Annotated in this window: 48 protein-coding genes and 8 tRNA genes (2 of these 56 running past the window's edge); 54 read left to right on the forward strand and 2 right to left on the reverse strand. The window is 39.7% G+C overall.

The window, feature by feature from the left end; all coding sequences use genetic code 11:
* The 32 genes from fabD to ACOB80_RS06035 all read left to right on the forward strand — a co-directional run.
* On the forward strand, positions 1–847 hold the 3' portion of the coding sequence (gene fabD / locus ACOB80_RS05880) for an ACP S-malonyltransferase (RefSeq protein WP_473164895.1). The gene continues 89 nt to the left of window position 1, outside the view; only the last 847 of its 936 coding nucleotides appear in the window; its start codon lies off the left edge, out of view; the stop codon is at positions 845–847.
* An 8-nt stretch (positions 848–855) separates the two neighbouring features.
* Positions 856–1590, forward strand: coding sequence for a 3-oxoacyl-ACP reductase FabG (gene fabG, locus ACOB80_RS05885; protein ID WP_473164896.1), 735 nt, complete (start codon positions 856–858; stop codon positions 1588–1590).
* A gap of 167 nt (positions 1591–1757) precedes the next feature.
* Positions 1758–1991, forward strand: a complete 234-nt coding sequence (gene acpP, locus ACOB80_RS05890; protein ID WP_473164897.1) for an acyl carrier protein — start codon at positions 1758–1760, stop codon at positions 1989–1991.
* Between the two features lie 117 nt (positions 1992–2108).
* Positions 2109–3344 (forward strand): beta-ketoacyl-ACP synthase II, encoded by a 1236-nt coding sequence (gene fabF, locus ACOB80_RS05895; RefSeq protein ID WP_473164898.1) that lies wholly within the window; start codon positions 2109–2111, stop codon positions 3342–3344.
* A gap of 61 nt (positions 3345–3405) precedes the next feature.
* The gene (pabC, locus tag ACOB80_RS05900) at positions 3406–4245 is read left to right on the forward strand and encodes an aminodeoxychorismate lyase (protein WP_473164899.1); all 840 of its coding nucleotides are present in this window, start codon (positions 3406–3408) and stop codon (positions 4243–4245) included.
* The gene (mltG, locus tag ACOB80_RS05905) at positions 4235–5251 is read left to right on the forward strand and encodes an endolytic transglycosylase MltG (protein ID WP_473164900.1); all 1017 of its coding nucleotides are present in this window, start codon (positions 4235–4237) and stop codon (positions 5249–5251) included. The genes pabC and mltG overlap by 11 nt, the downstream gene beginning before the upstream one ends.
* A gap of 86 nt (positions 5252–5337) precedes the next feature.
* Positions 5338–5967 carry a dTMP kinase gene (gene tmk, locus ACOB80_RS05910; RefSeq protein WP_473164901.1) on the forward strand — a complete coding sequence of 210 codons (630 nt, stop codon included), beginning with the start codon at positions 5338–5340 and terminating at the stop codon, positions 5965–5967.
* Between the two features lie 49 nt (positions 5968–6016).
* Complete coding sequence (gene holB, locus ACOB80_RS05915) at positions 6017–6982, forward strand: DNA polymerase III subunit delta' (protein ID WP_473164902.1); 966 nt, start codon at positions 6017–6019, stop codon at positions 6980–6982.
* On the forward strand, positions 6982–7308 hold the full coding sequence (locus tag ACOB80_RS05920) for a PilZ domain-containing protein (protein ID WP_473164903.1): 327 nt from the start codon (positions 6982–6984) through the stop codon (positions 7306–7308). Before holB ends, ACOB80_RS05920 begins: the two co-directional genes overlap by 1 nt.
* Positions 7309–7324: 16 nt before the next feature.
* Positions 7325–8098, forward strand: coding sequence for a TatD family hydrolase (locus ACOB80_RS05925; RefSeq protein ID WP_473164904.1), 774 nt, complete (start codon positions 7325–7327; stop codon positions 8096–8098).
* Between the two features lie 426 nt (positions 8099–8524).
* Positions 8525–9754, forward strand: a complete 1230-nt coding sequence (locus tag ACOB80_RS05930; RefSeq protein ID WP_473164905.1) for a spore maturation protein — start codon at positions 8525–8527, stop codon at positions 9752–9754.
* A 143-nt stretch (positions 9755–9897) separates the two neighbouring features.
* Entirely contained in the window at positions 9898–10590 is a 693-nt protein-coding gene (locus ACOB80_RS05935; protein WP_473164906.1) for a GntR family transcriptional regulator, read from the forward strand.
* 37 nt (positions 10591–10627) lie between these two features.
* Positions 10628–11506: a methylisocitrate lyase gene (gene prpB, locus ACOB80_RS05940; RefSeq protein ID WP_473165333.1), complete on the forward strand. Its 879-nt coding sequence runs from the start codon at positions 10628–10630 to the stop codon at positions 11504–11506.
* Between the two features lie 74 nt (positions 11507–11580).
* Positions 11581–12708 (forward strand): bifunctional 2-methylcitrate synthase/citrate synthase, encoded by a 1128-nt coding sequence (prpC, locus tag ACOB80_RS05945; RefSeq protein WP_473164907.1) that lies wholly within the window; start codon positions 11581–11583, stop codon positions 12706–12708.
* 168 nt (positions 12709–12876) lie between these two features.
* A complete protein-coding gene (gene acnD / locus ACOB80_RS05950; RefSeq protein ID WP_473164908.1) occupies positions 12877–15483 on the forward strand; it encodes a Fe/S-dependent 2-methylisocitrate dehydratase AcnD in 2607 nt (868 codons plus the stop codon).
* A gap of 17 nt (positions 15484–15500) precedes the next feature.
* Positions 15501–16673, forward strand: a complete 1173-nt coding sequence (prpF, locus tag ACOB80_RS05955; RefSeq protein WP_473164909.1) for a 2-methylaconitate cis-trans isomerase PrpF — start codon at positions 15501–15503, stop codon at positions 16671–16673.
* A 166-nt stretch (positions 16674–16839) separates the two neighbouring features.
* Positions 16840–17487 (forward strand): DUF2057 family protein, encoded by a 648-nt coding sequence (locus ACOB80_RS05960; RefSeq protein WP_473164910.1) that lies wholly within the window; start codon positions 16840–16842, stop codon positions 17485–17487.
* A gap of 15 nt (positions 17488–17502) precedes the next feature.
* Positions 17503–18252 (forward strand): SIMPL domain-containing protein, encoded by a 750-nt coding sequence (locus tag ACOB80_RS05965; protein ID WP_473164911.1) that lies wholly within the window; start codon positions 17503–17505, stop codon positions 18250–18252.
* Positions 18253–18343: 91 nt separating this feature from the next.
* Positions 18344–18805 (forward strand): free L-methionine (R)-S-oxide reductase MsrC, encoded by a 462-nt coding sequence (gene msrC, locus ACOB80_RS05970; protein ID WP_473164912.1) that lies wholly within the window; start codon positions 18344–18346, stop codon positions 18803–18805.
* 13 nt (positions 18806–18818) lie between these two features.
* The gene (locus tag ACOB80_RS05975) at positions 18819–19100 is read left to right on the forward strand and encodes a hypothetical protein (RefSeq protein WP_473164913.1); all 282 of its coding nucleotides are present in this window, start codon (positions 18819–18821) and stop codon (positions 19098–19100) included.
* Positions 19101–19128: 28 nt separating this feature from the next.
* The gene (gene proQ / locus ACOB80_RS05980) at positions 19129–19842 is read left to right on the forward strand and encodes an RNA chaperone ProQ (RefSeq protein WP_473164914.1); all 714 of its coding nucleotides are present in this window, start codon (positions 19129–19131) and stop codon (positions 19840–19842) included.
* Between the two features lie 15 nt (positions 19843–19857).
* Positions 19858–21891 (forward strand): carboxy terminal-processing peptidase, encoded by a 2034-nt coding sequence (gene prc / locus ACOB80_RS05985; protein WP_473164915.1) that lies wholly within the window; start codon positions 19858–19860, stop codon positions 21889–21891.
* A 217-nt stretch (positions 21892–22108) separates the two neighbouring features.
* Entirely contained in the window at positions 22109–23563 is a 1455-nt protein-coding gene (gene nhaC, locus ACOB80_RS05990; RefSeq protein WP_473164916.1) for a Na+/H+ antiporter NhaC, read from the forward strand.
* 79 nt (positions 23564–23642) lie between these two features.
* Positions 23643–26201: an aminopeptidase N gene (gene pepN, locus ACOB80_RS05995; protein ID WP_473164917.1), complete on the forward strand. Its 2559-nt coding sequence runs from the start codon at positions 23643–23645 to the stop codon at positions 26199–26201.
* Between the two features lie 4 nt (positions 26202–26205).
* A complete protein-coding gene (locus ACOB80_RS06000; RefSeq protein WP_473164918.1) occupies positions 26206–26424 on the forward strand; it encodes a DUF2835 domain-containing protein in 219 nt (72 codons plus the stop codon).
* 358 nt (positions 26425–26782) lie between these two features.
* Positions 26783–28849, forward strand: coding sequence for a DUF1302 domain-containing protein (locus ACOB80_RS06005; RefSeq protein WP_473164919.1), 2067 nt, complete (start codon positions 26783–26785; stop codon positions 28847–28849).
* 11 nt (positions 28850–28860) lie between these two features.
* The gene (locus ACOB80_RS06010; RefSeq protein WP_473164920.1) at positions 28861–30219 is read left to right on the forward strand and encodes a DUF1329 domain-containing protein; all 1359 of its coding nucleotides are present in this window, start codon (positions 28861–28863) and stop codon (positions 30217–30219) included.
* A 63-nt stretch (positions 30220–30282) separates the two neighbouring features.
* Positions 30283–31293: a WD40/YVTN/BNR-like repeat-containing protein gene (locus tag ACOB80_RS06015; RefSeq protein WP_473164921.1), complete on the forward strand. Its 1011-nt coding sequence runs from the start codon at positions 30283–30285 to the stop codon at positions 31291–31293.
* A 1-nt stretch (position 31294) separates the two neighbouring features.
* Positions 31295–33604 (forward strand): efflux RND transporter permease subunit, encoded by a 2310-nt coding sequence (locus ACOB80_RS06020; protein WP_473164922.1) that lies wholly within the window; start codon positions 31295–31297, stop codon positions 33602–33604.
* A gap of 255 nt (positions 33605–33859) precedes the next feature.
* Positions 33860–38701, forward strand: a complete 4842-nt coding sequence (locus ACOB80_RS06025) for an NAD-glutamate dehydrogenase (RefSeq protein WP_473164923.1) — start codon at positions 33860–33862, stop codon at positions 38699–38701.
* Positions 38702–38797: 96 nt separating this feature from the next.
* Complete coding sequence (gene pyrD, locus ACOB80_RS06030; protein ID WP_473164924.1) at positions 38798–39808, forward strand: quinone-dependent dihydroorotate dehydrogenase; 1011 nt, start codon at positions 38798–38800, stop codon at positions 39806–39808.
* Between the two features lie 11 nt (positions 39809–39819).
* Positions 39820–40050, forward strand: coding sequence for a glutaredoxin family protein (locus ACOB80_RS06035; RefSeq protein WP_473164925.1), 231 nt, complete (start codon positions 39820–39822; stop codon positions 40048–40050).
* Positions 40051–40119: 69 nt separating this feature from the next.
* Here ACOB80_RS06035 and fabA read toward each other — a convergent pair whose 3' ends face one another.
* Positions 40120–40635 carry a bifunctional 3-hydroxydecanoyl-ACP dehydratase/trans-2-decenoyl-ACP isomerase gene (fabA, locus tag ACOB80_RS06040; RefSeq protein WP_473164926.1) on the reverse strand — a complete coding sequence of 172 codons (516 nt, stop codon included), beginning with the start codon at positions 40633–40635 and terminating at the stop codon, positions 40120–40122.
* 175 nt (positions 40636–40810) lie between these two features.
* Here fabA and ACOB80_RS06045 point away from each other — a divergent pair, with 175 nt between their 5' ends.
* The 18 genes from ACOB80_RS06045 (at position 40811) to ACOB80_RS06130 (ending at position 53209) form a co-directional block, all read left to right on the forward strand.
* The gene (locus tag ACOB80_RS06045) at positions 40811–41068 is read left to right on the forward strand and encodes a RepB family protein (RefSeq protein ID WP_502321922.1); all 258 of its coding nucleotides are present in this window, start codon (positions 40811–40813) and stop codon (positions 41066–41068) included.
* 101 nt (positions 41069–41169) lie between these two features.
* The gene (gene uvrY, locus ACOB80_RS06050; RefSeq protein ID WP_473164927.1) at positions 41170–41814 is read left to right on the forward strand and encodes a UvrY/SirA/GacA family response regulator transcription factor; all 645 of its coding nucleotides are present in this window, start codon (positions 41170–41172) and stop codon (positions 41812–41814) included.
* A gap of 6 nt (positions 41815–41820) precedes the next feature.
* Positions 41821–43659, forward strand: a complete 1839-nt coding sequence (uvrC, locus tag ACOB80_RS06055; protein ID WP_473164928.1) for an excinuclease ABC subunit UvrC — start codon at positions 41821–41823, stop codon at positions 43657–43659.
* A gap of 85 nt (positions 43660–43744) precedes the next feature.
* Positions 43745–44323 carry a CDP-diacylglycerol--glycerol-3-phosphate 3-phosphatidyltransferase gene (pgsA, locus tag ACOB80_RS06060; protein ID WP_473164929.1) on the forward strand — a complete coding sequence of 193 codons (579 nt, stop codon included), beginning with the start codon at positions 43745–43747 and terminating at the stop codon, positions 44321–44323.
* 153 nt (positions 44324–44476) lie between these two features.
* Positions 44477–44552, forward strand: a tRNA-Gly gene (locus ACOB80_RS06065).
* 46 nt (positions 44553–44598) lie between these two features.
* A tRNA-Cys gene (locus ACOB80_RS06070) sits at positions 44599–44672 on the forward strand.
* Positions 44673–44676: 4 nt separating this feature from the next.
* Positions 44677–44763 (forward strand) — tRNA-Leu (locus ACOB80_RS06075).
* 66 nt (positions 44764–44829) lie between these two features.
* A tRNA-Gly gene (locus ACOB80_RS06080) sits at positions 44830–44905 on the forward strand.
* A gap of 57 nt (positions 44906–44962) precedes the next feature.
* Positions 44963–45038 (forward strand) — tRNA-Gly (locus ACOB80_RS06085).
* Between the two features lie 59 nt (positions 45039–45097).
* Positions 45098–45184, forward strand: a tRNA-Leu gene (locus ACOB80_RS06090).
* 35 nt (positions 45185–45219) lie between these two features.
* A tRNA-Gly gene (locus ACOB80_RS06095) sits at positions 45220–45295 on the forward strand.
* Positions 45296–45409: 114 nt separating this feature from the next.
* Positions 45410–45496 (forward strand) — tRNA-Leu (locus ACOB80_RS06100).
* A gap of 167 nt (positions 45497–45663) precedes the next feature.
* The gene (locus ACOB80_RS06105) at positions 45664–47775 is read left to right on the forward strand and encodes a carbohydrate binding domain-containing protein (RefSeq protein WP_473164930.1); all 2112 of its coding nucleotides are present in this window, start codon (positions 45664–45666) and stop codon (positions 47773–47775) included.
* A 236-nt stretch (positions 47776–48011) separates the two neighbouring features.
* Positions 48012–48731, forward strand: a complete 720-nt coding sequence (locus tag ACOB80_RS06110; protein WP_473164931.1) for a Yip1 family protein — start codon at positions 48012–48014, stop codon at positions 48729–48731.
* 31 nt (positions 48732–48762) lie between these two features.
* Positions 48763–49941, forward strand: coding sequence for an efflux RND transporter periplasmic adaptor subunit (locus ACOB80_RS06115; RefSeq protein WP_473164932.1), 1179 nt, complete (start codon positions 48763–48765; stop codon positions 49939–49941).
* A gap of 2 nt (positions 49942–49943) precedes the next feature.
* Entirely contained in the window at positions 49944–50666 is a 723-nt protein-coding gene (locus ACOB80_RS06120) for an ABC transporter ATP-binding protein (protein WP_473164933.1), read from the forward strand.
* Entirely contained in the window at positions 50659–51897 is a 1239-nt protein-coding gene (locus ACOB80_RS06125) for an ABC transporter permease (RefSeq protein WP_473164934.1), read from the forward strand. The genes ACOB80_RS06120 and ACOB80_RS06125 overlap by 8 nt, the downstream gene beginning before the upstream one ends.
* Before the next feature lie 124 nt (positions 51898–52021).
* Positions 52022–53209: an isocitrate/isopropylmalate family dehydrogenase gene (locus ACOB80_RS06130; protein ID WP_473164935.1), complete on the forward strand. Its 1188-nt coding sequence runs from the start codon at positions 52022–52024 to the stop codon at positions 53207–53209.
* Between the two features lie 70 nt (positions 53210–53279).
* On the opposite strand, the gene cspD is transcribed toward ACOB80_RS06130, so the two are convergent.
* Complete coding sequence (gene cspD / locus ACOB80_RS06135) at positions 53280–53504, reverse strand: cold shock domain-containing protein CspD (RefSeq protein WP_473164936.1); 225 nt, start codon at positions 53502–53504, stop codon at positions 53280–53282.
* A gap of 210 nt (positions 53505–53714) precedes the next feature.
* Here cspD and clpS point away from each other — a divergent pair, with 210 nt between their 5' ends.
* The 4 genes from clpS to recC all read left to right on the forward strand — a co-directional run.
* Complete coding sequence (gene clpS / locus ACOB80_RS06140; protein ID WP_473164937.1) at positions 53715–54035, forward strand: ATP-dependent Clp protease adapter ClpS; 321 nt, start codon at positions 53715–53717, stop codon at positions 54033–54035.
* Positions 54036–54064: 29 nt separating this feature from the next.
* Complete coding sequence (clpA, locus tag ACOB80_RS06145; protein WP_473164938.1) at positions 54065–56323, forward strand: ATP-dependent Clp protease ATP-binding subunit ClpA; 2259 nt, start codon at positions 54065–54067, stop codon at positions 56321–56323.
* A gap of 233 nt (positions 56324–56556) precedes the next feature.
* On the forward strand, positions 56557–56883 hold the full coding sequence (locus tag ACOB80_RS06150) for a magnetosome magnetite crystal formation protein family (protein ID WP_473164939.1): 327 nt from the start codon (positions 56557–56559) through the stop codon (positions 56881–56883).
* Positions 56884–57027: 144 nt separating this feature from the next.
* Positions 57028–57671 carry the 5' end (the start) of an exodeoxyribonuclease V subunit gamma gene (gene recC / locus ACOB80_RS06155; protein WP_473164940.1) on the forward strand. 2725 nt of this gene lie beyond the right edge of the window, so only the first 644 of its 3369 coding nucleotides appear in the window; its start codon is at positions 57028–57030; the stop codon falls past the right edge of the window.

Here is a 57671-nt window from a genome sequence, read left to right on the forward strand (position 1 = left end):
AGCAACATTTAAAGAAGCGTCAGATGCTTTAGGTTATGACTTATGGCAGTTAATTTCTGAAGGCCCAGCAGATAAATTGAACCAAACTAACTATACTCAGCCTGCACTTCTTGCATCAAGCGTTGCGTTATTCAGACTATGGCAAGAGTCTTCGGACGTTGCTCCTGCTATATTAGCAGGTCATAGTTTAGGTGAATATTCGGCTTTGGTTTGCGCAGGCGTTTTATCATTAGCTGATGGTGTAAAATTAGTTGAGAAACGTGGTGAGTTAATGCAAGCATCGGTACCTGCAGGTGTTGGTGCTATGGCCGCTGTTATCGGATTGGCTGACGATAAAATTATTGAAGCATGTGCTAGTGCAGCTCAAGAACAGGTTGTTTCAGCGGTAAACTTCAACTCGCCAGGTCAAGTGGTAATTGCTGGTAACAAAGAAGCGGTTGAGAGAGCTGGTGAGCTATGTAAAGAGCAGGGTGCTAAGAGAGTTCTTCCTCTTCCTGTAAGCGTACCGTCGCACTGTGCATTAATGAAAGATGCAGCAGACCAATTGGCTGAATACTTTAATCAAGTCACGTTTAATACACCAAATATCGCTGTGGTTAATAATGTTGATGTTGCGACAGAGTCTGATGTTGAAGCTATTAAAAATGCGTTAATTCGTCAATTGTATAGCCCTGTTAGATGGACTGAAACTATTCAAAACCTTGCAAGTAAAGGTGTAGAAAATGCACTAGAAGTTGGCCCTGGAAAAGTGTTAGCTGGCTTAGTGAAAAGAATCGATAAATCAATTAAATCTGTTTCAGTTAATGATCAAGCATCATTAGCTCAAGCAAAAGAATTAGTAGAATAGGAAAAACTATGTTTTCTTTAGAAGGTCAAGTTGCATTAGTAACTGGTGCTAGTCGTGGTATCGGTAAATCAATTGCTTTGCAGCTTCAAGCTATGGGTGCCAAGGTTATTGGTACAGCAACATCAGATCACGGTGCTGAGAAAATTTCTGAGTATTTAGGCGAAGGCCAAGGCTTAGTATTGAATGTAACTGATGATGCGTCAATCGATGCCATGTTCGCAACAATCAAAGATAACTTTGGTGCGGTTGATATTTTAGTAAACAATGCTGGTATTACACGTGACAATTTGTTCATGCGTATGAAAGATGATGAGTGGAACGATATTATCGACACTAACCTATCATCAGTATTTAAAATTTCGAAAGCTGTAATGCGCGCTATGATGAAAAAGCGTCATGGTCGTATTATTAATATCGGTTCAGTTGTCGGCACTATGGGTAACGCTGGACAAGTAAACTATTCAACGGCAAAAGCTGGTTTAATTGGGTTTACTAAGTCATTAGCAAGAGAAGTAGCTTCTCGTGGCATTACTGTAAATACGGTATCGCCAGGATTTATCGACACTGACATGACACAAACGCTTACAGATGAGCAAAAAGAAGGTATTTTTTCACAAGTACCAGCTAATCGTTTAGGTAAGCCAGAAGAAATCGCTAATGCGGTAGCATTCCTTGCGTCTGACGCAGCTGCTTACATTACAGGCGAAACGCTTCATGTGAATGGCGGTATGTATATGGTCTAGCCAGTTTGTTAACATCTTGATAATTATTAACAAATAGGCATAATATATTTCTTGTCTACAGGTTAGACCAGCATAAAAAGCAAAACGATAAGCTTGCAAGCAGGCCTGTAGACGAATACACTACACGCAATTTTGTAAAAATTGTATTTTCTACTAAAGGAAAAAAAATGAGTACTATCGAAGAACGCGTAAAGAAAATTACTGTTGAGCAACTAGGTGTAAGCGAAGAAGAAGTGAAAATTGAAGCTTCTTTCGTTGACGACTTAGGTGCTGATTCACTAGACACAGTAGAATTAGTAATGGCGTTAGAAGAAGAATTTGATACTGAAATCCCTGATGAAGAAGCTGAGAAGATCACAACTGTTCAGGCAGCTATCGACTACATTACTGCTAACCAGTAATTAGACTATTCAGGCGGCAGTGGCCGCCTGAAATCTTTATAATTCTAAAAAAGCTGTTATTCTTAGATACAGCAACTTCCTTTCTTAATTTCAAGTCTATCGGAGGCAACTCTTCCCATGCGTCGCGTTGTAATAACCGGTTTTGGTATGCTTAGCCCTCTTGGTAATACTGCTGAAGCAACTTGGCAGCAATTATTAGCAGGTAAAAGTGGTATAGGCACCATAGAACATTTTGACACTACAGATTTTCCAACCAAATTTGCAGGCTTAGTAAAAGGCTTTAATGCTGAAGACTATGGCATCGCAAAGAAAGATGGCCGTAAAATGGATATTTTTATCCAATATGGCTTAGCTGCAGGTATTCAAGCTCTCGAGCATTCAGGTCTGACTATTACAGATGGGAATGCGCATCGCGTGGGTGTAGCTGTTGGCTCTGGTATCGGTGGTTTAACATTAATTGAAGAAAATCACAGTAAATACTTAAAAGGTGGTGTGAGAAAGCTTTCACCATTTTTCTGTCCTTCAACCATTTTAAATATGGCGGCAGGTAACTTATCGATACGCTTAGGACTCAAGGGCCCTAATATTTCGATCGTTACTGCATGTACATCTGGTGTCCATAATATTGGCCATGCAGCGCGCATGGTGGCACACGGTGATGCTGATGCTATGATTGCCGGTGGTACAGAAAAGGCATCTACTGAATTAGGTATTGGCGGATTTAACTCTGCACGAGCATTGTCGACCCGAAATGATGATCCACAAGGCGCAAGTCGCCCATGGGATAAAGATCGCGATGGTTTTGTGCTAAGTGATGGTGCCGGTATGGTTGTCGTAGAAGAGTACGAGCATGCTAAAGCACGTGGTGCAACTATTTATGCTGAAATCGTAGGGTTTGGCATGAGTGGTGATGCTTATCACATGACTTCTCCGCCAGCAGATGGTGCAGGTGCAGCATTAGCCATGGCAAATGCGTTAAAAGACGCAAAGGTAAACCCTGAGCAAATTGGCTATATCAATGCACATGGAACCTCTACACCAGCAGGTGATATTGCAGAAACCAATGCCGTTAAATCGATATTTGGCGAGTACGCTTATAAAACTATGGTTGGCTCAACAAAATCTATGACCGGCCACTTATTAGGTGCTGCTGGTGCTGTTGAAGCAATCTTTACTGCTCAATCATTACATTACCAACAAGTTGCTCCAACAATTAATTTGGAAAACCCTGATGAGGGGTGTGACTTAGATTATATTCGAGGTAGTGCTAGAGACGTAAACCTTGAGTATGCGCTTTGTAACTCTTTTGGTTTTGGCGGCACAAATGGTTCATTAGTGTTGAAAAAGATTTAAACCTTTTTGCTTGCAACTCAAAGATTAAGCCTGAATACTGTCGTGGTATTCAGGTTTTTTATTGGACGCTTTTAATTCAATGATTTATTGCGCAATTGATGGCAAAGAAACTAACGTTATTCCAAGTGACGACCGTGGCCTCTCTTATGGTGATGGTCTCTTTACCACAGCTAAAATAGTGAGCGGTAAAGTAATGCTTTTTGACATGCACCTTGAAAGGTTGGTTAAAGGAAGCGAAAAATTGGGCTTTGAGTTTCGACAAGTAGGTACGTTAAAGCGTCAATTAGAAGCGTTGGCTAAGCGATACGAACTCGCTGTATTAAAAGTTATCTTAACTGCTGGCTCAGGTGGAAGAGGTTATGCTAGGGCAGCTGAAGTTAAGCCAAGAGTGATTGTAAGCATTTATCCGTACCCTGAAAGTTATGCAGCGCTGAGCCAAAATGGTATATCAATGGGGCTAGCTGAGACTGAATTAGGGTTAAACCCTATGACAGCCGGTATCAAACATTTAAATAGGTTAGAACAAGTTTTCTTAAAAGCTGAGATAGCTAAAAGCTCATATGGTGATCTTGTGGTGACTGATATGCTAGGAAATGTTGTTGAGTCAACTTTAGCGAATTTGTTCTGGTATAAAGATAATCACTGGTTTACACCCGTGATTGATACTTCAGGCGTTAATGGCTTGATCAGGCAATGCTTACTCAACTTACCGCTACAAATTCAGCAGGTAAAAGTTACGCCAAAGGAGTTAGAGACTGTCGAGGCTATGTTTGTGTCAAATGCGCTAGCAGGCATTATTCCTGTCCACACTTATTGCGATACCCCATTGTCTATGGAGCCGGTTTCATTGCTCGCCAATAAAGTAGCACCTTTTATCGAAGGATTAAATCATGAAAATTAATGGCTTTAAAAAAATCGCTTTAATCTTTTTCGCGCTAAGTTTACTGTCTGTTCTGGCTTTCTTTATTACGTTAAAACATCAATTGAATAAGCCGTTAACTTTAGAAAAAAATAGGTTGTTTACTATAGGAGCAGGGACTTCGTTTTATCACTTAACTAAGCAGATGGTGAGAGAAGGTATTATTGATTCTCGTTTTTGGATTCGGGTTCATGCGAGATTAAATTCGCAAGCGGCGAGTATAAAAGCAGGCACTTATAGGCTTGTCCCTGGCGACACTGTGTTAACATCTTTAGAAAAATTCAATCAAGGCAAAGAGTATCTTTTCTCGGTGACCTTTGCAGAAGGGACAACATTGCGCCAATGGTTTGCTCAACTGTCGTCTTTGGAGCATATTTCTCATCAATTACGTGGTAAAAATTATCAAGAAAATGTTGATTTGTTAGTTAAAGAACTCGAACTTGATTATCTCAATCCTGAAGGATGGTTCTATCCTGAAACGTACTCCTATGCAAAAGGAGCTTCTGATATCGCGATAATGAGGCAGGCTCATATTGCTATGAAGAAAGTACTTGATGAAGTTTGGCAGCAACGATTTCCTGATCTGCCTTATGAAAACCCTTACCAGGCGTTAATCATGGCTTCAATTATTGAAAAAGAAAGTGGTAAGCATGCTGAGCATGGCAAAATATCTTCAGTGTTCGTTAATCGTTTAGAGAAAGGCATGCGATTACAAACCGATCCGACTATCATTTATGGTCTGGGAACGCGTTATAAAGGCGATATCACTAGAAAGCACAAATTTGAAAAAACCGCTTATAATACCTATAGAATTGACGGTTTACCGCCGACACCCATTGCGATGCCTGGTAAGCCTGCTTTGTTAGCATCAGTGCAACCTGATACTACTGACTATTTTTATTTCGTGAGTAATGGGCAAGGTAGTCACATATTCTCTACTAACTTAAAAGATCACAACAAAGCAGTCGTAAAATATCAATTAAAGTAACTTTAATCATCTGTCTATCACTTAGTGATAGATTTCTCAGATTAAGGTATTCTTAGCTCATAGTTAAAAAGAAAAAAAAGAAACGTATGAATAAAGGTCTGTTTATAGTTTGCGACGGCAGTAACGGCGCAGGAAAAACAACGCTTATTAACACATTAGAACAACACTTGTTAGCTCAAGGGCTAGAAGTCGTGGTAACTCGAGAACCGGGTGGCACGCCAATTGGTGAAAAAATTAGAGATATTATTCTTGATAAATCTCACCAAGAAATGACTGACTTAACAGAGTTGATGCTAATGGCAGCTCAGCGCGCACAGCACGTCGCCGAGAAAATTAAACCCGCGTTAACTAGAGGTGCTTGTGTTATCTCTGATAGATTTGATGCGGCTACTATTAGCTTTCAACATTTTGCTAGGGGAATAGACTTAGACACAATCAACACGTTAAATAACCTTGCTAAAAATGGTTTAGAGCCAGATATGAATATCATATTGGATTTAGACGCAGAAATTGGTATGGGCCGCGTTAAAAGTCGCGGTGACCAGCCAGATCGTATGGAACAAGAAAAGTTGGATTTCCTAGATAAAGCGAGAACAGGTTATTTAACACAGGCAAAGGACAATCCAAGTAAATTTACTGTTATTGATGCAAACAATGCAAAAGAGCAAGTGGCAAGTGAAGCAATTGGTGCCATTGAAAAGTTATTAAAGAAATGAGCAGAAAATATCGTTTTGAAAAGCACGTTGCCTTAGGTCTATTAATACAATGACAGCCCACTTAAATTGGTTAATACCATTAAAATCTGACTTATTCTCTGTTCTTCAACAAAAAAGTTTTCCACATGGATTATTAATAACTGGCCAGCAGGGCACTGGAAAAAGAGAATTAGCTTTATGGCTTCAGCGGTTGTTGTTGTGTAACCAACCGGATGTCGCTAATCAAAGTCCATGTAATCAATGTAAAAGTTGTCATTTATTGCTTAACGCGAATCATCCCGATGCACGCGATATTGAACTTGTCACGCAATCTATTTCGGTTGATCAAATTCGCCAAGCTACGCAGTTTTTGGAAAAAACTCCACAGTTGTCTCATAGCCAAGTGGTGATCATTGAGTCAGCGGAAAAGTTGACAGAGTCTGCGGCTAACGCTTTGCTAAAAACGCTAGAAGAGCCGACGGCTAACAGTTACATCATATTGCTTGCTAAAGACGAGCAGCATTTATTACCCACTATTGTTAGTCGTTGTCGTGTATTACAAATAAGGCCACCAATTGGTGGTGAGTTAGTGGCGGCAACAGAGGGAACGTCTCACAATAAGTTTGTTAACATAACGCACTTGTCCAGAATAACTAATGTGAGTGAAACCGAATCCTATCAAGACTTAGTCAAACAAGTTGTTGCGTTTATAATGAACCCAACTAGTAGTTACTTGTTAACCTCTGTGTTACTTGAGTTAGGTGAAAACGCATTGCCTTGGTTAGAAAATGTGTTTTGTGATTTGTATCGATATCACGCTGGTTGGCGAGATGTTTCAATTAATGAGCAGCAAAACCTATCTAATGGTCAATTAAACTCTGTTGTCGAAGACAATAGTGATGCGATATATCGAATTTATTTATTGATTCAATCATATCAACAAAAGAATAAAACGCTTGTACAATACAACAATGAATTTGGCCTTGAACAGCTTGTCGTGAAAATGGCTAATCTGATGGCCCGAGAGGAATATTAATGGAACAATTGTATTTAGAGTTTGTTACAGATAAAGATCTTTATCAGTCTTATATGCCATTTGTTAAAAACGGTGGTGTATTCGTACGTACCACTGAACATTTTGAATTAGGTACTGATATTGAATTGCAAATCTTGCTGCCAGATTCTTTAGAGCCTTCAACTGTGGTAGGAAAGATTTGCTGGGTGACCCCTGTAGGTGCTCAAAATGGTACCCCAGCAGGTATTGGAATCAGCTTTATTGAAGACGCTGAAAATATCCGTAGTCAAATAGAAAACTCAATTGGCCGATTATTAAATTCTTCTGATCCAACCTTAACTATGTAGTAAAACAGGAATATTTGTGTTTATAGATTCCCATTGTCATTTAGATCGCTTAGATCTAACTGAATTTCAAGATAACTTAGATAATGTCGTTACCAATGCTAAAAATGTAGGTGTCGACAAAATGTTATGCGTTAGTGTTACTTTAGACGATTTTCCTAAAATGGTAGAAGCAACGTCAAACTATGCCAATGTGCTATTGTCTTGTGGTACTCACCCGCTTAACCAAGAGCAAGCTATTGAAACTGAAGATTTACTGCGATTGTGCCAACATGAAAGGGTGATTGCAGTTGGTGAAACTGGTTTAGACTATTATTACGCACCTGAAACCAAAGCACTACAATTAGCATCATTTGTACAACATATCGAAGTAGCGAAAGCTGTCAACAAACCCCTGATTATCCATACTCGTGATGCAAGAGAAGACACCATGACGTTGTTAAAAGAACACGATGCAGCTACTGTTGGTGGTATTCTTCATTGTTTTACTGAAACATGGGAAATGGCAAAGGAAGCGATTGAGCTTGGGTTCTATATTTCTTTTTCTGGCATTGTTACATTCAAAAATGCAACAGCATTAAAAGAAGTTGCAAAGCAAGTTCCTGACGATAAGCTTTTAATTGAAACAGACTCACCTTACTTAGCTCCTGTTCCTCACCGCGGAAAACAAAATCAGCCGGCTTATGTGATAGAAGTTGCAAAACATTTAGCAAGCATTCGAGGACAATCTGTCGAGCATATTGCTAAAATCAGCAGAGAGAACTTCTACCGCTTATTTCCTACCGCACAATAAAACACGTTGTTAAAGACAAAAAAATAGCCCGAAACAAGGAGATGTTTCGGGCTCAGGGGATGGCTCATAATAGGAGATGAGCCGTGCGCTAATTAACCAAATTCGAATTCATCCAAATTGAATTTTCAGCGAGCACTGTGGTTAAATTTTGAACTATGTTTATAAGTGTAGTGTACTCTCCCACAAATGCTAATTAATTTTGCATAAATTTTAATTGTCTGAAATATAAAGAAATAAATGGTGGACAACCAGTTTTTGTATACAGATTGTTTACTGGTTGTAAACGGGTATTGCACAGCTTATGCACAGGGCTTTTCAGAGAGGCTAAATGGCGCATTACGTAAATAAGATTACCATTTAAGTTCTTTGTAATTGGTTGCATGTATGGCAAGATGTTGGCAACTTATCTGTTAATAGTTTTTGACTGTGCTTCAACGAATTTGGTTTAGTTTTTTTCTTATTGCATTCTTTTCTGCTTGCTACCAATGGCTTGCTCTAGATAATCCAACGATTTTCGATGCTATTATGAATTCGGTATATGCCATGTCTAAAACCACGGTAGAGATTGCCATTGGCTTGATTGGCATATTAGCGTTTTGGTTAGGCATTATGAAAATAGCTGAGCGAGCAGGGCTCATCGATAAACTAGCAAGGGTTATTTCACCTTTGTTTCAGCATTTAATGCCAGAAGTGCCTAAAAATCACAAAGCGTATGGCTCGGTTACTATGAATTTGTCAGCGAACTTTTTAGGTTTAGACAACGCGGCCACTCCTCTTGGTTTAAAAGCGATGCAAGATCTACAAGAAGTTAATCCTAAAAAAGATACAGCAAGTAATGCCCAGATTTTATTTCTTGTTCTTAATACTTCATCGATAACCTTATTTCCTGTGACTGTTTTTGTTTATCGAGCGCAGCAAGGGGCTATTTCTCCAACTGATGTGTTTATTCCTATTTTGTTGGCGACAAGTGCGTCAACAATCATCGGGTTGTTAGTGGTATGTTGGTGGCAAAAAATTAAGTTGTTAAACACAGTAATACTTAGTTACTTCGCGTTGTTTTTTGCTGTTATTGGTAGCGTGGTTGCTTATTTTTCGACGTTATCAGCGGATATTCTCGCGCAGCAGTCATCTTTACTCGGAAATTTACTCATCTTTTCTATTATTATTGCTTTCCTTTGCTACGGAGTAAGAAGGCAGGTAAACGTATACGATGCATTTATTTCAGGTGCTAAAGAGGGCTTTGAAACTGCCGTCAGAATAATCCCTTATCTACTTGCTATGTTAGTTGCAATTGGTGTTTTGCGTGCCAGTGGCGCTTTGGATTTATTTTTCAATATCATTAAAACCAGCGTAGCGGCCTTAGGAGCTGACACGCGTTTTGTTGATGCGCTACCTACTGCTTTTATGAAGCCCTTATCAGGATCTGGCGCTCGAGCGATGATGGTAGAGACAATGAATACCTATGGTGCCGACTCTTTCCAAGGTAGGCTTGCTTCGATAATGCAAGGTTCAACGGAAACAACCTTTTATGTTCTAGCCGTTTACTTTGGCTCTGTCGGTATTCGTTATACTCGCCATGCTGTTGCTTGTGGTTTAACGGCTGATGTCGCAGGGCTATCAGCAGCGATATTCGTTTGCTACTGGTTCTTTGGGTAATAGCTTTTCCGGTTAACCGTCTATTTTCCAATTTTAACCGCTACTTTAGTCTAATTGTCGACAATTGTTGTGTTCTCATTCTTGACATAGCACATATATCCACTATTATTCATTCAATCAAGATAAATTGTCGACAATGTTGAATGAATAGTTTTCTACATCAAACACAAGCAGTTACCACTGCAGACAAGATTTTTCAAAAAATGCAGCACGCCATTGTAGAGGGCGAAATTGCTAGCGGCAGTAAAATAAGTGAGCCGGAACTTGCTAAAAAATACGATATAAGCCGCGCTACACTTAGAGAAGCGTTAAATCGCCTTGAAAAGTGCCATCTCATTGAGCGTAAGCCGAATGTTGGTGCACGCGTTGTTGAATGTACTATTGAAGGGCTTCTTGAGGTATACCAAGTAAGAGAAGCACTTGAAGGAATGGCATGTCGTTTAGCTGCAGAAAATATGTCTGATGAAGAAATTGTCGACATGAAGCAAATGTTATCCACTCACGCCAAATCGCAAGAACTTAAAGACGGCGTTTCTTATTATCAAGAAGAAGGCGATCTAGACTTTCATTATAAAGTCATTTTAGGAAGCCATAATCAACAACTTATCGATCTTTTATGCGGTCAGCTATATCACTTAGTGCGCATGTATCGAATTCAGTTTGGCATGCGCAGCCCTAGAGCTACTCGTGCATTTAATGAGCACAGCCACATTCTTCAGGCTATTGTTGATAGAGATGGTGAATTAGCGGAATTATTGATGCGTCGACACATTGGCGCATCAAGGAAAAATATCGAGCAAAAAATTGCGACGAAAAATCAACATGAGACGAGTTAATTAACTCAACAATGGGGAGATACTCATGACAAAACTATTGTCTCCAGGTGCAAAATTTAGATTAGCACTTGAGAAAAACAAACCACTGCAAATCGTTGGAACTATCAACGCTTATTGCGCCATGATGGCAGAGCAGTTAGGACACCAAGCTATCTACTTATCAGGTGGCGGTGTAGCCAATGCTTCATATGGTTTACCCGATCTCGGCATGACATCACTAAATGATGTGATAGCGGATGTACAACGTATAACGTCCGCTTCAAGTTTACCTTTAATGGTAGATATCGATACCGGCTGGGGTGGTGCATTTAACATCGCAAAAACCATTAAAGATATGGAAAAAGCAGGCGCAGCAGCCGTGCATATTGAAGATCAAGTTGCGCAAAAGCGTTGTGGCCATAGACCAAACAAAGAAATCGTTTCTACCGAAGAAATGGTAGATCGTATTAAGGCAGCTGTTGATGCAAGAACAGATGAAGATTTCTTTATCATGGCAAGAACCGATGCTTTTGCTCAAGAAGGCTTAGAAAAAGCTTTAGAGCGTGCAAAGGCTTATGTTGCCGCTGGTGCTGATGGCATTTTTGCTGAAGCAGTACAAACAGAAGAGCATTACCGCGCTTTCGCTGATGCGTTAGATGTGCCGATTCTGGCAAATATTACAGAATTTGGTAAAACCGAACTGTGGAATAAGGAGCAGTTAGGTGAATGGGGATGTGGCATGGTGCTTTACCCATTATCAGCGTTTAGAGCGATGAATAAAGCAGCTGAATCTGTGTACAAAACACTACTAAGCGACGGTGATCAAAAAGCCGAAATCGATAACATGCAAACTCGCATGGAGTTATACGATTACTTAGGCTATCACGAATATGAACAAAAATTAGACGCACTATTTGCCGAAGGCAAAAACAAATAATAATTCAATCGCATTTGCTCGCATAGGGTTTAAGAGCAAAAACGGTTTCAAGACTTGAGAAAGAGGATAATAAAATGGTTGATAAGAAACTAGGTGGAGCAGGCCTCAGAGGTCAAAGTGCTGGTGAAACTGCATTGTGTACAGTAGGTAAAACAGGCTCAGGTTTAACTTATCGTGGTTATGATATAAAAGAACTTTCTGCCAATGCACAATTTGAAGAAGTTGCTTACTTGTTACTTTACGGAAAGCTACCAAATCAAACTGAACTTGATGCTTATAAAGCGCGCTTAAAAGGTATGCGTGACTTACCAGAGGCATTAAAAGCGGCGTTAGAGTTGATCCCAGCAGACGCGCATCCTATGGATGTAATGCGTACTGGTTGTTCAATGCTAGGTAATTTAGAAACAGAACAAGACTTTTCTGAGCAACTTGATCATATCGATCGCATGTTGGCCATTTTTCCTGGCTTAATCAATTACTGGTATAACTTCAGCCACAACGGCATTCGTGTCGATGTTAATACTGATGCAGATTCAATTGCAGAACAGTTCTTATGGACACTTCACAATAAAAAACCAGAACCTCTGCACGTTGATGTTATGCACGCTTCCCTTATTCTTTATGCAGAGCATGAATTCAACGCGTCAACGTTTACAGCACGTGTTTGCGCATCAACATTGTCAGACATTCATAGTTGTGTAACTGGTGCCATTGGATCGTTACGTGGACCATTACATGGTGGCGCTAACGAAGCTGCTATGGACATGATTGAACAATGGAGTTCTGCTGACGAAGCTGAAGCGGCTATTATGGGTATGCTTGAGCGCAAAGAAAAGATCATGGGCTTTGGACATGCTGTATATCGTGAGTCAGATCCTCGTAACGCGATTATCAAAGAATGGTCTGAAAAGTTAGCGAAACAAAACGGCGATACCACTTTGTATGATGTATCAGAGCGCTGCGAAGCCGTAATGTGGCGAGAGAAGAAGCTATTTTGTAATGCTGATTTCTTCCATGCGTCTGCTTATAACTTTATGGGTATCCCAACTAAGTTGTTTACGCCAATTTTCGTGTGTTCACGCGTTTCAGGTTGGACAGCTCATGTGATGGAGCAACGCTCGAATAACCGAATTATTCGTCCGTCTGCAGACTACACTGGTCCTGAAGCCGCACAATGGGTTGATATTTCAGAGCGCGCATAGTTTAGACTAACTTAGTTAGCTAATTTGAAAGTTAGAACAATCCGATAATGAGGTACTAGCAGCATTCCGCTAGTACCTTACTACAATATTCGTTTGGTAGGGCGCTTAAAACCTCGACCAAACCTTGTGTGACTCAACACACTAATCAATCAATTTGTAGGTAATATTATGAATACCCAATACCGCAAATCTCTTGAAGGCACATCGTTAGATTATTTTGATACACGCCAAGCGGTAGAAGAGATCAAAGCAGGTAGTTACGATAAACTACCTTATACATCAAAAATTTTAGCAGAACAGTTAGTTCGTCGCTGTGAGCCAGCTAAACTCACCGATAGCTTGATACAGCTAATCGATAGAAAAAAAGATTTAGACTTTCCCTGGTATCCGGCACGTGTTGTTTGTCACGATATTCTCGGTCAAACAGCTCTTGTAGACTTAGCAGGCCTTCGTGATGCGATTGCGGAAAAGGGCGGCGATCCAGCAAAAGTAAACCCAGTTGTACCAACTCAGTTAATTGTTGACCATTCATTGGCGGTTGAACATGCTGGTTTTGATCCTGACGCCTTTGAAAAGAATAGAGCGGTAGAAGACAGACGAAACGAAGACAGATTCCATTTTATCAACTGGACAAAAACTGCGTTTAAAAACGTTGATGTGATTCCTGCCGGTAACGGGATTATGCACCAAATTAATTTGGAAAAAATGTCGCCAGTCATTCAAGCACGCGACGGCATTGCTTTTCCAGATACCTGTGTCGGTACAGACTCTCATACACCGCATGTTGACGCATTAGGTGTTATTGCGATTGGCGTTGGTGGTTTAGAAGCTGAAAACGTGATGTTGGGCAGAGCGTCTATGATGCGCTTACCTGATATCGTCGGCGTTAAATTAACGGGTAAACGCCAAGCAGGGATAACTGCGACAGATATCGTTCTTGCCATTACCGAGTTCTTACGAAATGAAAAAGTTGTTTCGTGTTATCTCGAATTTTTTGGAGATGGTGCCACAGATTTAACTATTGGCGATCGCGCGACTATTTCTAACATGACACCAGAGTATGGCGCATCGGCAGGAATGTTCTATATTGACCAACAAACAATCGATTACTTAAAAATTACTGGTAGAGAGCCAGAGCAAATCGCATTGGTTGAACAGTACGCAAAAACAAATGGTTTATGGGCTGACCAAATGACTGAGGCCCAATACGAACGTGTGCTAGAGTTCGATTTGTCGGTGGTTACGCGTAACCTGGCAGGGCCGTCAAATCCACATCGTAGACTACCAACAAGCGATTTAGCGTCGCGAGAAATCGCTGGAGAATGGCAAGAGCCAAGTTTAGACAGTTGGCAAGGAAATATGCCTGACGGTGCGTGTATCATTGCTGCTATTACGTCCTGCACAAATACATCAAATCCACGAAATGTAGTTGCTGCAGGTTTAGTTGCGAAAAAGGCAAATGAACTTGGCCTTATTCGCAAACCTTGGGTGAAAACGTCATTTGCTCCAGGTTCAAAAGTCGCCAAGTTATATCTTGAAGAAGCTGGGCTATTAACTGAACTAGAAAAACTAGGCTTTGGTATTGTTGCTTATGCATGTACGACCTGTAACGGTATGTCAGGTGCACTAGACCCGAAAATTCAACAAGAAATTATTGACAGAGATTTATACTCGACGGCTGTACTTTCAGGAAACCGTAATTTCGATGGTCGAATTCATCCTTATGCGAAACAAGCTTTCTTAGCGTCGCCACCACTAGTTGTTGCTTATGCAATTGCCGGTACTGTTCGTTTTGATATTGAAAAAGACGTTTTAGGTAAAGACCAAGCGGGTAACGACATTACCTTGAAAGAACTATGGCCATCAGATGAAGAAATCGATGCAATTGTTGCTAAAGCCGTAAAACCAGAGCAATTTACGCAAGTTTATCAGCCTATGTTTGACTTGAAAGTCGATTATGGTGAAAACAATAACCCACTCTATGATTGGCGTGAAATGTCGACTTATATCCGCAGGCCACCATACTGGGAAGGTGCATTGGCAGGTGAAAGAACATTAACTAACCTGCGTCCACTTGCGGTATTAGGTGACAACATTACCACAGATCACTTATCGCCATCTAATGCGATATTGGCGACCAGTGCTGCCGGTGAATATTTGGCTAAAATGGGCTTACCAGAAGAAGACTTTAACTCTTACGCTACGCATCGCGGCGACCATTTAACTGCTCAGCGGGCAACGTTTGCTAACCCTAAATTACTTAATGAAATGTGTAAGGATGAACAAGGTGAGGTTATTCAAGGTTCCCTTGCACGTATAGAGCCAGAAGGGCAGCAAACCCGGATGTGGGAAGCTATCGAGACCTATATGAACCGTTCGCAACCACTTATTATTGTTGCTGGTGCAGATTATGGCCAGGGCTCTTCACGTGATTGGGCTGCTAAAGGAGTGAGATTAGCAGGCGTAGAGGCGATTATCGCTGAAGGCTTTGAGCGTATTCACCGCACCAATTTAGTGGGTATGGGTGTTTTACCATTAGAGTTTGTTAACGGCGATACAAGACATACGTACCAGATTGATGGCAGTGAAACGTTCACAGTCGTTGGCGACAAAAAACCAGGTGCGTCGTTAGAAGTACAAATGACGCGTGCAAATGGAGAGCAAGTAGTATTTAACGTGAAATGTCGCCTAGATACAGCAGAAGAGTGCTCAGTTTATCAAGCTGGCGGGGTATTACAGCGCTTTGCCGAAGATTTTTTAGCAACAAGTCACTAGTTTATTAAGGAAATTAAATGTCTTTAAAAAAACAGATTAAAGTCCCTGCTACTTATATGAGAGGCGGTACTTCTAAAGGGGTGTTTTTTAAGCTAGATGAATTGCCAATGCAATGCCAGCAACCAGGTGATGACAGAGATCGCATGCTACTAAGAGTTATAGGTAGCCCAGATCCTTATGGTAAACAAACCGATGGTATGGGGGGCGCTACGTCAAGTACCAGTAAAACCGTTATTTTAGATAAATCTAGCCAAGATGGTCACGATGTTGATTACCTTTTTGGACAAGTAGCTATTGATAAGGCGTTTGTTGATTGGTCAGGAAACTGTGGCAATTTAACTGCTGCAGTTGGCGCATTTGCAATTACTAACGGCCTAGTGGCAGAAGACAAAATCCCTGAAAATGGCGTATGTACCGTGCGCATTTGGCAAAAGAATATAGGTAAAACGATTATATCTAGCGTGCCTATGAAAGATGGTCAGGTGCAGGAATTGGGCGATTTTGAGTTAGACGGCGTAACCTTTGCTGCAGCTGAAGTGCCGGTTGAATTTGTTGCACCCGTTGATCCAAGTGAATCTATGTTTCCTACGGGTAAGGTACAAGAGACGTTAGACGTACCTAACATCGGCACTTTTGAAGCAACCATGATCAATGCGGGTATCCCAACGATATTTTTAAAAGCAGAGGCGTTAGGTTTTGACGGTACTGAATTGCAGGACGATATTAACGGTGATTCAGCGCTGTTAGAAAAGTTTGAAACAATTCGTGCTTATGGTGCAGTGCAAATGGGCTTAATTAACAAACCTGAAGAAGCAGAATCAAGGCAGCACACGCCTAAAATAGCCTTTGTTGGTAAAGCAAAAAGTTACCGCGCGTCTAGCGGAAAGTCTATTGAGTCTGCAGACATCGATGTTAATGTTCGTGCCTTGTCTATGGGAAAACTGCATCATGCGATGATGGGAACCGCTGCGGTTGCAATTGGCACAGCCGCTGCAATTCCAGGAACAATTGTTAGTGATACCGCAGACAAGGCGACTACGAAGGTAACCTTTGGTCACCCGTCGGGTACTTTAGCTGTAGGCGCAAATGTGCAAAATGACCAAGGAAACTGGCAAGTTAATTCAGTTACTATGAGTCGCAGCGCACGCGTGTTAATGTCTGGCTGGGTGCATATTCCAGAAGATTTTTAACGCTTTTTTGCTTTACAGTTTAATTGCTACAAATTTACTGCTAGAGTGAAGTAAATGGACGTCACTTCACTCTACTTAAATGACATATTCAATATTAAAAAGCCCCTTAATACTTTCGCTTTCTTCATTATTATTTTCTACGAGCATTTTAGCTTCAGACTTAAAAGTGCCAGATAACATTCAAGTGACCAAAGTTAATGGAAAATCTACGTCTTTTGGCTTGATTCAGAAGGAAACTAAGGTTGGCCTTAAAGAGGGACGAAATGTCATTGTTTTGCACTATCGTGATTCTTTTGAAGACTATGACAATGACGATTTTACTAATGTTAAGTCTGAACCTTATGTTTTAATTTTTGATTCGGTAAATAGCCAGGACTATATCATCCAAAAAGTCGATATAGATGACGAAGAGCAAGCGAAACAATTTGCCGAAAGTTTTGCTGTGACGCTTTTCAATAGTTCAGGTGACAATGTCGCAACGACATTAACAACCGAACATGATTATTTGTCTCGTATTGATGCCTATGTTGCTCAAGCTGAAAAGGAGAATGAAACTGTAGCTCAAACGGCGCCTCAATCTATTTCTTCTAAAAGTTCTACGTCAGAGGTTGCGATAATAAGCGCAGCCAAAGTTTCTCACGGCGGTGTTGCAACCGTGCCCGCGTCAAAAAATACTACCGTAAATCCGCGTCGAGCGTCTAAAAGTGAACAAACTAAAAATCCTCACACTTTGAATATGCTTCAATATTGGTGGTCTCAAGCGACAGAAGCTGAAAAAGAAGCATTTAAACAGCACATCAGTAACAACAATTAGGAGTTTTTAGGTATTATGAAAAAAGTAACATATTTTTTGTCATTAACTCTAGCGTCTCTTGTTAGTGTGCATGTCGCAGCCAATGAGGGGATTGAAGTAACGGGTAAAGGTGCAGTTAATGCAATACCTGATAAGTTTACGTTTACCGTTAGAATTGAGAAACGTTGTCAGTTAGCGAGTAAATGTAAAGCTTATATAGATAACCAAAGTAAGTTAGTGGTAAATGCGCTTAAAAAAAGGGGCGTTGAAGATAAGCATATAGATTCGTCGGCGCTTAGAATGTTTCCTGTTTTTCCACCGCGAAAAAATTATAATGCCATTGTTGAAACGAGGGTAGACCCAAAAACTAGTGCTTACATTAAAGCTGAGCTGGAAAAAGAGTCGTTAGAAAAGCCTTTATATTTCGACGTTGGCCGTACTTTTTCCGTATCGATTGATTCGTTAGATAAATATGACAGATTACTCGATGAACTTGTAAAGATTGGTGTTACTCATTTATCGCCTCCTAATGCATCATTTGCTTCACCGGAAAAATTATATGACCAAGCGCTGAGTGCTGCGATCAAAGATGCCAAGCAGAAAGCCGCTGCAATTGCTCAACAATTAGGTGTTAATTTGGGCAATGTGACCATGTTTAGAGAGTCTGGTTATCGTGCTCCTGTGAGCTATAGCATGGCAAGAATGAGTGATGCAGAATTTAAGTCGCAAGCGTCTGAAAAATCGGTTGATGCACAAGTTACCGTTATATATGAAATTAAACCATAGAAGACTTTTTTAATAACTTGGCGCTTTAATACTTTAACTTCGTGGCTTATCGAGGTATGTTATGCGCAATTTTAAGCTTAGACGGTAAATTATGTCGAAAACTGCATTTTATCGATTATTAAATGAACAGGTTGATGCCATTATAGGTGATGAAACTGATTCAATTGCCAATATGGCAAATATTAGCGCATTGTTATTTGAACAAATGGAATGCGTTAATTGGGTAGGCTTTTATCGATTAATTGAAGACACTTTAGTCCTTGGTCCATTTCAAGGTAAAGTCGCCTGTATTCGTATACCTGTTGGTAAGGGCGTGTGCGGCACGGCAGTGTCTGAGAGTGCAACACAATTAGTTGAAGATGTGCATGCATTTGCGGGACACATAGCGTGTGATGCTGCAAGCAATTCTGAAGTTGTTGTTCCTGTCTATCACAACGGAAAAATTATCGCTGTGTTAGATATAGATAGCCCGGAAGTAGGGCGTTTCGATGAAGAAGATAAAGCCGGCGTAGAAGCTATTGTGAAAAGTTTTGAAAAAAGCTTGGCACAATAATGGAATAGCTTAGATGAAAGAACTCGTTGTTATTCACGATTATTTAGTCTCAGAATCTGTTGTAGGTGACTGGGATGGTGAAGAGGAGCAAGTCACAGAGAACATCAATCAGATATACCATACATTGTATGATATGGCTGAGGATGACATCGAACCAGAAGTATTAATCCAATTATTAGAGTTGGTTTGGGAAAACTGGATTGGTCAAGATGCGCTTGCTGAAATTGAACAAGATGATATTAGCGATTGGTGTTACCACCTATTGTTAAACCGAACACAATATTTAACTGAGTAAGTTAACTTTAAAGTAAAAGTAGTTATTTATGGAAACTAAAACTGAACAAGAAGTACCAGAAACAACAGAAACAGGTACTAAAGAAGTTGAAACTGAACAAAAGCGCATCAGTGTAAAAGAAATCGTCGGCTATTTAGCTGAAAAATTTCCTGAGTGTTTTTCTGCGCAAGGCCCCGCTAAACCGCTAAAAGTCGGTATTTTTCAAGATTTAGCTGAACGTTTGGCTGATGATGAAAAGGTGAGCAAGACTCGCTTGCGTCAAGCGCTAAGACATTACACGAGTAGCTGGCGCTACCTTAAGTCAGTAAAAGCGGGTGCACATCGTGTAGACGTTGACGGTAAAGAAGTTGCCGAGATTGACCAAGAGCAAGCAGATTACGCAGCTAAAACGTTAAAAGAGAGCCAAGAAAAATTTGGTAACAAAAATACTAAAGACGCGAAACCTAAAAAACCGTATAAAGGTAAGAGCCCAGAAAACAAGGGCGAGAGACAACCTAACAAAGGCAAAGAGCGCGCTAAGTTTAAAAATGTGTCTTCAAGTAAACGTGCACAATCTAAAGTAGCCGCTAAACTTACACCTATATCTTCCGATTCGGTCGCTGTGGGTAAGGCAGTTAAGGTTCAATTAGGTAACGCACCTATGGATGCAGTTATCACTGAAGTTTCAGGTGATGATGTAACTGTGCAACTTAGTTCAGGAATGGTTGTCAAAACTCAAAGCAAGAACATTTTCACAGAATAATTTGGAGTAGCAAGCATGCAGAAATTTTGTCGTATAGCACTTGCCGTATCACTTTCTTTATCAAGCCTTGGGGCGATAGCCACAACGTCTGATGTTAAAGATAAACCCTTACCAGTGCTTATGCCTGAATCTCAGCATGCCACTTCTAGTAAAAGAATTACTGCCCAATTTACCCGAGCTCATTATAAAGAAGTTCAAATGAACGATGAGCTTTCGGGCCAAATCTTTGACCGTTACATTAAATCTCTAGATTATGCGCGTAATGTGTTTTTAGCGTCAGACATTGAAAAGTTTACTAAATATCGTGACGATTTTGACATGTATATTGGTCGCGGAAAGTTAGATGCTGCTTTTGACATTTTTAATCAAAATCTAGAGCGCAGACTGCAACGTTACGAATATGCCTTAACATTGCTAGATAAGCCTTTCGACTTTACCAAGAAAGAGGTGTACACCTTTGATCGCGAGGACGCTCCTTGGCCAACTTCTGTAGAAGAGTTAAATGAGTTATGGCGTTTAAAAGTAAAATATGACGCGTTGAATTTGACTCTAGCGGGTAAAAAGTGGGAGAAGGTTCAAGAAATTCTTGGCAAGCGCTATCGTTACGCCATTAAGCGTTTAAAGCAAAGCGAAAGTGAAGACGTTTTTCAAGTGGTTATGAATAGCTTTGCACGAGAAGTTGAGCCACATACATCTTACTTATCACCTAGAAACGCTGAACGCTTTCAAATGGATATGAACCTTTCATTAGAAGGTATCGGGGCGGTATTACGAGCGGAAGAAGATTATACCGTTATCCAAAGTATTGTTAGTGGTGGCCCTGCGGATAAGTCAAATCAACTTAAACCGAAAGACCGTATTGTCGGTGTTTCGCAAGGCGATGAAAAGTTTGAAGATGTAATAGGCTGGCGCTTAGATGACGTCGTTGACCTTATCAAAGGCCCGAAAGGGACCAAAGTGCGCTTGCAGGTACTACCAGGTGAAGCGGTTGACGAATCGAGCGTTAAAGTGGTTTCTATTGTTCGTGATAAAATTATTTTAGAAGATCGCGCCGCGAAATCTGAAGTTATTTATGAGAACGAAGGCGTAGAGACTAGCCGTAAACTTGGTGTGATTAATATTCCAAGCTTTTACAATAATCTTTCGCGTGATGTTAAGAAAGAAATTGATAAGTTAAACGATGAAAACGTAGACGGCATTATTGTTGATTTACGTGGCAATGGCGGTGGCTCTTTAACAGAAGCAACTTTGCTAACAGGTTTGTTTATTGATAAAGGTCCGGTTGTTCAAATTCGTGACAATGCGAATAGGGTATCAGTTAACCACGATAAAGATGGTGTCACGTATTATGGTGGCCCTTTAACCGTCATGGTGGATCGATATAGTGCATCTGCGTCAGAAATATTTTCTGCAGCAATTCAAGACTATGGTCGTGGTGTCATTGTTGGTGAACATACTTTCGGTAAAGGCACTGTGCAACAGCACCGTCCGTTAGGTCGTGTTTATGATATGTACGAAAAGCCATTAGGCAGCATTCAATACACTATTGCTAAGTTTTATCGTATCAACGGTGGCAGCACTCAACACAAAGGCGTATTACCAGATATCGCATTCCCAAGTGCGATTGAACCAGGAGACTGGGGAGAGAGCAAAGAAGAAAACGCGTTACCATGGGATAAAGTGCCACGTGCAAACTATAAAACGTTGTCTAATTTAGGCCAAAACATTGCTTATTTGACGTCTCTTCATAATGAGCGAATTAAAGCAGACCCTGAGTTTAATTATTTGCTCAACGACATTGAAGAGTATCAGCTTGAGAAAGACAGAAAATCAATTTCGCTTAATTTGAAAGAGCGTAAAGCTAAACGTGAAGAACGCAAAGCTAAGCAATTGGTGAGAGCAAACGAAAGATTAAAACTGATGGGCAAGGAGCCGATTAAATCGCTTGACGACCTTCCAGAAGAGCTAGAAGAGCTAGACCCGTTTTTAGATGAAACGGCTAAAATTACTTTTGACTTGATAGAACTTGGAAAAATAGTTAAAAAGTAAATCAATAAAATGAAAGAACCGCCAGATGGCGGTTTTTTTATACCTTATACAGTAAAGCGATATTGTGTTTTGACACTTAAATGTGGGTGTTTATTGTCCACATCTTTCGTTTTAAAGCTAAATATCGTAAAAGTACTTGCACTCAAGAGGAACACACGGCATTTTAGTGCGGCAAGTTAAGATAATAACGACTATAACGAATTATAATTAAAATACTATGAGCATATCCGAACAACCTAAATCTCCTTCAACCTTACAAGCTTTTATACCAATCATTGCCTTGATTGTGTTGTTGTCAGCTGGTGTAAGCTACTTCGCTGATAATTCATCGTATGGACCCAATCAAATAGCGCTAATGTTTAGTATGGGGATTGCCATTGTTATTGGCCTTAGAAACGGCTATACGTGGCATTCAATTGAAAAGGCCATAGTTAATGGCATATCTTTATCTTTAGGCGCAGTACTCATTCTACTCACCGTAGGTGCGTTGATAGGTACTTGGCTATTGTCTGGGACAGTTCCGACATTAATCTATTACGGTTTACAAATTATTCACCCTAGTTGGTTTTACGCTGCTGCGTGTTTGGTTTGTGGCATCGTTGCGATGAGCATCGGTAGTTCGTGGACTACAGCCGCTACGGTAGGTGTCGCTTTTATTGGTATCGCCAATGGTTTTGAAATGTCTACAGCTGTTACAGCTGGTGCAGTCATTTCAGGTGCTTATTTTGGTGATAAATTGTCTCCGTTGTCAGAAACAACTAACTTGGCTCCAGCAGTAGCCGGTAGTGAATTGTTTTCTCATATACGCTACATGTTATGGACGACAGTTCCGTCTATATCTATCGCTTTTATTTTGTTTTTGTTTATCGGCATTAGTCACTCTTCAAGTAATCCAGGCACGACAGAAAGTATTGAAACGTTAACCAATACACTAGTATCAACCTATAACATCTCTGCTTTAAATCTGTTGCCTCTATTCGTGCTATTGTTTTTAGCTTATAAAAAGATGCCAGCATTCCCTGCAGTTGCTATAGGCGCTTTAATTGGTGGTATTTGGGCAGCGATTTTCCAGCAAGATTTGATTCTTTCTATGGCTGGAGACGATGTTAAACAGTTAACGGCGAATATTACCGTGATTTGGACAGCGTTTTTTGACGGTGTTGTTGTTAATACTGGTAACAAAGAAATAGATGAGCTGTTGAGTCGTGGTGGTATGTCAAGCATGCTTAATACGATATGGCTTGTTATGTGTGCCCTTAGCTTTGGTGCGGTACTAGAACACTTAGGAATGCTAAGAAAGTTTGTTGAATCTATTTTAGCTGCCGCTAAATCAACAGGCAGTTTAATTGCTAGCACAGTGGCTACGTGTATAGGTACCAACTTAATTACAGCTGACCAATATATGGCGATTGTAATGCCTGGACGCATGTATAAAGAAGAATATGAACGTCGTAAACTTGCGCCAGTTGTTTTAAGTCGTACATTAGAAGATTCAGGTACTATTACTTCACCACTTATCCCTTGGAACACATGTGGTGCCTTTATGTTTGGTGCATTAGCGCTAACCAACTACGAATTTATCATGTATTGTTTCTTCAATTTAATAAACCCGATCATCGCAATCATTTACGGTTATGTAGGTTTTAAAATTAAAAAAATAACAGACGAATAATACAGTACAAACTTTGATTAAAAGCCTGCTAAAATGAAAAACTTAGCAGGCTTTTTTATTTTACTTTAAGAGGTGTTTGATGGCTAAAAATAGCGCCCGCATTCTTGCAGACTATCGCGTAAGTGATTTTACGATAGAATCAACGGAACTTTTGTTTGAACTAAACCCAATGGCTACGCGTGTTACTAATACCATGCGAATCAAAAGGCAAGTAGCAGGGGCAAAACAATTAACATTAGACGGTGAGCATCTAACGTTAATTAGCGTTCAGCTAAATAATCAGGTGCTAACGTCATCTCAGTTTCAAGTAAATGATGAGGCTTTAACGCTTGAAATAGATCAAGACGAATTTTCATTGACTGTTGTCACCGATATTAACCCTGAGGCTAACACAGCTTTGGAAGGGTTATATAAGTCTGGTGGTGCATTTTGTACGCAATGTGAAGCGGAAGGCTTCAGACGCATCAGTTATTACCTTGATAGGCCTGATGTTCTATCTGTATTTAATGTAAAGATAGTGGCTGATAAAGCGAGTTACCCTTATTTACTTGCCAATGGAAACAAAACAGAAAGTGGCGATCTAGAAAATGGTAAACACTTTGCCTGTTGGTATGATCCTCATCCTAAACCTTGTTACTTATTTGCATTGGTTGCGGGAGACTTTGATTTATTAGAAGACTCTTTTACTACAAGTGAAGGCAGAGAAGTCGCACTTGAAATTTTCGTCGATAAAGGCAATTTATCTAAAGCTAATCACGCCATGGAGTCACTCAAGAAATCGATGGCTTGGGACGAAGAAGTATTCGGCTTAGCGTATGATTTAGATGTTTACATGATAGTCGCCGTTGATTTTTTCAATATGGGCGCGATGGAAAATAAAGGCCTGAATGTTTTTAACAGTAAATATGTGTTAGCTGATAAAGAAAGCGCAACTGACACTGACTACTTTAATATTGAAGCTGTGATAGCACATGAATATTTCCATAACTGGACAGGGAATCGCGTTACTTGTCGTGACTGGTTCCAGCTTTCATTAAAAGAAGGGTTAACAGTTTTTAGAGATCAACAGTTTAGCGCGGATATGCATTCGGCAGGTGTTAACCGCATTAAAAATGTTCGCTTGGTTAGATCTGCTCAATTTGCTGAAGATGCAAGCCCGATGGCGCATCCAATTAGACCTGAAAAGGTTTTAGAGATGAATAACTTTTATACCATGACAGTTTATGAAAAAGGCGCTGAAGTTATTCGCATGATTCATACCTTACTTGGACAAGAAAAGTTTCGTGCAGGAATGGACCTATATTTCGAGCGTTTTGATGGCATGGCAGTTACTTGTGATGATTTTGTTGATGCTATGTCTGATGCTAGCGGCATTGATCTAACATTGTTTAAACGTTGGTATAGTCAATCAGGTACACCAAGTATAGAGATTAGAGAAAATTACGCTTTAGAATCAAAACAGTTGCAACTTACCATTAGGCAAAGTCACCCAGATACTGCTGACAAACAAGAAAAAAAGAATCTACATATTCCTATCTTGATTGAAATTATCACTGAAGAATCTGCAAGCTCACATCTATTAGAATTAAAAGATGAAGAGCAAACTTTTTCGTTTGAAAATATCGACAGTGACTATATCGTTGCGCCTTTAGCTAATTTCTCGGCTCCTGTTAAAGTTAAATATGACCAGTCAGAAGAAGCTTTGTGCCGAATTATGTCACAAGCTTCAGATCCCTTTAACAAGTGGGATGCAGGACAAGTATTGTTTGCCAAGGCGATAAACAGTTTAATGGCTGATGAAAATTATCGCTTGTCAGATACTTTTTCTAGTCACTTAAAAGCGCTGTTTTCAACAACGGAAGATCCTGCTCTATTAGCTCAGCAGTTAATGATTCCTGACTTAGAAGAGCTTCAAGGTAACTATGAAAACTTAAACCCTATAAAGCTTTTGAACGCTATAGATGCGTTAGCGCTACAGGTTGCTGAAACTTTATCTGAACTGTTGGAACAGAAATATTTACAGTTATCAGGCATCAATGAAAATGACATAAGTGTTGGTGAAAGAGAGCTTAAAAATGCTTGCCTAACATACTTATCTTTATTTGAGCCTAAACAGCGATTTATTGCCGAGCAGTTCAACAAAGCAACGAATATGACAGATAGCCTTGCCAGCTTAAAGTGTGCTGGTGACAATACCGAAGATGTTTTCGATATGTTGATGGCAAAATTTGAACAAAAGTGGCAAGACACTAATACTGTTATGGATAAATGGTTTACTATTGCTGCTTGTCAAAAGACAGATAATATTTTCAATAAACTTGAATCTTTGGTTGAACACCCTCTGTTTACCCTAAAAAATCCTAATCGTGCACGCTCATTACTAGGTGCTTTTTCAAGAATGAATTCTCGTTATTTCCACTGTGAGACGGGTAGGGGTTATAAGTTTCTTGCAGGTTACATTGCTAAAATGAATGACATTAATCCGCAAGTTGCCTCGGTATTAATTACTCCGCTGATTCAATTTAAGCAATTCGATGAAGTAAGACAAACACTGATGAAGGCTGAGCTTGAATCAATAGCACAATTACCTTCTCTGTGTAATGACCTAAAAGAAAAGCTGGAAGCTGCATTAAAATAAGGTCATGAGATATTACTTTTCAATTAGCTTATCTGCACAAGACTACTTACCTTATTACCAAGGTCTTGTGCAGAACATTGTCGTTACTGCTGACAATGGTCAGAGAGTTCAATTTCCTGCCATGCACCTGAGAAAGTTTTTAACACCATCAGGTGTATATGGCCGATTTTGTCTTGAAACTGCAGAAAATAAATTTATTTCTTTAACAAAATTATCATATTAGAGTGAATGCTTTAAACAGTGGTCAGACCATGTGATTGTTGTTTGACCACCGACCAGTTAAACCCGCTGCGGTGAATATTAATAGATGCCTAGTGTTTTTCTAACTCATTATTTCATGTTTTAAACGGTTGTTTTAAACGGTGTTGTGTGCAGTGCTTGGTTTTGTACTGAATTCCTAGTAATTCAAGGCGTTTCAATCGAGTTTTTATCTCTTGCCTAGCAAAGAAAATGATGCAATGATTGTTTTATACTACACTTGTCTTAACAGTATATTTATCCTTCAAATTTTAGTGTTTAAAGGATAGCTGAATAAGCGAGATATAAAAATAAAGTATCGTTTCGGGTCTGGGGAGAAAATAATGAAACGTAGCCCATTGAATCAATTTTGCAAAAAGCCACTAGCAGCTGTTATTTCAACTGCATTATTGGCATCAGTTGCAAATCAATCAGTTGCTTCGAACTTTGATCTTGGTGATTTTGAAATACGCTTTGACTCTACCTTTTCATTAGGTGCAAGTTGGCGTGTTGAAGATCGCAATTGGGGAGCAAATGTCGGTAAATCCAATAATTTGAATAATGGTTTTGATTTTTCAAATTATCACACAGCGTTTAATGCCAAGCCAATTAATGCTGATATTTGGGAAGGTGCCGGTAGCTACTCTAATAATGGAGATCAAGGCAATTTAAATTACGATGCAGGTGATACGTTTTCTCGCTTGTTTAAAGGTACACACGAATTAGATATTCGCAAAGACAACATGGGTTTGTTTTTACGTGGCATGTACTTTTTTGACTTTGAAATGACAGATAATGATCGTCCGTGGACGAACCCTGTTTCTGGCAAAACTCATGATCCATGTCGCGATAGCGAAGCAGAGTCTCAAGTCTGTAATGATATTCGCTTATTAGATGCCTACTTTTACGGTGATTTTGATATCGGCGAAATGCCGTTTTCTGTAAGAATCGGTCAACAAGTAATAGGTTGGGGTGAAAGTACACTTATTTCTCACGGTATTAGTGAAATCAACCCGGTGGATATTGCTCGTTTAAGAGCACCTGGTGCTGAGTTAACTGAAGCTTTTATTCCTTTTGGTGCTGTTTGGGCTTCATTAGGTGTTACTGAAAACTTCAATGTTGAAATGTTTTACCAGTACCAATGGGAAAACACAGTACTTCCTACGCCTGGCAGTTACTTTTCAACAAATGATTTTGCTGGCGACGGCGGACACTTTAATAACGTTCAATTAGGCTTTACTGGTAACCCAGATATTGATCTAGATACTGTGATTGCTGGTATGAACGAGTTAGGTGGTATGCTTCGTTCAGGCGACCCTGTTTTGGCGGCAACTGCGGGTGCAGCATATTATGCTTACCCAACTAAGATCACTTTGAAGGGGTCTGGTTCTAGTGGAGTTCAAGAACCTGATGATGGTGGCCAATACGGTCTTCGTTTTTCTTGGTTCCTACCTGAGTTTAACGAAACCGAACTAAGCTTATATTACATCAATTATCATAGCCGTAGACCGCTATTCTCTGGTGTAACAGCTAACTTTACAGAAGCTGCGGTAGCGCAAGATTTACAATTCTTAGCGCAAAATGAAATAGATTACAGTAACTACACAGATTTAAATGCTTTTTCTAAAGTTATACTAACTTACCCTGAAGATATTAAACTTTATGCATTAAGCTTTAACTCAACAGTGATGGGAACGGCGATATCTGGTGAAGTGACATACCGTCAAGATGAACCGCTTCAAATAGATGATGTTGAATTGTTGTTCGCGGCAATGCCTCAACAATTAGCTCATCCTGATGTACACGATGATGTTGAACGCCCAGACTTAGATGGTGTATCACAAATGCCAGTGTTTGCTCCGGGTGAAACAGCAAATGGTTATATCCTTTCTGATACTTTACAAGCACAGATGACGTTAACACGTTTCTGGGGCCCAAGTATTGGCGCAAGTCAATTTACAACACTACTTGAAGTAGGTGGTATCGATATTCGCGACATGCCAGACGAAAGTGAACTTCGTTTGAACGGTCCAGGTACTGCTAGAAACGGTGGTATTGAAGGCAAAGAAGGTCTTGAGTTAGGTATTCAAGACGGTGTTGAAACGAATCCTTTCCCAGATGATTTTGCTTGGGGCTATCGTTTTGTCGCAAAACTTGATTATACCAATGTATTTGCTGGTATTAACGTGACACCTCGTATGGTGTTCTCTCATGATGTAAGCGGTATAACTCCAGATCCTCTGTTCTTGTTTGTTGAAGACAGAAAATCGATTTCTGCTGGTGTAACGTTTGATTATCAAAGCCGCTGGTCAGCTGATATTAGCTACAATGGTTTTTGGGGTGGCGTAGGCACGACCAACAAAATGGAAGACAGAGATTATGTCTCCTTTAATGTGAAGTATTCTTTATAGGGCGTAAGTAAATGAAAAATAAAACATTACTATCATTAGCTGTAAGCTTAGCATTTACTGGGCTAGCACATGCTAAAGTCGATGAACAACAAGTAAAAAAATTGTCGAATGAGCTAACTCCAATGGGCGCAGTACGTGGCGCAAATGCTGACGGCAGCATTCCAGAGTGGACAGGTGGAATTACTGAAGTACCAGCCGGCTATAAACCAGGCATGCATCACCCTGATCCTTATTCACAGGATAAAGTTCAGTACACTGTTACAGCGAAAAATGTTGGTGAATATAAAGAGTTCCTAACTCCGGGTCAGATCAAAATGTTTGAGACTTACCCAGAAACATTCAAAATGAATGTATACCAAACGCGTCGTTCTGCATCGTATCCTCAACATGTATATGATGAGACGTTAAAGAATGCCGCCCGCTCCGAGCTTATTCAGGACGGTAATGGTATTACACAAGCGGCGGTAGGTGTACCTTTTCCAATTCCACAAAATGGTTTAGAAGCAATTTGGAATCATATTCTTCGTTATCGTGGTGAAGCATTAACGCGAGAGGGGGGACAGGTAACACCAACTAAATCAGGTGATTTCACCTATATTGGTTTCGATGAGCAGTTAATGATCCCTTATGGTGTAAAAGGTGCATCACCAGAAGAGCTCGAAAAAACCAATATTTTGTTTAAGTTTAAACAAAGAGTTACTGAGCCATCTAAGCTTGTTGGTACTGCACTATTAGTACACGAAACCATGGATCAAATTAAGACAGAGCGTCAAGCTTGGATTTACAACAAGGGTATTCGTCGCGCTCAAAAAGCACCTACTGTAGCTTATGATGCACCGGGTACAGCGTCTGATGGCTTACGCACAACTGACGATTTTGACATGTTCAATGGCGCGCCAAACAGATACAACTGGACGCTTGTCGGTAAAAAAGAATTACTTATCCCTTACAACGACTATCGTTTGCACAGTGATAAAATTACCTATGATCAAATTGTTCAACCAGGCCATATTAACCCTGAATTCGTACGCTATGAAAAGCACCGTGTATGGGTAGTAGAAGCGAATTTGAAGGACAATACACGTCATATTTATAAGAAACGAGTATTCTTTATTGACGAAGACAGCTGGCAAATTGCGGTTACTGATATTTATGATGATCGCGATGAGCTATACCGTGTAGGTATGGCCCATGGCATTAACTACTATGAAGTACCTACGCAGTGGTCTACATTAGATGTATTTCATGATCTAAACTCCAAACGTTACATTGCGATTGGTTTAGACAATGAAAACAAAATGTATGATTTTTCAGCTAAACTTAAAAACGTTCAGTTTACTTCTCGTGCCTTGCAACGAGATAACCGATAAGGTTAACTTAGTTAAAATGGCTGGCTTGATGCCAGCCTTTTTTGTTAAATAAGGTTCATATTTGTGCTTAATCGATTTATTTACATTACTCTCCTTTGTTGCACCTGTGCCGCTTTTGCTAAGCAGCAGCCAGTTCCCTCTATTCAGTCGCCATTAGCAAGTAAATCAATGTTATTTGATGTTGCCTCAGCGAATGAAGCTTTTCTCATTGCTGTTGGGGAGCGAGGCCACATATTAATAAGCGGAGATGCAAAAACTTGGCAGCAGGTGTCCTCTCCAGTTCAATCTACCTTAACTGCTGTTACCTTTGTCGATGACAAAGTTGGTTGGATCGTAGGGCACGACAGTGTCATTTTGCACACGCAAGATTCTGGCAATACATGGGAAATCCAACAATTCTTGCCTGAACAAGAAAAACCTCTAATGGATGTCGCTTTTAGAAATGCTCAGGAGGGCGTTGCTATAGGCGCTTACGGGTTATTTTATCGAACTGTCGATGGCGGGAAGTCGTGGCAGCGCGAATATCATACGTCTTTATTGTTAGAAGAAGATAAAGAATACCTTGAAGAATTGCGTCAAGAAGATGAACAAGCTTACTTAGAAGAAAGAGCGAGCATATTGCCTCATTTTAACCGAATCTATATGGATGGTAGAACAACTTATTTAGCAGGCGAGCTTGGATTGCTAGCTAAAAGCAATGACTTTGGTAAAACTTGGCAAAGATATGATGAAATTTATCATGGTTCTTTTTATGACATCGCTCGCACTCAACAAGGAAATTTGCTTGCTGTAGGCTTACGTGGTCATAGCTTTAGAAGTTTGAAAAATGGTGCCCCGTGGGACGAAACAGAAACGGGTGTAACCTCTTTGTTAAATAGCATAGTTTCTGCACCCAATAATTCGATTTATGTTCTCGGAAATAATGGGACTCTGCTAGTGTCAGAAGACGATGGCGTCAGTTATCGGTTAAAAACAGAGCCTGATGGTAAAGCACTTATCCAAGGTGTAGTTTTTAACAATGAATTAGTTATTGCCTCAGAAGTTGGCATCAAAGTAATAAAAATAGGCAATTAATATGAAAGTAGATGAGCTGATAGATAAAATTGAAGTTGGTGTTTTTAGGCACAGAGGTTTAGTGCTAACACTATTTTTAGCTGTTACTTGCTATTTAATCATGATGGCGTCGCAAATCCGATTGGACGCAGCATTTACTAAAAATATTCCGTTAAATCATGAGTACATGAAAACCTATTTAAAACATAGGGAAGATTTCGGCGGTGCTAATAATGTACTTATTTCTGTTTGTCATAAAGACGGGGATATATTTAATCCTGAGTTTTTTGATGCTCTTAAAGGTGTTCACGATCAGCTTTTCTTTATTCCGGGTGTTAATCGAACTCATGTTAAGTCGTTATATTCGCCAAGTACACGCTTTGTAGAGGTTGTTGAAGATGGCTTTGCTGGTGGTCCAGTGGTTCCCGCAGATTTCGTCGCGAACGAACAAGGCTTGTCTGTTGTTAAAGCAAATATAGAAAAAGCAGGTATTGTTGGCCGGATCGTTGCCGATGACTACAGCTGTGCAATGGTAACCGCTACGCTTCTTGAACATCACCCAGAAACGGGCGAAAAATTAGATTCAATTGCTCTTGCTGGAAAACTAGAAAATGAAGTAAGGCAACCGTATGAAAAGGGCAATATAACGGTTCATGTCATAGGTTTTACTAAAATGGTAGGCGATGTTGCTGAAGGAGCGAAAGGTGTCGTTTTATTCTTCGGTGTAGCTATCGCGATTACTACTATTATGGTTTTTTGGTTTAGTCGCTCTATTTCACTAACTTTATTGCCGATAGCGACGTCATTGATCGCCGTAGTATGGCAAATGGGACTGCTTTCTTCGATAGGGTTTGGGTTAGATCCAATGTCTATCTTAGTGCCATTTTTAGTGTTTGCTATAGGTGTAAGTCATGGCGTGCAAATGATCAACGCGATAGGTAAAAATGTTGCAACAGGGCATTCAACTAAAGCAGCAGCACAATTTGCTTTTAGGAGTTTGATTATTCCAGGTGGTGCAGCACTGATATCAGATACAGTAGGCTTTATCACCTTATTATCCATTGATATCGGTATTATTCGTGAGCTAGCGATTACCGCTTCTTTAGGTGTTGCGGCAATCATTTTCACAAACTTATTGCTATTACCTGTAATTATCTCGTTTTTAAATGTTGCGCCAAGTAAACCAAAAACAGATGAACAAGCCAGACAACAATGGCAATTTATGGCAAACCTCACCGAAAGAAAGAATGCTATTATCATTTTAGTCGTAACGGCGGTATTGTTTGCAATTGGCTTTAACCAATCTAAACATTTAAAAATTGGTGAACTACACGCAGGTGCTCCATCATTGCATGAAAGCTCGCGTTATAACCAAGATACTTTCTTGATTACGGACAGATATGCGATAAGCGTTGACTACATGTCTGTAATCGTTGAAACAACAGCAAATGCATGTACTGATTCTTCCGTACTGAAAACCATGGATGAATTCCAATGGCGAATGGAAAATATAGCAGGAGTGCAATCTGCGGCCAGTTTACCATCTGTGATGAAAGTTATTAACGCTGGATATTACGAAGGCAATTTAAAGTGGCGCATCATTTCGCCAAATCAATACGCCTTGGCACAAGCATTATCTAACATACCTAGTTCAACGGGCCTATTGAATAATGAATGCTCCGTCATGCCAGTTATTCTATTTTTAGAAGACCACAAGGCAGAAACTATTGATCGTGTTGTCGCTGAAGCGAAAACTGCTATCGCAGAGTTAAATAATGACCTGTTGACCTTTAAGCTTGCGTCTGGCCCTATTGGTGTTATGGCAGCTACCAATGAAGCCGTTGCAGCAGCGCAAACACCTATGATGATCTACGTGTACGGTGCAGTAATATTACTTTGTTTAATTTCATTTAGAAGTGTTCGCGCAACTATTGCTGTAGTTGTTCCTCTCTATGTTGTGTCGACATTAGCGCAGTGGTTGATGACGGTGCTAGACATAGGACTAACTGTGTCTACCTTGCCAGTTATCGCGTTAGGTGTGGGTATTGGTGTCGATTACGGTATCTATATTCTGTCTACTATGAGTATTAAGTTGAAAAATGGTATGCCAGTACAAGAGGCCTATATGGGCGCGTTACAAGAGCGCGGTAGTGCTGTGCTGTTAACGGGTGTCACATTAGCGATTGGTGTATCCACTTGGTTCTTCTCAGATCTGAAATTCCAAATGGACATGGGAATACTGTTAACCTTTATGTTCCTAGTGAATATGATCGCAGCCATAACAGTTTTACCGGCAATTGCCAGCTTTTTGTGGGCGCCGAAAAAAAATTGATCAATTAGATGAAAATTTTCATCTGCATAAATAAACACGAAAATGGCCTCAGGGCCATTTTCTATTTACTCGCATTGCATAAACACTGAATAACCCCATAATTAGGGCAATAGCACACTGGTCTGATGTGAAAAAATTGCTCGCAATAGCCTAAGTTTATTAATAAAATTCTATTTATGGTCTATTCTGATAGACATATATAAAAATACAAATATTTATTACTTAAAAAATCGTTTTTTCAAAAAGGAAAACGGCATGGCGTTAGTTGATGGTTTACCCTCAGTGATACTTTCAAATGTAGCACAACTTATTAAACAAAAAGTTCCAGCAGATACCGCTCCACTTGTGGAACAATTTGCGGAAGTCCTATACAACAATATTTCCCACATGGATTTGGCTCACCGTAATGACAGTGACATGTACGGTGCAACCCTCAGTTTATGGAATTCTTTAAATGACTCTCGCGACGGTGAACCTGTCATTAAAGTGTTCAACCCGCAAGTGTCAAAACATGGTTGGAAGTCTAGTCATACGGTAATTGAAATTATCGTCAGTGACATGCCATTTTTGGTAGATTCAGTTCGCATCGCTTTAAGTCGACTAGGCTTATCGCCACACTTAATGCTTAATAGCCCAATTAAGTTAGTTAGAGACGATAAAGGTGCGATTAAAAAACTTGCACCTTCTTCAAACAAACGCCTAAAAGCGACTTCTACAGAAACGGTTTTCTTTATTGAGATAGATCGTCAAACAGAGCAAGATGTATTAGATAACATCACTAGCGAGTTAAAATCGGTTCTTAGCGACATCGCTATTACTGTCAATGATTGGCAAGCAATGACAGAAAAGCTTAAAAATGTCATTGAAGAAACAACGAAAGCGAAGTTGCCATGCTCTGACGAAGAGAAAAAAGAAAGCTTAGCCTTCTTAAAGTGGATTTTAGATAATAACTTTACGTTACTCGGTTACCGTTCGTACGACTTGAAAGCGTTGAAAGGTGATAGCGCTTTATGTGCAACGAATGATTCAAGCTTAGGCTTAATGAAGCAATCTTCGGGTACTGAAGAAAGACTGTTAAGTTCTTTAAGTGAGTCAGCTCGCGAGATAGCCCTTGGCGATAACTTACTTATCTTAACTAAAACAAACTCGCGTTCGCGTGTACATCGTCCCGCTCATTTAGATTATATCGGCGTTAAGCGCTTTGATAAGAACGGCAAAGTTGTCGGTGAAGAGCGATTTGTTGGTTTATTCGGTTCAGCTTATTACACCAATAGCGCACTAGATTTACCTATGATCAGCGCTAAAGTTAAAGATGTTTGTGAAGCTTCTGGCTACGGTAAAGGCACACACGCATACAAAACTTTGATCAACATCTTAGAAACTTACCCTCGAGACGAGATTTTACAGTCTCGCCCTGAAGAGCTTTTGAAAAATGTATTAGGTATTTTTCAAATGCAAGAGCGCGACTATTCTGGACTATTCATTCGTCGCGATGCATTTGACCGTTTTTACTCATGTATGGTTTATGTTCGTCGTGAACGCTATAACACAGCTTTACGTATCCAAACACAGCAGTTGCTTCAAGAAGCATTTGGTAGTGACCAAGAAGTTGAGTTTACGACTTTCTTCTCTGAGTCAGCGCAAGCTCGTACACATTACATTGTCCGCGTAAAATCAACCAAAGCAGAAATTAACGTGAAAGAACTAGAAAATAACTTAAACCAAGCGGCACGTAGTTGGGATGATAAATTAGCCGACGCACTAAACAGCCACAAGGGTGAAGAAATTGGTAAAGCGCTTAGCCGCAAGTACACCAGTTTCCCTCAAGCATACAAAGATGAAGTATTACCAGGCACAGCTATCGTAGATATCGAAAAGTTAGAGTTAGTTTCTGGTTCTGATAAGCTTGAAATGTTGTTTTACCAACCGCAAGAAGAAAAAGCGGGTAGTAATTTCGTTAAGTTGAAGCTATTCCATACTGGCGAACCTCTGCATCTTTCTGATGTTTTACCTATGCTTGAAAACTTTGGTTTGCGAGTTATTGGTGAAAGCCCTTATTTAGTAACGACATCCGACGGCGAAATGTGTTGGATACTCGACTTTTCTATGCTTTTAACAGGCGATAGTAAGTTTGCATTAGAAAAAGTACAGATGCTTTTCCAAGATGCTTTTGCCAAAGTATGGACTGGTAGATTAGAAGATGACGGGTTCAACCGATTGATTCTAGGCGCGCAATTAGGTGGCCGTGAAGTGTCAATCTTACGTGCGTATGCTAAATACGAGCGCCAAATTGGTGGTACTTTCAGTCAAAACTATATTGAAGATACTTTTGCGCGTTACCCGAATATCGCAGAACAGCTAATTAAGTTATTTGTGCTTCGTTTTGATCCTAAAGGTAAGCAAAACCCGAAAACTATCAGTAAGCTTCTAGAAGATATCGAAGCTTCATTAGATAAGGTTGCTAACCTGGATGATGACCGTATTATTCGTCGCTTTGTAGAAATGATTAATGCGACTATTCGTACCAACTATTTCCAACCACATAAAGAAACGGGTGAGAAGTCATATATTTCTTTTAAAATAACGCCGAAAGAAATCTCTGACATTCCACAACCAATACCAGCGTTTGAAATATTTGTTTATTCTCCACAAGTTGAAGGTGTTCACTTACGTGGTGGTAAAGTTGCGCGTGGTGGTTTACGTTGGTCAGATCGTCGAGAAGATTTCCGTACAGAAGTGCTTGGTCTTGTTAAAGCTCAACAAGTTAAAAACACCGTTATTGTGCCAGTGGGTGCAAAGGGTGGTTTTGTATGTAAACAGCTACCAAATGGTTCAAGACAAGAAATTTTTGAAGCCGGTAAAGAATGTTACCGCACCTTTATTCGTGGTTTATTAGATATTACCGATAACATCGTTAAAGGTGAGATTGTTCCACCAGAAAATGTGGTTCGTCATGATGAAGACGATGCATATTTAGTTGTTGCTGCCGATAAAGGTACTGCAACCTTCTCTGATATCGCAAATGAAATTTCTGATGAGTACAACCATTGGTTAGGCGATGCATTCGCTTCTGGCGGCAGTGTTGGTTATGACCATAAAGGTATGGGTATTACCGCTAAAGGTGCTTGGGAATCTGTTAAACGTCACTTCCGTGAAATGGATATCGACTGTCAAACTACTGATTTTACCTGTATCGGTGTCGGTGACATGGCAGGTGACGTATTTGGTAATGGTATGTTGTTATCTAAGCATATTCGCTTACAAGCAGCGTTCAACCATATGCACATCTTTATTGACCCAGATCCTGATTCTGCTTCAACGTACAAAGAGCGTGAGCGTCTATTTAATTTACCAGGCTGTACTTGGGAAGATTATAACACTGACTTAATCTCTGAAGGTGGTGGCATATTCAGCCGTCATGACAAGTCAATTAAGTTAACGCCACAAATTAAGAAAATGCTTGGCACGCAAAAGCAAAGCATGGCGCCTAACGATTTAATTCAAGCCATTTTAAAAATGAAGGTAGATCTTCTTTGGAACGGTGGTATCGGTACTTATGTTAAAGGTGCGAAAGAAAGTCATGCTGATGTTGGCGATCGTGCCAATGACTCTCTTCGTATTAACGGTAATGAATTACGCGCCAAAATTGTCGGTGAGGGTGGTAACTTAGGTTTAACTCAGTTAGGTCGTATAGAATACGCAGCTAACGGTGGTCGCATTAATAGTGACTCAGTTGATAACGTTGGTGGTGTAGACTGTTCAGATAACGAAGTTAACATTAAGATCTTACTAAATGGCTTGGTTCAAAATGGCGACTTAACTATCAAGCAACGTAACCAGTTGTTATATGATATGACAGACGAAGTGTCTGAAATCGTATTACACGATTGTTATCGTCAAACACACTCGCTATCTATCACAGAATTGCGTGGTGCGTCGCAATTAAAAGAACAAACTCGCTTCATTAATGCGATGGAAAAAGCAGGAAAACTTGACCGCGAGCTAGAGTTTATCCCTAACGATGAAGAAATTGCCGATCGTTTAGCGCAAAGTAAAGGTTTAACACGCCCAGAGCTTTCAGTACTACTTGCATACAGTAAAATGGTATTGAAAGAAGACTTGGTTTGTCCTGAAATTACAGAAAACCCATATCACGATAGATTATTGATAGAGTCTTTCCCTAAACAGTTACAAGAAAAGTACGCTGATCAAATGCAAGAGCATCCACTTCGTGCTGAAATTATCGCGACTAAGTTAGCGAATAATATTGGTAACGATATGGGCTTTAACTTTGTTCATCGTATGGCAGATGAAACAGGTGCCTCTGTTGCTGAAATTGCTAACTGTTATGCAATGGCAAGTGCGGTATTTGAATTATCAGATATGTGGGAAGAAATCAGTTCATTAGACAATAAGATTTCTACCATGGTGCAAACGGAAATGCTTTTCCAATTACGCAGAACTGTAAGACGTGCCACTCGTTGGTTCTTGCGACACCGTAATAAGAGCTGGGATATTGAGAAAACTATCGCAATTTACCGTGATACTTTCTCTACTATGTCGAATAAATTACACGACTTTATGATTGATGATGAAGTACAAATGCTTAAGCGTGTAGAAAAAGACCTAGTTAACGCTGGTGCGCCAAAAGCTGTTGCTAAGAGAATTTCTTTATTAAGCACATTATTTTCTGTGATGGATATTGCTGAGCTTACTGAGCAAGATGGCCGAAATGTTGATTTAGTAGCACAACTATACTTCAAGTTAGGTGCGCGTTTAGATCTTCACTGGTTCTTAGATCAAATTAATAACCAATCAGTTACTAACCACTGGCAAGCACTTGCAAGAGCGTCTTTCCGTGAAGAATTAGACTGGCAACAACGTGCACTTACTGGCGTTATTCTTCGCAATGATACTGAAAGTAAGGATGTTGAAGTTATGCTAGATGCTTGGTTTGAGCAATTTGCTCAGCCGCTTGAGCGCTGGCAGCACATTCTCGATGACTTTAGAATTGGACAAAACCATGAGTTTGCCAAATTCTCGGTAGCGCTTCGAGAGCTGATGTTATTAAGCTTAAATTGTGATCCAAATAAATAAAACTTTAAAATCCCCGCACAAGCGGGGATTTTTATATTAAAATTACCTCGAAATCTACCGATAAAGTATGCGGTACTTAATTTATCTTGAGGTGATATGTTTTATTCTGCAATTCGTAAAGTTCTATTCCAACTTGATGCTGAAGCTGCTCATGAGCTAACCATAAAAGGGTTAAAATCAACAGGTGCTTCACCATTAAACGCATTCTATAAACAAAATGTGCAAGAAAAGCCTGTTCAAGTCATGGGACTTCATTTCCCTAATCCATGTGGTTTAGCCGCTGGGTTAGATAAAAACGGTGAGTGTATTCCTGCTTTTGCAGCAATGGGATTTGGTTTTGTTGAAGTAGGCACAGTAACGCCACGACCTCAACCAGGTAACGATAAGCCTCGTATTTTCAGATTACCAGAAGCTAATGCCATCATTAATCGTATGGGCTTTAATAACAAAGGTGTTGATTACTTAGTAGAACAAGTACGAAAGGCCAAGTTTCGAGGTGTTTTAGGTATTAACATTGGTAAAAATAAAGATACTCCTGAAGAGAATGCGGTAGATGATTACATACATTGCATGAAAAAAGTTTACAATCATGCAAGCTACATTACGGTAAATATTTCCTCTCCTAATACTCCTGGATTGCGTGCCTTGCAATATGGTGACGCTTTAGATAGCTTATTAGCGGCTCTAAAAGCGGAACAAACGGCGTTAGCTAAACAGTATGATAAATACGTACCTTTAGCGGTAAAAATTGCACCAGATTTAAATGAAGAAGAAATTGGCTCTATTGCACAGTGTTTAATCGATAACAACATTGACGGTGTTATAGCAACGAACACAACATTATCAAGAGAAGGTGTTGAGAACCTTGAACACGGCGGCGAGCAGGGCGGTTTAAGCGGCCAACCGGTAAAAAGCAAAAGTACAGAAGTCATTCGCTTGTTAGCAAAAGCGCTTGACGACAAGCTACCGATTATTGGCGTTGGTGGTATTGCCAGCGGGCAAGATGCTAAAGAAAAAATTGAAGCAGGCGCTAAACTTGTTCAGGTTTATTCGGGTTTTATATACGAAGGTCCACCTTTGATAAAAGACGTAGTGAGAGCTTTGTAGGTGATCCGGTTATGAAACGTATTGTTTTATATGTAACTGACAAGTGCCCGCATTGTAAGGAAGCTCAAAAGTACTTGGATGATCAAGGCATTCAATATCGTTTAACCAATGCAAAAATGCAACGTGGTAGAAAGGAGCTTGATGCTTTGGGTGCTCGTTCCGTTCCTGTATTAAAAATAGGTGACCAGGTAATGGTAGGGTGGAACCTTAAAAACTTCAAAAAAATTTACGGCACTAAGTAATTATTCGTCTTATTCAAAATAAAAAAGGCTGCATTTAGCAGCCTTTTTTCTTATCAGAACATTCGGTTTCTAGAATGCAGAAGTATCAGTGAAAAGACCAACCTTTAAGTCTTTCGCTGTGTAAATCTCTTTACCGTCAACACTTACTGAACCGTCAGCAATACCCATGAATAACTTACGCTTGATAACGCGTTTTAGGTTAATCTTGTAAGTAACTTTCTTTGAAGTAGGTAAGATTTGACCAGTGAATTTTACTTCACCAACACCTAAAGCACGACCGCGGCCTGGGCCACCTGACCATGCCAAATAAAAGCCAACTAGCTGCCACATTGCGTCTAAACCTAAACAACCAGGCATTACAGGGTCGCCTTTGAAGTGACAGTCGAAAAACCAAAGGTCAGGTGTAATGTCTAACTCAGCAATTATTTCACCTTTACCATAAAGGCCGCCTTCTTCAGTAATTAAGTTAATGCGGTCCATCATTAACATATTGTCTGCTGGTAATTTAGAGTTGCCTTCGCCGAAAAAGTCAGTTGTTCCGGCTAAAACTAGCTCTTCTTTAGTGAAAGAGTTTTGTTGTTCCATAGGTATTTAAATTCTATTAGCTAAATTTGCAAAGGCGCTACTTTAGCGAACACTTGTACACTAAACAACTCTGAACAGTTAATTTTCATAAAATAATTGTCTTTTAAAGGAAATATAGCTACCATTTTGGTTACGCATAACCTTAGTTTGATTTCTTCAAGAGTGAAGTATGTCTTTGAAAGAAAATAAAAAAAAGCCAATGACTAACGCTGAAAAGCAAAAAGCGTATCGAGAAAGGCAAAAATTAAAAGGAAAGCAAGAAGTTCGCGGTTATATGACACCAGAAGCACTGGAATGCTATAAGCTTATCTCCGAACAAACAAGTTGGAACGATAGTGTTATATTAAGTAATGCTGTACGTTTAACTTATGCAGCCTATAAAAATGGCCAAATTGCACTATTAAACAGTTGGCTGAAAAAAAATAACCTGTAACCACAAATTACATTGTGTTACTGGATAAATGGCTATATTCTTATGGGACTGTGATATGCATTTTGATGCACTTTTCCCGCGTGTTTTTAAGGTAGTTTCCGTTGATTAATGTATTGTTAGTAGATGACCATGAACTTGTCCGTACAGGTATTCGTAAAATACTTGATGAGGTTAAAGGTTTAAAAGTTGTCGGTGAATGTCAAACTGGTGAAGAAGCTGTTACGTTTTGTCGTAAGCAGGAGCCAGACGTTGTCTTAATGGACATGAACATGCCAGGAATAGGCGGACTAGAAGCGACCAAGAAAATTATTCGATACGCTCCTGATGTCAAAATTATAGTGTTAACTGTTTACTGTGAAGACCCAATTCCTACAAAAGTAATGCAGATAGGCGCAGCAGGCTATTTGACTAAAGGTGCAGGGCCAGATGAAATGGTTAACGCCATTAGAGCGGTTAATAGTGGACAACGTTATTTAACGCCAGAGATTGCGCAACAGATGGCGTTAAATCAATTAAAGTCGCCAGAAGATAACCCAATGAATATCTTGTCGGAGCGAGAATTGCAGATAATGCTTATGATCACGCGAGGCGAGAAAGTACCAGATATTTCAGAACAATTAATGTTGAGTACGAAAACGATAAATAGTTATCGATACCGCATGTTTGAAAAGCTAAACGTGAGTAATGATGTAGAGCTAACTCATTTGGCAATTCGTCATGGAATGTTAAAAACCGAAAAATTGTAAATTCCCTTGTCTGAACAATCTCTTCAATTCGATGCCAAAGCCTTTTTGGCATCGGTCACTGACCAAGCTGGCGTATACAGAATGTATGATGACCAGCAAAACGTTATCTACGTTGGCAAAGCAAAGCATTTAAAGAAACGACTTTCTAGCTATTTTAGAAAAGATGTAGGTAGTAATAAAACTAGAGCTTTAGTGCAGCAGATTTGTGCGATAGACGTCACTGTTACTCATACGGAAGGTGAGGCATTAATCCTTGAAAACAACTATATAAAAAAGTACCTGCCTAAATACAACATATTATTGAGGGACGATAAGTCTTATCCTTATTTATTGATTACCGATCATAAACATCCAAAATTAGGATTGCACCGAGGCGGAAAAAAGGTAAAAGGTGAGTATTTTGGGCCTTACCCGAGTGCCGGAGCCGTGTGGGATAGTCTTCGTTTAATGCAGAAACTTTTCCCTATTCGTCAATGTGAAGATAGCTATTATAGAGCGAGGAGTCGCCCCTGCTTACAGCATCAACTAGGGCGATGTTCAGCACCCTGTGTAGACAGGATTTCGCAAGAAGATTACAACCAACAAGTAGCTTTAGCGAAATTGTTTCTTCGTGGAAAGAGTTCGTCAGTAATAGAGCAGCTTGTAGAAAAGATGGAGCAAGCAAGTTTAGCTTTAGAGTTTGAACGAGCAGCACAGTATCGTGACCAAATCTCGACCTTAAGAAAAGTTCAGCAACAGCAGCATGTCAGTGGCGTCGCTGCTGAAATGGATGTAATAGGTTTTTATCAGAAAAAATCACAAGCTTGTATTCATCTACTTTTTGTAAGAGACCACAAGGTGTTAGGCAGTAAAAGTTTTTTCCCTACAATTCCTGCAGAAACGACGCAAGAAGAAGTTATACAAGCATTTATCAATCAACACTATTTTAGTGATGATATTCATTCCGGAAAAACACCAAAAGAAATTGTTATTCCATGTGAACTTGCGGAAGCGAACGAATTAGAGTCTCTTTTTAAAGATCAGGTGGGGTTTGATGTAAAAATTTCCACTAACGTGAGATCTGAGCGAAGCCAATACCTTAAACTTGCTAACACGAATGCAGAAAATGCCCTTGAAACTAGAAATAGTCACAAAGAGTCGATAAGAAGTAGGTTTGCAGCACTAAATGAAGTGTTTGAATTAGAAAATGGCATTAATCGAATAGAGTGCTTTGACATTAGCCATACAATGGGTCAACAAACGATAGCATCTAATGTTGTCTTTAACCAAGAAGGCCCATTAAAAAGTGATTATCGCCGTTACAACGTTAAAGGTATTACACCTGGCGATGATTATGCAGCAATGGCCTTTGCGTTAAATAAACGCTATGGCAAGGTTACAGATAGCACCAATATGCCAGATATAGTCTTTATCGATGGTGGAAAAGGGCAGTTAGCAAGAGCCGAAGAGTTCTTTTCAAATTTGTCTTTAGAGAATACGCCTTTATTAGTAGGGGTTGCAAAAGGTGAATCTAGAAAGCCTGGATTAGAAACGCTTATATTGGCAGGATCTCATCAGTTAATATCTTTACCAGCGACATCACCTGCGTTGCATTTAGTGCAGCATATAAGAGATGAGTCCCATCGATTTGCTATTGCAGGGCATAGAGCAAAAAGACAAAAAGTCAGTAAAAAATCTCCATTAGAGTCAATTCCTGGTATTGGCGCCAAAAAACGCCAAGCATTGCTGAAGTATTTAGGTGGAATGCAGGAAGTGTTGGCTGCAGACAAATCGACCTTGGCTAAAGTGCCAGGGATTAGTGATGTTTTAGCAACAACGATTTATGACGCTTTGCATGACAATTAAAATCAAGTGTGTACAATGGTATGTAAACGCTTATATCGAAACTAATAAGTTCGATAAATCGATATAAAAACGAGCCTTGAAGTATATGTGGACAATACCCAATCAAATTACTATTTTTCGTATTCTGTTAATACCTATCTTCATTTTAGTTTTCTATTTACCAATATCATGGAATCATTTCGGTGCATTTGCCGTGTTTTGGATAGCATCTGTTAGTGACGCGTTAGATGGTTATCTAGCACGTAAGTTAAATCAATCCTCAGCGTTTGGTGCTTTTATAGACCCTGTGGCTGATAAACTAATGGTTGCAGCTGCACTAATTATGATTGCAGCAGATTTTCAAACTTGGTATATCGTAATACCTGCTATTATTATGATCTCGCGAGAGATATTTATCAGTGCTTTACGTGAATTTATGTCTTCACGCGGTAAAAGGGATACAGTAGCGGTATCCACCTTGGGAAAATACAAAACCGCAGCACAGATGTTAGGGATTATGGGGCTTATTTGGCAGCCTGCTTATGATATCCCACTTATTTTATTTTATTTTCCTCATGAGATTTTAATGTTTGCGGCCTATGGATTTTATTATATCGCGACAGTTTTAACTGTTTGGACTATGGTTGTTTACTTTAAAGCGGCTTGGCCAGAGCTTACAAAATAGCCATAAGGCTGTTGAAATTGTTAAATATATAACAAAATGTAGTCAGATTAGTCGGAAAATAACCACTTGAAATAAATTTGAAATTAAAGTGTTGACTCCCAATAATTTCAATGTAGAATGCACCACCAGTTGACACAGAGTCAACTAAACAAAGCGGCTGTAGCTCAGTTGGTAGAGCATCACGTTGCCAACGTGAATGTCACGAGTTCGAGTCTCGTTAGCCGCTCCAACTTCTTTTGAAGTTATAATTTGACTACCCACGTGGTTGATGAAACGGCGGGTTGGCAGAGTGGCTATGCAGCGGATTGCAAATCCGTGGACCTCGGTTCGACTCCGGGACCCGCCTCCACTTTGCCCGGGTGGTGGAATTGGTAGACACAAGGGATTTAAAATCCCTCGCTGGTAACAGCGTGCCGGTTCAAGTCCGGCCCCGGGTACCATTTCATCAACAATGAAGTAGTTGAATTAGTAAATAGGTTAAGCTAGAATGCGCGACCTGAAAATAAGCGGCTGTAGCTCAGTTGGTAGAGCATCACGTTGCCAACGTGAATGTCACGAGTTCGAGTCTCGTTAGCCGCTCCAAATTTTCAACCTTAGCTTAGGGTTAATTAAGTACCTCACTTAGGTTTTAAGTATTAAGCGGCTGTAGCTCAGTTGGTAGAGCATCACGTTGCCAACGTGAATGTCACGAGTTCGAGTCTCGTTAGCCGCTCCAATTTTTTCTAGTAAGTAGAAAATACGTAACTCACCAATTGTTACGATAATACCCTCGATGCCCGGGTGGTGGAATTGGTAGACACAAGGGATTTAAAATCCCTCGCTGGTAACAGCGTGCCGGTTCAAGTCCGGCCCCGGGTACCATTTCTTACTAAGAAGAAATACGATTCATATTCTATGCGGCTGTAGCTCAGTTGGTAGAGCATCACGTTGCCAACGTGAATGTCACGAGTTCGAGTCTCGTTAGCCGCTCCAATTTCTTATAAAAACCTAACTTAACTAAGTAGGAATTTATAGTTATTGACGATTAGTCCGCAGGACTAACAAAAGTAGGGTACCAATCCTTACTAAAAAAATACTTACCCAAATGCCCGGGTGGTGGAATTGGTAGACACAAGGGATTTAAAATCCCTCGCTGGTAACAGCGTGCCGGTTCAAGTCCGGCCCCGGGTACCATTTCATTTATGTCGTCAAAAAATCTTTAAATTGCGTTCTTAAACTAGCCAGATTTATACTGCATCGGTTTCGGCTCTATTTCTTCGTTAAAAATATGTAAACTTTTTGGTTTATGCTGTGCTATTTTACTTTGGTGTATTTTTTACACTAAAACAATGGAGCAGTAGATGAGAATAAAAACAATAACATCGTTACTATGTTTAGTATCGCCTTTAACTATCGCCAATAACCTAATTGTTAATAGCACCATAAGTGGAACTCAAGACTGGTACATGAAAAGAGGGGAAATATACTCTAGTACTATGTCTAGGTCAGACGACAGCAGTGGTTCATTTTATTTAGAAAGAACAACGACACAAGGTGTTCACGATTGGGTAGTAACAAAAACTTTTCCTATAGAATCAACAGATCATTATTATGTGGAGTTATTTGCTAAATCTAATGTAGATCCAAGCGTGGAAGTTGTTTTTCATGTAACGTTTAGGGATGCAAACGGGCAATGGGTTTCAAACTCTTCTCCATACATGAATTTATTAGGGTCGAGTGAATGGGAAAAGTTATCTGGTGAAATTAATCCGCCAGATACCGCTAAATACGCTCAAGTTTATGTGTTTTTGAAAAATAGAAATCATGATTTGAATAGTGGCGCTTGGATAGATGATATTGTATTGACTAAGCAGAATAATATCACGCCTACTTATCCTCACCGTGAAAGAGTTAACGCAGATAATTTTCTTATCAATAGTAACCTTAATACGACAACTGGTTGGTACAGTAAGCGTCAAGAGATGTATCAACCGAACATTTCAAGAACAAATGATGGCTCCGGCGCATATAAGTTGACTAACCCGTTATCGCAAGGCTCTCACGACTGGGTGGTTAGTAGAACTTACATTGTAGAGCCTAACGAGTTGTATAGTTTCTCTGCGTATATGAAAAGTGAAGCTCAAGTTCCTGGTGTAGCGGGAATGCATGTTACTTTTCGAGATGAGAATGTTCAATTTTTAGAGAATTCTCAAACCGCTTTGCAGTCTAATTCTCAAGTAAATATATGGGAAGAAGTTACTTCTCAAATAAATGTTCCAGAAGGCGCTAAATATGCGCAAGTCTATTTTTATCTAAACCACTCAGAAAACCCTGAAGAAGATGCGATTTTAGTTGATGACTTTTACATGGCTAAAGGCGTTAGCTATGAAAATGCGCCTTCAGATAAAAAATCTTTTCTAGGTGAGCATACCCAGATCGATGCCTTAGGAAATGTTAGAGTTAAGGACGAAAATGGTGAATATCAACCATTTTTCCCATTGTGTATCTTTGCAGATAATAATCGATCTGATTGGTCTGTTTATTCCACCCAAGGCTTTAACTGTAACATGTGGGCTGGCTCCCATTTATATGTTCAAAAAGCAAAAGATGCGGTGTCGGCGTTTAACCCTAATGGCATGATGTCGGGATTTCAAATAGCTAACTTTATTGAACCAACTCACCATAATTACAATGACACAGAGTTGCTTGGGCAAAGAATAGATGAAATTAATGCAGCTGGCTTAAATACATCACTTCTTTTTTATTATTGGGATAACGAAAACGCCGGTGTTAGAGAGTGGACGGTTCCACATGCTGTCAGCAATACTATAAGACAAAAAGATTCAGGTCATCCTATTTATATGCTTCAAGGTAATGAGGGACTTACTCGAAAATATACTAATATGGTTGATGTAACTGGAGACTACGTTAACATTAAAATGAATCGAGACTTGTTAGGGTTTGACAATTTACATGCAACAGAAAATCAAACGCTACCAACTGTTATCGCTCAGATTAACTATGAAACGGGTGAAAAATTTAAGGCAAGACTATTTGGGGCTATTGCCCATGGAGCAAAGGGATTAGGTGTATGGCGCGACGATTATCTAGGTAATAGCGTACAAGCGGGTAATATTGAACACACGCATTGGTGGACTGATTTTCCTGATATTAGACGCGAAATCGACAATATGATGCCGCTAATACAGCAGCCACATTGGACGGAGTGGTCGATTAATTTATCAAATAAAAATATAGATTTTGGTACCAGAATGCTAGACGGTGTTGGTTATATTATTTTAACCAATGAATATGACCAAGATGCCGAAACGACGCTAGAACTTAACAATTTTCCATACAGTGCCGCACAAGCTGAGGACTATTTTACCAACGAAATTATTACTTCTATTGACAATAGTCAGCTTAGTTTAACCGTACCAAAATATGGTGTTAAGGTATTGAGAATTAAATAATAATATAGACTTCTCAAATTGATAAAACACGTTTAAAAGCGGAGCTTTCGAGCTTCGCTTTTTTGTTTTTATCGAACGAAAAGTTTTTTGAAATATTCTGTAATAAACCTTTAAAACGTCAGACTAGGTTGACCGTCAGTTTACACAATGTTAATAATTTATTTGACATAATATGTCACATTGTTATGCTGAAATAAGTTCCAATAAGGAAATTTACAAAAATAATCGAGGTAATAATGAAACAATCCGCTAATGCACTATCTGCGTCAATTGATGCGCTATTTGCTCCTTCTCAAGCTTTTGCAGCTGTCAAAGAGAATAAAGGCTGGTCTTGGGTACCATTTTTTATTGTAGTGGCGAGTACCATTGCAGCGTTTTTCTACTACTTCTCAGCAGTTGATATGCCTTGGTTACAAAATCAAATGCTTGAGCAAGCTGTAGCGGCAAATCCTGGGATGACAGATGATGAAATTGAAGTTGTAAAGCAAGCACAAAGTGAAGGAGTGATTAAATGGGGTACCATTATCGGTGCACCAATAACCTTTATTATCATGAACTTAGTGATGGCTGTTTATTACAACATTGCAAGTAAAATTGCTACTAAGAGCGATGTTGGTTTTACTCAATGGTATGGTTTTACTTGGTGGGTATCAATGCCAGCAGTCGTGTCGATGTTCGTTGCTTTCTTAGTGGTTATGTTTGCACCAGATGGCATGATCTCTATGAGCGATTTAAAGCCGACAACTATTAATAGTTTGGTGTTAGGTCTAGATATGTCTGACAAATGGTACGGCTTTGCAGAAGGCTTTGAGCTATTAGCATTTTGGAGCATTTTCGTTGCTACGTTTGGTTTAAAGAGCTGGTTGAATGTCGAAACTAAACAAGCCGCTATTATTGCCGCTTTACCTACTGTTATTATTTTCGGTGGTTGGGCTGCATACGTAGCAATGAGTTAATAAAAATCGTTAAGAATATAAAGGCATTATTATGAAAAAGCCCATTATTATTCTTATCGTCATTGCCAGCCTAGTTGGGCTGGCATACTTTAAGAAGACTGGTAAAACACAACAAACAGAAGTAAAAGTTGCAGAAGTTCAACTTGAAGATATCAAACGTTCTATCTTAGCGTCCGGTACTTTGGTTTACAAAGAGCAGGTTCAATTGCGTTCTGAAGTTATTGGGCAAGTAAGTGAAATGCTAATAGAAGAGGGCGATCCAGTTAAAAAAGACCAAGTCTTAATGCGATTAGATCCTAAATCTTTTAAAGCTGATGTTGAGCAACAGCAAGCGTTTGTGCGCATTCAATCTATAGCGATAGAGCGTCAAAAGAAGCAATTAGAAAATTTAAAGTCACAATGGCAACGTAAAAAAGATTTATTTGAACGTAAAATTCTTGACCAAGATGCATATGAACAAATAGACAATCAGTATGCTCTAGCTCAAATTGACTTAAGGTCAAGACAAGAGTCATTGGCTCAAGCTAAAGCAACCTTAGACAAAGCTGAAGAGCGATTATCTAAAACAGTGTTTAGATCGCCTATTGATGGTATAGCGACTTCAGTGGATATTAAAAAAGGTGAAACGGCTATAAGTGGTACAACCAATATTGCCGGTTCAAACCTAATCACACTCTCTGATCCTTCAGCTATTTTAATTGAAGTACAAGTTGATGAAGCGGATATTGCCAATGTTGAAATTGGTCAGCCAGCAGATATTTTTGCCGTAGCATTTCCTGACGACCCGTTAAAAGGAACTGTTCAAAACATTGCGACGACAGCTAAAAGAGCCGCAGGTAGACAAGGGCTTAGCTTTAAAGTGAAAATTTTACTTGATGACACTGGAGATATTCATGTTAGACCAGGAATGAGTTGTCGAGCGGAAATTTATACACAACATAAAGAAGCTGTTGTTGCAGTACCTAGCGAAGCCGTTGTATTTGCCGAAAAAGAAAAAGACGCCTCTGAAGAAGCTAAAGATCACGTCTTTGTTTTAGTTGATGGTAAAGCGATTAAAAAAGAAATTACTTTAGGTATTTCAAATGACCGCTTGCAAGAAATTACGAGTGGCATAAAAGAGGGCGACCGAGTTATTACGGGTCCTGCTCGAGCTTTAGATAAGATGAAACCAGATCAACTCGTAAAAGAACAAGCAGAAAAAGAGGCGTAAAAATGACAGCACAAGACACTGTTATTGAGCTTCGAGATATCGCTAAATGCTATCAAATGGCAGGTGAAGAATTCTACGCGTTAAATGAATTTAGCTTAGATGTATTCGCGAATGACTATTTGGCCATCATTGGTGCGTCAGGTTCAGGCAAATCAACGTTGATGAATATTCTTGGTTGCTTAGATTATCCAACTCGCGGTGAATACAATTTAAAAGGCAAGGATGTCGCTCATTTAAATGAATCGGCCCTTGCTAGCATTCGAAATTTAGAGATAGGTTTTATCTTTCAGAGTTTTAATTTATTACCACGAGCATCAGCTTTGCAAAACGTAATGCAGCCTCTTATTTATCGAGGATTGTCATTGTCGAAACGAAAAGAAAAAGCTGCACAAGCATTGTCTCGCGTTGGCTTAGGTGACCGCCTAGAGCACTTACCCAACCAGCTTTCTGGCGGTCAGCGCCAACGCGTTGCAATAGCAAGAGCACTAGTAACAGAGCCTGCTATTTTACTAGCCGATGAGCCCACGGGTAACTTGGATTCTTCTACAACGGAAGAAATTATGGGATTGTTTGATGAGTTATATAAAGATGGTCAAACCCTGATTATTGTAACTCACGAGCAAGACATTGCCGATAGATGCAAACGTGTTATTCGTTTAAAGGATGGTCGTTTAGTGTCTGATACACTAAATGCGTCAAATGAAAAGGAGGCTCGTTATGTCTAGTAGCTTTTCGTTTAAAGTAGTTGAAAGCTGCCGTTCCGCCTTTCACTCAGTTCGTGCCCATGGTTTTAGAAGTTTTCTAACGACCTTAGGTATTATTATCGGTGTCGCATCTGTCATTGCCGTAGTTTCAGTAGTGCAAGGGCTAAGCAGCAGTATTACTGCTCAGTTCGATGGTATGGGTACTAATGTCGTCAATATTAATTCTCACACGCCTTTAAAAGAAAGACTACAAGGTAAGTTTGCCAAACTTAGATATGACGATTTCTTAGAAATTAAGCACAAAGTACAGGGCATAAAGAATGCTACACCCACTGTAGCGGCAGTAGGTCCTAACGGTGTAGTCCAGTATAAGGGTGAAACCACAACAACTCGAGTTGTTGGCACAGGCTCTAGTTATCAAGCACTTTACGGCATTTATCCAGCACAAGGTCGATTTTTTAATGCCAGTGACGATAAAAGTAGACGTAGAGTTGCAGTGTTAGGTCAGTCTATTGTCGATAAACTAGAAATGAAAGGCGATGTGGTCGGACAATATGTCATGATAGGTGGCGAATGGTTCAAGATAATTGGCGTGTTAGAAAAGCTAGGTAAGATGTTTGGCTTTGACCAGGACGATTATGTACTGTTGCCTTACTCGACAACACAGGCTTTACTTGGTGGTGCAGAAGAGCCTGATATTAGTATTTCATTGCAGGTCGTAGACGCTGAAAATATTGACAAAGTGAAGCAACACATCACTAATATTTTGCGTCGTTCTCATAAGCTAGGTGAAAATGACAGTGATGACTTTAAAATAAGTACAGCGGAGCAAATGTTAGACACAGTCAACAAGTTAACGTCTAACACAACTATGGTACTTAGTGGCATTGTTGGCATTTCTTTACTTGTTGGTGGTATTGGTATTATGAATATCATGCTGGTATCGGTAACTGAAAGAACCAGAGAAATAGGTATACAAAAGGCATTAGGGGCGACACGTGTTGACATACTTCTTCAGTTCCTAATTGAAGCAATAGTGTTGTGTTTGATTGGTGGGCTTATTGGACTTGCGATAGGATATGGCGCAGGAGCCTTAGTGAGTAGCGCAATAGATTTACCTGATGCAGAAGTACCAATGTGGGCAGTTATTCTATCTTTTGGGTTTAGTGCAGGTGTAGGGCTGTTGTTTGGCATTATACCAGCGGCAAAAGCGGCAAATTTAGATCCTATTGATGCATTGCGATACGAATAATTCAAACATACGTTTGAATTATTCACTCCAGTGATAATCAGTATCACTAATTCTATATTAGAGAAATACTTAGGAGTCGTTTAGCTTAGTACGTACTGTCGTAGATAGTTACTAGGAGAGCTAAATGACTACCCATTCTCAGCCCAGTTCAGGTGAACAAATTTCTTTTAAAGATGGCACCCTCATTGTGCCTAACTTTCCAATCATTCCATTTATTCAAGGCGATGGCGTTGGTATTGATATCATGCCAGTTATGCGTTCTGTAGTAGACGCAGCGGTTGCTAAATCTTATGGTAAAGATAGAGGCATACAATGGCTTGAAGTTTTTGCCGGTTATAAAGCGACGGAAGTCTTTGGCAGTGAAACTTGGTTGCCAGACGAAACAATTACTGCACTTAATCAGTATAAGGTAGCGATAAAAGGACCATTAGATGCGCCTCATGGATTAGGTATGCAATCGTTGAGTATAAAGCTAAGGCAGGACTTAGAGCTTTACGAGGTTCGCCAACCTTTCATCGCTTTTTCGGGAATTCCGTCAGCTACATTGCACACAGATCAAACTCACATCACTGTTTTTAGTCATCAAAACAGCGATACCTTGTTAAATAGCCTGAATGCAAACCTCGAATTGATTGCTGAGAAGAGAGGCTTAAATGTTCAAGTGCTTAACGATGAATATCAAAAAAAAACCATTGAGAATGCGATAAAACAAGGCTTAAAAGAAAAGCGAAAGAGTATTACCCTAATTGAAGACGATTATAGTGATGTACGTTTAGGTAGTCGCTTAATGTCACTTGGCATAACGGTAGCAAGGGATAATTTCTCAGCTACACAAATAAGTAACAAGCAATGGCTGCAAGTCGAAGATGCAAGTGGGCATAGTTTGTTGATTAAAACCATCGGTATGAAAGCGATTATTCGCCAATTGATAGAAAATCCAGCTGAATATGATGTGTTAGTCGCTTCTCACGCTAATAGTAAACTCCTGTCGAGCCTATTAACGACTTTAGTTGGGGGAATAGGTTTTATCCCAGTTAGCTATCAAAATGAGAAGTTGGCTATCTTTGAGGCTTCTCATGGAACAGCTCAGCGATATGCAGGCTTAAATAAAGTTAACCCAAGTTCTGTTATTCTAGCAGGTGCGATGATGTTAGAGCATATTGGTTGGACAGAAGCGGCGAATAGAGTGAAAAAGGGCGTTCAAGGTGCAATTAATGCGAAAACACTTACTTATGACTTTGCAAAAACGGTAGACGAGGCAACATTAGTATCTTGCTCGGCCTTTGGGGATTGCATCATCGAAAATATGTAATTTTTTTCAAAGATTGATCCATAAAAAAACACAGCAAAAGCTGTGTTTTTTAACAGAATAATTAATTGTATTATTCTGCAGAGTCTTCGACGTCGGTAGGTGTGATGCTAGATGCATGGTGCCCTTTAGGCCCTGCATTTAGTTCATAATCAACGTCTTGTCCCGCTTTTAATGTACGGTAACCATCCATTTGAATGGTTGAATAATGTGCAAAGATATCTTCACCGCCGTCATCAGGTCGGATAAAGCCGAATCCTTTTGCATTATTAAACCACTTAACTTTACCGTGAGCCATACTTCAACTTCCTTCTAAAATCATCGGTAATTAGGTATGCTTCCCCAAAAACTTCTACACACGTTTACGTGACTAAAAATTAGTCACTGAGTAAATCGTAGATAATAAATATAATTAGTCAAGTAAATTTCACAACTAATTAACGATTAATTCATTGGAAAACGCAAAATTGATAAAGCAATTTTTGTCTTCACAGACTAATATAAGAATATGAGCAACTGGAAAGAAATTTTTGACAATCAAGAACTCCTCGAAGAGGAGACAATTGAACAAGTTCAAGTACCACCATTATATAACGTGGTACTTTTAAATGATGACTACACACCTATGGATTTTGTTGTAGAAGTATTAAGTAAGTTTTTCGGTATGAATCAGGAGCAAGCTACTGATGTAATGCTTGAAGTCCATTACAAAGGTAAAGGCCGATGTGGCACATATACTGCAGAAGTTGCAGAGACGAAAGTCAGTTTGGTATGTGATTTTGCTATGGAGCATGAACATCCGCTCCTATGTACGATGGAAAAAGCATGATTTTGATTGGTGTAGATGTGGAGTAGCCTATGTTGAATAAAGATTTAGAAATTTCCCTGAATATGGCCTTTCGTCAAGCGAAAGATTCTCGCCATGAATTCATGACAGTGGAACATCTGTTATTGGCTCTGCTAGACAACCCTTCTTCAATAGAAGCTTTAAAAGCATGTGGTGCTGATATGTCAAAGCTCAGAAAAGAGCTACTTGATTTCATTACTGAAACCACTCCTGTCATTCCGGAAGGTGAAGAAGACCGAGAAACACAGCCAACGTTAGGATTCCAACGTGTTTTGCAACGCGCTGTTTTTCATGTGCAGTCTTCGGGAAAAAATGAAGTCAATGGCTCAAATGTGTTGGTTGCTATTTTTAGTGAACAAGAATCTCAAGCAGCCTACTTTTTAAAGAAATCAGATATTAGTCGTTTAGATATCGTTAATTTTATTTCGCACGGCATTGCTAAGGTAGACATTCAACAACCAGGTCGACCTGGTGAAGAAGCGATTCAAGGAACTGAAGAAGAAACAAGGACAATTGAAAATTTTGCAACTAATCTGAACGAGCAGGCTAAGAACGGCAAGATTGATCCGCTTATTGGCAGAGATAGCGAACTTGAGCGAACACTTCAAGTACTTGGGCGCAGACGTAAAAATAACCCGCTATTTGTTGGTGAAGCCGGCGTTGGTAAAACAGCAATTGCCGAAGGGTTAGCAAATCTCATTGTTTCTGAAAAAGTGCCTGAGTTTATGGCAGACGCAACTATCTACTCTTTAGACATGGGCGCTTTGTTAGCTGGCACTAAATATAGAGGTGACTTTGAAAAACGTTTTAAGGCGTTACTAAAAGATTTAGAAGAAGAAGGCGATGCTATTCTGTTTGTTGACGAAATTCATACCATTATAGGAGCGGGTGCCGCTTCGGGTGGAATGATGGACGCGTCAAATTTAATTAAGCCATTACTTTCTTCTGGAAAGCTGCGTTGTGTAGGCTCTACTACATATCAAGAATATCAAAGTATTTTCGAAAAAGATCGTGCGTTAGCGCGCCGCTTCCAGAAAATCGATGTGGTTGAACCTAGTGTTGATGATACAACTAAGATTCTGCAAGGCCTTAAAGATAGATACGAAGAACACCATGGTATTCGTTACACTAACAAGGCATTACGTGCGGCGGCTCAGTTGTCAGCTAAATACATTAACGAACGATTTTTACCAGATAAAGCAATAGATGTTATTGACGAAGCCGGCGCAAAGCAGCAGTTAGTGGCAGCTTCTAAACGTAAAAAAGTGATTAACGACAATGATATTGAAACCATTGTTGCCAAAATGGCACGTATTCCAGAAAAATCAGTGTCATCGTCGGAAAAAGATAACCTGCAGACGTTAGACAGAAACCTTAAGTTAGTGGTGTTTGGTCAAGACCACGCTATTGACGAGCTTTCTTCTGTTATTCGTTTATCAAGAGCAGGATTACGCCAAGACGATAAGCCTGTTGGTTCTTTTTTATTCGCAGGCCCAACGGGTGTAGGTAAAACTGAAGTTACTCAGCAGCTAGCGAAAGTTTTAGGTGTAGAGCTACTTAGATACGACATGTCAGAATACATGGAGAAGCATGCAGTTAGCCGCTTAATTGGTGCGCCTCCTGGTTATGTCGGTTATGAACAGGGTGGTTTGTTAACTGATGCTGTTATTAAGCACCCGCATGCGGTGGTTTTGCTTGATGAAATAGAAAAAGCGCATCCAGATGTGTACAACATTCTATTACAAGTAATGGATCATGGTACTTTGACTGATAATAATGGTCGTAAAGCAGACTTTAGAAACATCACCTTGGTATTAACTACCAATGCAGGCGTTACGGAAACGACCAGACAGTCAATTGGCTTTAAACAACAAGATCATAGTTTTGATGCTATGGATGAGATAAATAAAGTGTTCTCACCTGAGTTTAGAAACCGTTTAGATAATATTGTTTGGTTTAACCACCTAACGGATGAAGTAATCTATCAAGTTGTAGACAAGTTCATCGTTGAGTTACAAGCACAACTAGATGATAAAGGCGTGTCACTAGAATTAACTAAAGATGCTAAAAAATGGCTCGCTCAGCATGGGTATGATAAAGCGATGGGAGCAAGACCTATGTCTCGCCTTATTCAGGAACAGCTGAAAAAACCACTTGCTAACGAACTGCTGTTCGGAGACCTAACGCAAGGTGGTGTTGCGAAAGTTGGCGTTAAAAAAGATAAGTTAGTGTTAACCTGTGAATCTAAAAAGGAATTGGTTGAACACTAAGTTTAAATAACTCTATTCATTGTCAAAAAGCACCACATTAGGTGCTTTTTTTATATCACAGTGATAATAAACGATCTATCTATAAGAAAAGGATCTAAATGTAAAAAATTGTAAATTACATAAACTTAGCGCAAGCAAAATAATGGATGGTTATTAATTGAACAATCGTCGTTTGCGATCAGATCCGTAAGTGACTATGTTTAAGTTAGGAATGCAGTATTTAGGAGAGTGGAATGTCTTATCCAGTGAAAAGTCATTTGAATTACGATCTTGTTAAGATCGTCTCAGTTCTTGCATATCTAACCGTCGTTGGTTGGTTAATCGCCATGTTAGTCTACGGAAACCATAGATCATCTGTTGCTCGCTTTCATCTGCGCGATAGCTTAGGCCTTATCCTTACTGGTGCTTTATTGATGTTAATCCCCCTTGTTGGCTGGTTATTAGCGAGCGTTTTAATGATTGTTTGGTGTATTGGACTAATACACGCAATTCAAGGCCGCAAAGCTGAACTTCCTGTTATCGGCCGCTTTTACCAAGAGCACTTAGACTTTATTCGATAAATGATTAACCTAACATAAATATTGGGCGCAATTGTTTTGCGCCTTTTTTGTTGTTTAATTGCCCATTCAAATGGTTAGCACTGGTGAAATTTACAAGGTTATGTTTAAATTTCAACATAATAAAATGTTCGGCAAAAGCTTAGTTTGATCTATTTATATCCTGCTAACAAGATGGAAAACTTGGTAGCGCTAGCGACTCGCATTCATCAATTATCTCCTCTACCGGTTTTTGCCAAAGAAGCCTTCGTTGTTCAAAATCAAGGCATGCAACATTGGTTGAATATGTCTTTAGCGGAAGAGTTGGGTGTTTCCTTCAATATAGACTATACATTACCGGCACAATTTCTTTGGAAGATACTAAGGACAATAAGTGCTGGTGGTGAGCAATTGGAACAAGATCCGTTTTCACGAGAAGCACTTAGTTGGCGTATACACAGTCTTTTAAAACAAGATAGAATAACTAGCGATCCTATTTTTAATCAGGTAACTGATTACTGGCAGCAAAGCCAAGAGTCACAACAAGCCTTAAAACGATTCCAATTGGCAAAACAATTAGCAGATTTGTTTGAGCAATATTTGGTGTTCAGGCCTGACTGGATCCATGATTGGCATTCAAAGGATAACGCATTTGTTGGTGAGTTTAGTGGACAAAGCGCAGATGTTGCCAAGTGGCAAATGAGACTGTGGCAGTATTTAGTAGAAGACCAATCGTACGATCCTCAGCGCTTAATTGAAAACGCGGTATCGCAGTTACCTCAGTTTAAACATGTCTTACCGAAGAGAATTAG

Source organism: Thalassotalea coralli, from assembly GCF_055786205.1.

What these genes read in the sequence shown, in the direction of transcription:
- fabG (WP_473164896.1), top strand. Translation starts at nt 856, where the DNA reads ATGTTTTCTTTAGAAGGTCAAGTTGCATTAGTAACTGGTGCTAGTCGT.
- acpP (WP_473164897.1), top strand. Translation starts at nt 1,758, where the DNA reads ATGAGTACTATCGAAGAACGCGTAAAGAAAATTACTGTTGAGCAACTA.
- fabF (WP_473164898.1), top strand. Translation starts at nt 2,109, where the DNA reads ATGCGTCGCGTTGTAATAACCGGTTTTGGTATGCTTAGCCCTCTTGGT.
- mltG (WP_473164900.1), top strand. Translation starts at nt 4,235, where the DNA reads ATGAAAATTAATGGCTTTAAAAAAATCGCTTTAATCTTTTTCGCGCTA.
- tmk (WP_473164901.1), top strand. Translation starts at nt 5,338, where the DNA reads ATGAATAAAGGTCTGTTTATAGTTTGCGACGGCAGTAACGGCGCAGGA.
- holB (WP_473164902.1), top strand. Translation starts at nt 6,017, where the DNA reads ATGACAGCCCACTTAAATTGGTTAATACCATTAAAATCTGACTTATTC.
- ACOB80_RS05920 (WP_473164903.1), top strand. Translation starts at nt 6,982, where the DNA reads ATGGAACAATTGTATTTAGAGTTTGTTACAGATAAAGATCTTTATCAG.
- ACOB80_RS05935 (WP_473164906.1), top strand. Translation starts at nt 9,898, where the DNA reads ATGAATAGTTTTCTACATCAAACACAAGCAGTTACCACTGCAGACAAG.
- prpC (WP_473164907.1), top strand. Translation starts at nt 11,581, where the DNA reads ATGGTTGATAAGAAACTAGGTGGAGCAGGCCTCAGAGGTCAAAGTGCT.
- acnD (WP_473164908.1), top strand. Translation starts at nt 12,877, where the DNA reads ATGAATACCCAATACCGCAAATCTCTTGAAGGCACATCGTTAGATTAT.
- prpF (WP_473164909.1), top strand. Translation starts at nt 15,501, where the DNA reads ATGTCTTTAAAAAAACAGATTAAAGTCCCTGCTACTTATATGAGAGGC.
- ACOB80_RS05965 (WP_473164911.1), top strand. Translation starts at nt 17,503, where the DNA reads ATGAAAAAAGTAACATATTTTTTGTCATTAACTCTAGCGTCTCTTGTT.
- msrC (WP_473164912.1), top strand. Translation starts at nt 18,344, where the DNA reads ATGTCGAAAACTGCATTTTATCGATTATTAAATGAACAGGTTGATGCC.
- ACOB80_RS05975 (WP_473164913.1), top strand. Translation starts at nt 18,819, where the DNA reads ATGAAAGAACTCGTTGTTATTCACGATTATTTAGTCTCAGAATCTGTT.
- proQ (WP_473164914.1), top strand. Translation starts at nt 19,129, where the DNA reads ATGGAAACTAAAACTGAACAAGAAGTACCAGAAACAACAGAAACAGGT.
- prc (WP_473164915.1), top strand. Translation starts at nt 19,858, where the DNA reads ATGCAGAAATTTTGTCGTATAGCACTTGCCGTATCACTTTCTTTATCA.
- nhaC (WP_473164916.1), top strand. Translation starts at nt 22,109, where the DNA reads ATGAGCATATCCGAACAACCTAAATCTCCTTCAACCTTACAAGCTTTT.
- pepN (WP_473164917.1), top strand. Translation starts at nt 23,643, where the DNA reads ATGGCTAAAAATAGCGCCCGCATTCTTGCAGACTATCGCGTAAGTGAT.
- ACOB80_RS06000 (WP_473164918.1), top strand. Translation starts at nt 26,206, where the DNA reads ATGAGATATTACTTTTCAATTAGCTTATCTGCACAAGACTACTTACCT.
- ACOB80_RS06005 (WP_473164919.1), top strand. Translation starts at nt 26,783, where the DNA reads ATGAAACGTAGCCCATTGAATCAATTTTGCAAAAAGCCACTAGCAGCT.
- ACOB80_RS06010 (WP_473164920.1), top strand. Translation starts at nt 28,861, where the DNA reads ATGAAAAATAAAACATTACTATCATTAGCTGTAAGCTTAGCATTTACT.
- ACOB80_RS06020 (WP_473164922.1), top strand. Translation starts at nt 31,295, where the DNA reads ATGAAAGTAGATGAGCTGATAGATAAAATTGAAGTTGGTGTTTTTAGG.
- ACOB80_RS06025 (WP_473164923.1), top strand. Translation starts at nt 33,860, where the DNA reads ATGGCGTTAGTTGATGGTTTACCCTCAGTGATACTTTCAAATGTAGCA.
- pyrD (WP_473164924.1), top strand. Translation starts at nt 38,798, where the DNA reads ATGTTTTATTCTGCAATTCGTAAAGTTCTATTCCAACTTGATGCTGAA.
- ACOB80_RS06035 (WP_473164925.1), top strand. Translation starts at nt 39,820, where the DNA reads ATGAAACGTATTGTTTTATATGTAACTGACAAGTGCCCGCATTGTAAG.
- fabA (WP_473164926.1), bottom strand. Translation starts at nt 40,635, where the DNA reads ATGGAACAACAAAACTCTTTCACTAAAGAAGAGCTAGTTTTAGCCGGA.
- pgsA (WP_473164929.1), top strand. Translation starts at nt 43,745, where the DNA reads ATGTGGACAATACCCAATCAAATTACTATTTTTCGTATTCTGTTAATA.
- ACOB80_RS06105 (WP_473164930.1), top strand. Translation starts at nt 45,664, where the DNA reads ATGAGAATAAAAACAATAACATCGTTACTATGTTTAGTATCGCCTTTA.
- ACOB80_RS06110 (WP_473164931.1), top strand. Translation starts at nt 48,012, where the DNA reads ATGAAACAATCCGCTAATGCACTATCTGCGTCAATTGATGCGCTATTT.
- ACOB80_RS06115 (WP_473164932.1), top strand. Translation starts at nt 48,763, where the DNA reads ATGAAAAAGCCCATTATTATTCTTATCGTCATTGCCAGCCTAGTTGGG.
- ACOB80_RS06120 (WP_473164933.1), top strand. Translation starts at nt 49,944, where the DNA reads ATGACAGCACAAGACACTGTTATTGAGCTTCGAGATATCGCTAAATGC.
- ACOB80_RS06125 (WP_473164934.1), top strand. Translation starts at nt 50,659, where the DNA reads ATGTCTAGTAGCTTTTCGTTTAAAGTAGTTGAAAGCTGCCGTTCCGCC.
- ACOB80_RS06130 (WP_473164935.1), top strand. Translation starts at nt 52,022, where the DNA reads ATGACTACCCATTCTCAGCCCAGTTCAGGTGAACAAATTTCTTTTAAA.
- cspD (WP_473164936.1), bottom strand. Translation starts at nt 53,504, where the DNA reads ATGGCTCACGGTAAAGTTAAGTGGTTTAATAATGCAAAAGGATTCGGC.
- clpS (WP_473164937.1), top strand. Translation starts at nt 53,715, where the DNA reads ATGAGCAACTGGAAAGAAATTTTTGACAATCAAGAACTCCTCGAAGAG.
- clpA (WP_473164938.1), top strand. Translation starts at nt 54,065, where the DNA reads ATGTTGAATAAAGATTTAGAAATTTCCCTGAATATGGCCTTTCGTCAA.
- ACOB80_RS06150 (WP_473164939.1), top strand. Translation starts at nt 56,557, where the DNA reads ATGTCTTATCCAGTGAAAAGTCATTTGAATTACGATCTTGTTAAGATC.